This window comes from Ruegeria sp. YTSA108, from assembly GCF_059610185.1.
This window is the reverse complement of sequence record NZ_JBXWND010000005.1, coordinates 111496-167744: the sequence shown is the minus strand read 5'-3', so window position 1 is coordinate 167744 and position 56249 is coordinate 111496. Positions and strand designations below refer to the sequence as shown.

Here is a 56249-nt window from a genome sequence, read left to right as displayed (position 1 = left end):
TGGCTCAGCCAGGTTGAACGCGACAAGTCCGAACCGTCAATTTCAGACCTGCGTCAGATCGCGGAATGTCTGGGTGTGCCGATGTCCATGCTGTTCGCCCATTCTGCCGCCCCCGCCAATGAACAAGGCTATGTCGTGCGCGCCGGGTCGCGCCGCCCTATGGGGTCGGGCGAAGAAGGTTTGATCGAGGAACTGCTGTCACCCGATCTGACTGACGATTTTGAGATGGTGCATTCCACCTTTGAGCCGCATTCCAAGATGCAGAATCCGGCGGACCGCCCCACGCAAGAGGTTGGCTATGTGATTTCCGGTCAGTTGAATCTGACCATCGGCGCGCAAAGCTTTTCGGTTGGGCCCGGTGACAGTTTTCGGATCAAGAACGAACCCTATATTTGGGCGAACCCTCATGATGAGCCCGCTGTGGTCATCTGGGTCATCGCACCTCCGGTGTACTGATGAGTTTCGAGGCCTGGACCATATTCGCGCTGTTCTGGGTGGTGTTTGTAACCACACCGGGGCCTAACGCGGTGAACTGTATCTCGAACGGGATGAGCCTGCCCTTCGCAAAAGCGATGCTGGGTGTCTTGGCGATCCTGACCCAAGCCAGCGCCTTTTTGGTTTTGTCGGCGCTTGGGGTGACGGCCTTGATCGCGGCCTCACCCACCGGATTCTTCATCGCCAAGCTGGTGGGCGCAGGGTTTCTGATCTGGCTGGGTGTCCGAGGCTGGAAGGCTGCAGCAAATCCCGCCCCTATTTCCGAACGCCCTGCACGGCATGTCTATCTGCACGCGCTGGCCGTCGCGACAATCAACCCCAAAAGCGTCGCGGGTTATCTTGCTGCATTCTCGCAATTCGTGCAGCCGGATGTGCCGATCTGGGAGCAAATGTTGGTCATCATGCCAACGGCGCTGATCATCACAACGCTCAGCTACATCGGGTTCACTCTTCTAGGTGCGCTTATGGGGCGGGCCGCGCTGGGGGCCGTGTTCAACATCTGGGTGCGCCGGGTCATGGCCACCTGTTTCATCATTTATGGCGTGTTGCTGGGCACCACCAGCGCGCCAGCAGCAAGGGGATAAGCGAAATGCATACAGGTTCCTGTCTGTGCGGCTCGGTTGCGTTCAAGATCGAAGGCGATCTTCCTGCCGCCTCGGCCTGCCATTGCGGTCAATGCCGCAAACAGTCGGGTCATGTCTGGGCCTCGACCTCGGCCCATCAAGACGACATCACCTTCACCGCCAGCGATACGCTGAGCTGGTTTCGTGCTTCCGACATCGCCCGTCGGGGATTTTGCAACGCCTGCGGCTCTTACCTGTTCTGGCAGCATAAGGACGAAGATCGGATTGCCATTGCTATGGGGGCGCTGGATGCACCCACCGGACTGACCCTCGCCCGCCATATATTTGTGGCTGACAAAGGCGATTACTACGACATCACGGACGATCTGCCTCAAGAGGCACAGTAACAGGGACTGAAAGACATGAGTGATTTTCCGACAAAAGCCCGCGTGGTTATTATCGGTGGCGGAGTGGTGGGGACATCGTCCCTGTATCATCTGGCCAAAAAGGGCTGGACCGATTGTGTTCTGCTGGAGAAAAATGAGCTGACCGCCGGGTCGACCTGGCATGCAGCTGGCAACGTGCCGACCTTTTCGACCTCTTGGGCGATCATGAACATGCAGCGCTATTCGACCGAGCTTTATGCGCGGCTGGGTGAAGAGGTCGACTATCCGATGAACTATCACCAGTCCGGCTCAATCCGGTTGGCCCATTCGAAAGAGCGGGTGCAGGAGTTCGAGCGGGCAATGGCGATGGGCCGTTATCAGGGCATCGAGATGGAGATGTGGACACCCGAACAGGCCAAAGAGCATTACCCGTTCCTGGAAACTCATGACCTTGAGGGTGTTCTGTTCGACCCGACCGATGGCGACATCGACCCGGCGCAGTTGACCCAGGCACTGGCCAAGGGTGCGCGCGACATGGGGGCGAAGATCCTGCGTTTCTGCCCGGCCACGGGTGTGACCCAGAAGGAAGACAAGACCTGGATCGTGCATACCGACAAGGGCGATATCGAAGCGGACCACGTGGTCAATGCCGCCGGGTATTACGCCCAGCGTGTGGGTGAATGGTTCAAGCCCTTCGGCGGTCGCACCGTTCCGGCCATGGTGATGAGCCACCAGTACCTGCTGACCGACGAAGTGCCCGAGATCGAGGAATGGTCCAAGGCCAATGGTGGTAAAAAGCTGCCGCTTCTGCGCGACGTGGATATCTCGTATTACCTTCGGCAGGAGAAGAACGGATTCAACCTTGGCCCCTATGAGCCCAACTGCAAGGGCCACTGGATGACCGAGGATGATCCGATGCCCGAGGATTTCAGTTTCCAGCTATGGAATGATGATCTGGACCGGATCGAAGACATCGTCACCGACGCGATGGAGCGGGTGCCGCTGATGGGGACCTCGGGCGTGGGCCGGGTGATCAACGGACCCATCCCCTACGCGCCGGACGGGCTGCCGCTGGTTGGCCCGATGCCGGGCGTGACCAACGCGTTTGAGGCGCATACCTTTACCTTCGGCATCGCGCAGGGCGGTGGTGCCGGCAAGGTGCTGGCCGAATGGATCGTCGATGGTGCAACTGAGTGGGATATGTGGGCCGTCGATCCGCGCCGTTACACCGATTACACCGATCAGGATTACTGCAACCAGAAGGGGCTTGAGGTCTATGGCAACGAATACGCCATGCATTTCCCGCACCATGAATGGCCCGCCGCGCGCGACAAAAAGCTGTCGCCTGTCCACACCAAGGTCAAGGAATTGGGCGGCGTGATGGGGCCCTATAACGGCTGGGAACGCGCCAACTGGTTTGCGCAACCGGGCGACGATACCTCTGAAGAAGCGACCCATACCTGGGGCCGTTCGGGGCCATGGGAGAAGCGGATCAAGGAAGAGTGCGAGGCTGTCCGTGATCATTGCGGCGTATTGGACTTGCCCGGATTTTCGCGTTTCATCGTAAAAGGTGAGGGTGCCGCCGAGGCGCTGCGGTCGCTGGTTACCGGCGGTTTGCCCAAGGTGGGTCGCATCAACCTGGTCTATATCTCAGATGGTCGCGGCCGGATCCTGACCGAAATGTCCTGTATCCGCCTCGGCGATGACGAGTTCGTCATGATCACGGCCGCTACAGCGCAATGGCATGACCGCGATATCCTGACCGAGGCAATGCCCACTGGCGTCACCGTCGAGGATGTCACCACCACTCGTGACACGCTGATCGTGACAGGTCCAAAATCGCGCGACATTCTGGCGGGGCTGAGCGATGCGGACCTGTCCAGTGGCTGGCTGACCCATCAATCGGCCACGGTTGCAGGTCAGCCCGCATTCCTGATCCGCGTCTCGTTTGCAGGAGAACTTGGCTGGGAGGTTCACGCGCTGAACGACCATATGCCCGCGATCTATGGCGCGATCCTTGACGCTGGTGCCAAACCGTTCGGGATGTACGCCCTGAACTCTCTGCGCATCGAAAAGGGTTATCGGGCTTGGAAAGGCGATCTGTCCACTGATTACTCTCTGTTGGAAGGCGGGTTGGAACGGTTCGTCAAACTTGACAAACCGCAGGACTTCCCCGGCAAGGCCGCGATCCTGAACGAAAAGCAGCAGGGCGTGAAAAAGGCGTTTGCCACTATGTTGGTCGAGGCAGGTGACGCGGATGCACCCTACATGTCCTGTATCTGGCACAACGGCGAGATCGTTGGCGAAACCACCTCGGGCGCTTGGGGGTATCGCGTTGGCCAATCCATTGCGCTGGGCATGATCCGTCCCGAATTGGCGGTGGCAGGTACCGAGCTTGAAATCGAAATCTTCGGTGAAAAGCGGCGCGCCGTGGTACAGGACGATAAACCGCTCTGGGATCCAGAAAACGAGCGGCTGCGCGCCTGATCGCCCGAAGGAGACCTGCATGAGCACGCGTTATTCAAAACTGGGGCCCGGAGAGGGCCTCAATTATGACTGGGAAAATGACCACACATTTGTGAAGGTTTCGACCCGGGATACTGATGGCGCCTATACGCTCATGGAAGACAATCTGAAGGCCAGCTTTGCGCTTGGCCTTCATCGCCATGAAACCCATGCCGAAAGCTTCTATTTTCTGGAAGGCGAAGTGGACTTCTACGTTGATGGCGACTGGCATCGCTGTGGGCCGGGCAGCACGATGCATGTGCCGCCCGGTATGCCGCATGCCTGCCGCGTTGCTGGTAAAGCACCTGCCAAGATGCTGATGATTTTCCAGCCTGCCGGTTTTGACGGCTTCCTTGCTGAGCTGGCCAAGATGACCGAGGCGGACTTCGCCGATGAGGTGAAAATGGCCGAATTGAACGCGCGGTATGACATTGTCCCGATGGGCTCTGTGCCGCCTCATCCCGATGACGAGGTCTGATCATGACACTGCCTAAAACGATGTCCGGTGTATTCCTGACCTGTCACGGCGGGCCCGAGGCGCTGGAATGGCGTGACGATATACCCGTCCCAACCCCTGCGCCGGGGCAGGTTCTGGTCCGTGTGGCCGCAGCCGGGGTGAACAACACCGATATCAACACCCGTATCGGCTGGTATTCCTCGGACGTGACCGGCGCCACAGATGCCGTGGATCAAGAGGTCGAAGCCGGAGGCTGGGGCGGCGCGTTGAACTTCCTGCGCATTCAGGGCGGCGACCTTTGCGGCATCGTCGAAATCGCAGGGCCCGAGACTGGGTTCACTTCAGGCCAGCGCGTGACCTGTCCGATCAACCTGCCACGTCCGCGACCGGGCAACCCGACAGGCTTCATCGTGCTTGGGTCCGAGATTGACGGCGCCTTTGCGCAATATTGTCTGGTGCAGGCCGATGACCTTTACGATGTCAGCGCCTCACCCCTGTCCGATATTGAAATTGCCGCTATCCCCTGCGCCTTCGGAACTGCCGAGGCTTTGCTGACCCGATCCGCTGTGACTGCCGGGCAAAAGGTGCTGATCACCGGGGCGTCGGGCGGTGTGGGCCTTGCCGCCGTGCAACTGGCGGCGCTGCGCGGTGCCTCGGTTTGGGGCGTGACCGGTGCGGCCAAGGCCGAAGCGGTGAAAAGCCAGGGCGCGACCGCCACGTTCAACCGGGATGCGTCGCTGCCCACCGACATGTTCGACGTGGTCATTGACGTGGTGGGCGGACCTGCATGGGCTGACCTGATCCTGGCGCTGAAACCGGGCGGTCACTATGCCGTTGCGGGTGCGATTGCTGGCCCGATTGTTCAAGCCGATCTGCGGGATATCTATCTGCGCGACATTACCATTCACGGCAGCACCCATCAGCCGTTCGAAGTCTTCGGTCGCCTGGTCGAACTGATGAATGCGGGGCGGATCAAGCCCCTGATTTCAAAAACCTATCCGCTGAAAGACATTGCGACGGCGCAAGAGGACTTTCAGTCAAAAACGTTTCCGGGAAAACTGGTTCTGGTTCCCTGAGGAGGTTCATTGATGGCAGATATAACCCTTCTGGATGGGTCTATCGGACAGGAACTGGTCAAACGCAGCGGTGATGCGCCGACGCCTTTGTGGTCGACCCGGGTGATGATGGACCATCCCGAGTTGGTCGGGGATGTGCATGCGGATTATTTCTCACGCGGTGCGACTGTGGCCACGACAAATACCTATGCTGTTCACCGGTCGCGTCTGGACCGTGTCGGCTTGGGTGATCAGCTGCCAGGTCTGATCGAGGCGGCCCTGTCGCAGGCCGAGCGTGCGCGGCCCGCGGGTAGGCGCATCGCTGGGGCTTTGGGTCCGCTTCTCGCCTCTTACAGGCCGGACCTGAATCCAGAGGTCGAAGAGGCGGCAGAGAAATTCTCCGAACTGGTGGCGATGATGGCAGATCGCGTTGACCTGTTCCTGATCGAAACCGTGTCGTCGGTGCAAGAGGCCGAAGGCGCGTTGCGTGGAACGGAACAGGCAGACAAGCCGGTCTGGCTGGCGCTGTCCGTGATGGATGATGATGGGACGCGGCTTCGGTCGGGTGAGCCATTGTCGGGAATAGCATCTTTGGTTGATCGCTTTACGCCTGAGGCCGTGCTGATCAACTGCTCGCGCCCCGAGGCGGTGCCCGCTGCGCTGAATATTATCGCGACCTTCGGGCGTCCGTTTGGGGCATATGCCAATGGCTTCACCGGGATTACCCAGGAATTTCTACAAGACGCCCCAACCGTCGATGCGCTGCAACAGCGCCACGACCTTGGGCCGGATGAATATGCTGATCAGGCGATGGGGTGGGTGGCGCAGGGTGCAACTATCATCGGCGGATGCTGCGAAGTCGGTCCCGATCACATTCAGCGACTGGCAGATCGGCTGTGCGCTGCTGGCCACAGCATCGTCTGAAGGGGGTAAAGATGCGGCAACGACCAGATAGCTTGACCGACAAGGCGCAGATACATTTCGATGTTCTGGTCGCGCCGGGCTATGTGCTGTTGGAGCTTGCCGCATTGATTGAGGTTCTGAGGCTGGCCAACCGCGTCTGCCCCAACCCGCCCTTCAGCTTTACCTATCGGTCTCTGAAAGGTGGGCCCATTGCCAGCAGCAGCGATGCGACGGTCCAAACTGAACCCGTATCAACCCATCCCAAGGCGGATTATCTGTTTGTGATCGGAAATTCCGACCCTGACCACCCCGATCTGTCTATCGGACGGGTTGTATCGGACTATACGTTCCGAGGCGCTCAGGTCTTTTTGCTGGCCGAAGCTGCCAGCCGCTATATTGACGAATTTGGCACCGCAGACATGGCGACCCATTGGGAAAACGCCTCTTTCCTGAGTGAACGCGGGGCCCGGTTCGAGGCGAAGCTGTCGATAGCCACAGAACAGGGCCAGGTCGTGACCTGCGCAGGGATGGAGGCGACAACCGATGTTGCTTTGTCCGTGATCGGACGCCACATCTCGGGGCCTGCCAAGATGACGGTGGCCAATATCATGCTGCACGAAAATATCCGCGACTTTTCATCGATGCAGCCTTTCTCGGGGGCGCAACTGACAGCTACTGGGGACGCCAAGCTGGATCAATGTATCAAGCTGATGCAGGCCAATATCGAAGACCCCTTACCCATCCAGCAGATTGTCGAGGCATTAAATCTTTCGAACCGATCGCTTGAGCGAAAATTCAAAGCTTTCTTTGGCACCAGCCCAAACGGTTTCTATCGCGAGATGCGGCTGGCGAAGGCTAACAACCTGCTGCTGAACACCACGATGAGCGTTCGGGAAATCGGTCTGGCCTGCGGCTTTCCGAACGGTTTCTCATCGGTTTACAAAAGCTTTTTCGGGGTCACGCCCTTTGTTCTGAGGCGCGAAAGACGGGCTGCGTCACATAGGTGAAAATCGCCCATAACATGACGCTTTTGGTGCATTTATTGTCGATCTTCCATGGCAACGTGCCCAAAACCTGATTCAGCGGAGACCTCAGGATGGTTGATCTTCCAAACAAAGCCCGAGTTGTCATCATCGGCGGCGGCGTCATCGGATGCTCGGTTGCCTATCATCTGACCAAGAAAGGTTGGAGCGATGTTGTGCTGCTTGAACGCAAGCAGTTGACCAGCGGCACCACATGGCATGCGGCGGGTCTGATCGCTCAGCTGCGGGCCTCGTCCAACATGACCAAACTGGCGAAATACACGCAGGAGCTTTACGGCGCGCTGGAAGAGGAAACCGGTGTGTCCACCGGGCTTAGGCGCTGTGGATCGATCACCGTGGCGCTGACTGAGGAACGCCGTGAAGAGATCTATCGCCTGGCTGCCATGGCACGTGCCTTTGGCGTTGAGGTCGAAGAGATTTCCAATGAGCGCGTCAAGGAAATGTATCCGCATCTGAATGTCGAAGACGTCAAGGGCGCGGTCTATCTTCCGCTGGACGGGCAGGGTGACCCGGCCAATATCGCGCTGGCCCTGGCTAAGGGCGCGCGGCAACGCGGTGCCATTACCAAGGAACGGGTGAAGGTCACCGACATCACCAAACAAGGTCGCACTGTGACCGGTGTGGACTGGGTTGCCGATGACGGCAGCGCTTCGGGTCATATTGAATGCGACATGGTGGTGAACTGTGCCGGCATGTGGGGGCACGAGGTCGGCCGCATGGCCGGTGTGAACGTCCCGCTGCACGCCTGCGAACATTTCTACATCGTCACCGAAGGCATTGACGGACTGTCGCAACTGCCGGTTCTGCGGGTGCCGGATGAATGCGCCTATTACAAGGAAGATGCGGGCAAAATCCTGCTGGGTGCTTTTGAGCCCAATGCCAAGCCCTGGGGGATGAACGGCATCCCGGAAAGCTTTGAGTTTGACCAGTTGCCCGAGGATTTCGACCATTTCGAGCCCATCCTCGAAGCGGCTTGTAACCGGATGCCGATGCTGGCCGAAGCTGGGATTCATACATTCTTCAATGGACCAGAGAGCTTTACCCCCGACGATGCCTATCACCTCGGTCTCGCGCCCGAGATGGACAATGTCTGGGTCGCGGCGGGCTTCAACTCGATCGGCATTCAATCTGCGGGCGGTGCGGGCATGGCGCTGGCGGAATGGATGGATAGCGGCGAGAAACCGTTTGATCTGGGCGATGTGGATATCAGCCGGATGCAGCCGTTTCAGGGCAATAAACAATATCTGTTTGAGCGTTCGAAAGAGACGCTGGGCCTGCTTTATGCCGACCACTACCCCTATCGCCAGAAAGCCACTGCGCGCGGTGTTCGGCGCACCCCGTTCCATCACCATCTGAAAGAGCAGGGCGCGGTCTTTGGTGAACTGGCGGGCTGGGAGCGTGCAAACTGGTACGCAAATCCGGGGCAGGAGCGCGAATACCAGTACAGTTGGAAACGTCAGAACTGGTTCGAGAACTCAGCTGCTGAACACCGCGCGGTGCGCGAGAATGTGGGCATGTACGACATGTCTTCTTTTGGCAAGATTCGCGTTGAAGGACCGGATGCCGAGGCGTTCATGAACTATATCGGGGGCGGCGATTATTCAGTGCCGAACGGCAAGATCGTCTATACCCAGTTCCTGAACCGCACCGGCGGGATCGAGGCGGATGTGACGGTGACCCGTCTGACCGAGACCGCCTATCTGGTCGTGACCCCGGCGGCGACGCGGCTGGCGGATCAGACCTGGATGATGCGCCATGTGGGTAGCTTCAACGTGGTCATAACCGATGTCACCGCTGGCGAAGGCGTTTTGGCCGTGATGGGCCCCAATGCGCGCGCTTTGCTGGAAAAGGTCTCGCCGGCGGATTTCTCGAACGCGACCAACCCCTTTGGCACCGCACAAGAGATTGAGATTGGCATGGGCCTGGCCCGCGCTCATCGGGTGACCTATGTGGGCGAGCTGGGATGGGAGATCTACATGTCCGCCGATATGGCGGGCCATGTGTTCGAGACGCTGCATGAGGCCGGTCAGGACATGGACCTGAAACTCTGTGGCATGCACATGATGGACAGTTGCCGGATCGAAAAGGGCTTTCGCCATTTTGGTCATGACATCACGTGCGAGGACAACGTCGTGGATGCCGGGCTTGGTTTTGCGGTCAAGGTGGACAAAGGCTGTGACTTTATCGGGCGCGAGGCAGTGATTGCCCGCAAGGAAAGCGGGCCGAAAAGCCGCCTGGTTCAGTTCCGCCTGACCGACCCGGAACCGCTGTTGTTCCATAATGAACCGATCGTGCGGGACGGGGAATATGTCGGTTATCTCAGCTCGGGCAATTATGGTCATACTTTGGGTGGCGCTATCGGTATGGGCTATGTGCCCTGCGAGGGTGAGAAGGCGGCGGATGTTCTGGGGTCAACCTATGAGATCGACGTGTGCGGCGTGAAGGTAATGGCCGAGGCGTCGTTGAAACCGATGTACGATCCGAAATCCGAACGCGTCAAAGTGTAATCAAATTGTCGGAGCACTGCGGCGCTCCGGCTTTGTTCTGGTCTCACATATCAAATATCCTGATGGGCCGCTTCACAGTTTTCGCGGTTCCCAAGCATGTCTGGATTACCGTAAAGACGACCGGTACCCCCCGGAGACCCGCAATGGCCAACGCAACACCCACACAGAATGCCGATACGCCAAAAGGCCTTGTTCTGGCGGTTACGGCCTATGTTTTGTGGGGGTTTTTGCCTTTATACATGAAGGCGATGGCCCATATCGCGCCGGTTGAGGTTGTGGCGCATCGTATCATCTGGTCGGTGCCTTTGGCCGGGCTATTGCTGATCGCACTGGGCCGGACGCGGGATCTGAAGTCAGCTTTGCGCGATCCCAAGATGCTGGGCATGGCCTGTCTGACGGCTGCGTTGATATCGGTGAACTGGGCGATCTATGTCTGGGCCATAGCCAGTGGGCATGCGCTGGACGCAGCGCTGGGCTATTACATAAATCCGCTGTTCAGTATCGCGCTGGGCGCGGTGCTGCTGCGCGAACCTTTGAACCGGACGCAGCTGATTGCTGTTGGGTTGGCCGCAGCCGGGGTGTTGGTTCTTGTTGTAGAGGCCGGAAGCCTGCCTTGGGCGGCGCTGGGGCTTATGTTCAGCTGGGGGTTCTACGCCTTCTTCAAACGCTCACTCCCCATCGGGCCAAATCAGGGGTTCTTGCTGGAAGTGCTGATCCTTCTGATCCCCGCATTGGTTTATGTGACTTGGCTGGGGGTCAACGGGACGGGGCATTTCGGGCTGGTCGCAACCGACACCATGCTGCTGGCCGGGGCAGGGGTGGTGACCGCAGTGCCGCTGTTGATCTATGCCAATGGCGCCAAGCTGGTGCGCCTGTCGACGATGGGCATCCTGCAATATATCGCGCCGACCATGATTTTTGTGACTGCCATCGCGGTTTTTGGAGAGCAGATTGACCGTGGCCGCATGATTGCGTTTCCGCTGATCTGGGCCGCACTTGTGGTCTATTCGATCCCGATGATCCGGCAGATACGCGCTCAGGCCTGACGCAACAATTCGGCGGCCTCATGCGCCCAGATCGCATAGGCTTTGGGGCTGGGATGATACCCATCCGAGGCGGCCAGCGCCGGGTCGTCGGGCAGATCAATCGACAAATGGCGGATCTGAGGGAATTCAGTAGCGACCTGCTGCAATCCCTGGTCCAGCCGGGCTGCCTGACGCCCCAGCACCCAGGCAAGCGGTTGCGGCAAGGCGGGAAACCGACCCATCTGGGGAACGGCCGTTACAATGACACGCCGGGCTCCAAGCTGGTCGGTGATCAGGTGCATCAGACGGGATTGGTGTTCGACAAACCGCTTTTTAGTGACGCCACGGGTGACGTCATTGACGCCAAGCGCCGTAATGGCGGCATCAAATTGATCTGTCAGACCGTCAAGGCGTTTCAGTGTATCCAGCGTTGTATGCCCTGTCATAGCCTCGAGCCGCCATTCGACACTGTGGCTTTTTGCTAGCTGTGCGACCAACTGCCCGGACAAAGCCTGCGCCTGGGTGCCAGCGCCAACACCTGCTGCCGAGCTGTCGCCTGCGATTAGCAACCGCAAACGCGGGCCGCGCCCTTCACGGCCTTCGCGCGGCCCGGTCGGTTCGGGCAGGAACCGCGCCTTTCGTCGAACTGAAATCCCCTGTGCCGCCAATAGTGGCAACAGCGGTAATCTCAGAAACTGATCAGCTCCGATCCGGGCAGGCTTGGTCAACCCAAAGCGTCCTTAAAATTGATAAAGCGAGGGTCTTTTGCCACGCGTGCCATCATCTCGGTGCGCAGGGCTGCAATAGTTTTAAGTGGGCGCATGACCACTTCGAACTTTTCGATCAAGCCTTCATCATTCAGCCGGATCAAGTCCACACCAACCGCATCCAGATCACCAACCTTGCACTGAAATTCCAACGCCCAGTCTTTGCCTTCACCCATGATCCGACGATAGCTGAAGTCCGAGAATACCTGCCCCACATGCCCCAGCAGAGCCGCCACGGGTTCGCGCCCGGCCCAGGTGCTGTAGTAGGTCGGCGGCAGAAAACGCACGTCTTCGGCCAGAAACTCGTGAATCAGACTTTCATCGCCTTTTGTGATGACATCTTTGAGTTGTTCGATTGTCGGGTGCATGGTTTCTCCTCCGAGTTGTCGCATCATTTGCTGAACTATTCAGTTCAGGCAAGCGCGACGTTGCGGGAGGTTGTCGCTTGCGATAGGCAGACCCGCATGAGCGAGACCTACGATCCCCCGAAAACACCGCTGGATGTGCTGCACGAAGATGCGCATCTGATTGTGGTGAACAAGCCCTCGGGGCTTTTGTCCGTACCGGGTCGCGGAGAGCATCTGGCCGATTGTCTGCTGACCCGTGTGCAGGCGGCGTTTCCGCAGGCGCTGCTTGTGCATCGGTTGGACCGCGATACCTCGGGCGTGATGGTTTTTGCCCAGACGCCCCATGCGCAGCGCAATCTGAGCATGCAATTTGAACAGCGTCAGACTCGCAAGACCTATATTGCCCGCGTCTGGGGCATGGTAGAGTCAAAGACCGGAACTGTTGATCTGCCGTTGATTGTAGACTGGCCCAACCGGCCGCTCCAAATGGTCTGCCATGACACTGGTAAACCTGCGGTGACGGATTGGCGCGTGGTCAAACATGAAGGCAACACTACCCGCATACGCCTGTTCCCGAAAACCGGACGCTCGCACCAGCTGAGGGTTCACATGCTGGCGCTGGGCCATCCGATTTTGGGTGATCCGTTCTATGCAAAAGGTGAGGCACGGGCCTTTCCGCGCCTCATGCTGCATTCCGAGGAATTGCGCCTGAAAAGCCCCGATAGCGGGACGTCGATGAAGTTTCGCGCCAAGGCCGGGTTCTAGGCTCAGGCGGGATTGGTCCAAAGCAGCTTGAGATTGCCCAACGAAAACCGTCTGGTGCGTTTCTTTGGGGCGCAGGGCTGGCGGCTGGCCATGATCTCGCGTTCGATTTCAAAGGCGCGCAGGGTATGGTCCTGGGACCAGCGTCCCAGTTGCAGTGTCATCATTACGTGATTGTCGAGGCTGGGCATCAGTAATCTCCTGTGAATTGTTGAACCAGCATCCCGCATCACTCCTGACAGCGCGTTGTCAGGGGGGTGTGCTAAGGTGTCAGCAGAGAAACCGGAGTTTGCCATGCGCCGTTCGTCCCGCCTGTTTGAAATCATCCAGATTCTGCGTGCCGCCGACGCTCCGGTTACCGCTGAGATGCTGGCGCAAAAGCTCGAAGTCTCGGTGCGCACGGTGTATCGCGACATCGCGGCACTGCAGGCCCAACGCACACCGATCGAGGGCGAAGCCGGCGTCGGGTATCTGATGCGGCGGGGCTATGACTTGCCACCACTGAACTTCGACGCTGAAGAGGTCGAGGCGCTTTGGGTCGGTCTGTCAATGCTGGCACGGACCGGCGACAGTACCCTGCAGGAGGCCGCCAAACGCATTTGCCGGAAAATAGAAGGCCTGCGCGCAAGTCCCGACTGGTTGCAGGTCGCGCCTTGGGGGGCTCCGGTTGATGATCCGGCCAAGGGCTGTATCCCGGTCGTGAATTACCGCGAAGCCATCCGGGGCGAGCGCAAGCTTCGCCTCACATATGTCAGCTCGCAAGACGTTCGCTCCGAACGGGTCGTCCGTCCGGTTGCCCTGATCTATCATATCGAGTGCACGATGCTGGTTGCGTGGTGCGAATTGCGCAACGGTTTTCGCCATTTTCGGACCGATCGCGTCTGGGCCTGCGAAATGGTTGACGATCATTTCTGCGGCCAAGGGCAGCCGCTGCGGGAGATCTGGCAGGAGCAGAACCAATGGGGTTCCCCTGCCGAGGCCCATTGAACGGCGGGTATTCGCCGATATCACCTGATTGTTGCTTGAGCCTGCGGGGGGGCAGCGCGATATACTGTGCCAAATAATGGGACCCGGCAAACGGGCCTCTGAGCAGAAGGTGATATCATGACGATTTCCAAGCTTGTTGTTTCTGCTGGGCTTTGCTCGGCCTTGTTCTTGGCGGGCTGCACCGACCCCGGAACGCTGAACTTGCCCTCGGACCCCAACCAAAATACCAAACAGGGTGCGCTTTTGGGTGGGTTGGTTGGTGCCGGTGTCGGGGCCATTGCGAACGACTCGGATCCGCTTTTGGGTGCGCTGGCTGGTGGAGCAATCGGTGCAGCAGGTGGCGGCCTTATCGGCAATCAACTGGACCGTCAGGCGGCTGAGTTGCGCCAGCAGCTGGCAAATGACGGCATTACAATCGTCAACGCAGGCGACCGCCTGATTGTTACCGTCCCCAACGACATCACCTTTGACACCGACAGCTCGACCGTGCGGCCTGCATTGCGTTCTGATTTGGTCCGGGTGGGTCAGAATTTGGTGAGATATCCCAACTCGGCCGTTCAGGTCATTGGCCATACGGATAGTGATGGCGAAGCCTCTTATAATCAGGCCCTATCTGAGCGTCGGGCGAGGTCCGTGGCGGATGTTCTGCAAGCCAATGGTGTGAACGGGGCCCGTATCAGCACCATCGGTTTGGGCGAGAACCGACCTGCGGCCTCGAATCTCACACCCGAAGGGAAGGCGCGGAATCGTCGGGTTGATATCGAAATCATCCCCAACGGCAACACATGATGTGACCGGGCACCGTCAAGGTGCCCGTTTTTGCACATTGACTGCGCGTCAAGTGGGCTTTGGCTGGCGGTGATCAGGAGCTACCTTCTGGAAAACGCCTGAACGGAGACCTTTATGTCCGAACCGATCCTTCTGAGCCTGTCAGGTTCGCTGCGCCAAAATGCCACCAACCGAAAACTGCTTCGCGAGGCGGCGCGGCTGTTTGAGCCGGGCACCCATATCGAGGCTGACCTGAACTTGCCGCTCTATGACGGCGATCTTGAAGAAGGCGAGGGCATCCCCAAGGGCGTTCAGGTTTTGGCCGGTCAGATCGCCCGTGCGGATGCGGTGATCATTTCGACGCCGGAATATAACAAAGCGCCGTCCGGCGTGTTGAAGAATGCGCTGGATTGGGTAAGTCGCACCAAGGATAAGCCCTGGGCGAACAAGCCGGTTGCGGTGATGTCTGCCGCTGCGGGTCGTGCGGGCGGGGAACGTGCACAGATGATACTGCGCAGCTATATGGTTCCGTTCCAGACGCGCATCTTGCAAGGGCCGGAAATTCATCTGGCCGACAGTTCGAACGAATTCGACGCGCAGGGCAAGCTGGTTAACGAACGCTATGAAAACGCCCTTCGGACCTTGATGCAGAACTTGCGGTCAGAGGCCGGTTTCTGAAACTGCCGGTTTGCTTGCCCGTATGGGGCAGGCCGCCTAATCTTGCGCTATGTCGATGGAAATTCAGACAGATGTGATGGACGCAGCCCGTGCTGGCGCGTTGCAGGTGGCGCTTGGGAAACAGGCAACTGTGAGGGGCGGCACTGCGTTGCCGCCGTTTTTTCATCACCTGTATTTCTGGACTCCGCAGCCACCCGGCCAACTTGGGCGCGACGGACATCCCAAAGTCGGGGGCCTGATCCCCGATATGGGCCTACCCCGCAGAATGTGGGCAGGCGGACGCTTGGAGTTTTTCGCGCCTCTGATAGCAGGTCAGTTAGCCGAACGGCGATCGCTATGTGAAAGTTCGAGTTCGAAATCGGGACGCACCGGCCCCTTGGGCTTTGTCACGTTGCGCCACGAGGTTTGGCAGAGCGGTGCGCTGCGCCTGACCGAATGGCAGGATCTGGTTTACCGCCAAGACCCCTCGGCAGATACGGCCACCCCTCCGGCACCACTGGCCAGGCAGGATGAAACCGAACATCGCGAGCTGTCCTTCGACAGCACAATGCTGTTTCGCTACTCGGCCCTGACATTTAACGGACACCGCATTCACTATGACATCGACTATGCCCGTGATGTCGAAGGATATGCCGGGCTGGTCGTGCATGGCCCGCTTTTGGCGCAGCACCTGATGTTGTTTGCGGAAGATGTGATGGGCCCATTGGCGCAGTTTTCTTTCCGCGCAACCTCGGCATTGATGCATTTCGAAACTGCGAGCCTGTGCCGGAGGGGCAATACCCTGTGGGTGCGTGCGGCAGACGGGCGCCAATGTATGATTGCCGAAGCCTCAGCCTAAATGTTTCTGCATGGTAATCGAGGTCGCCCGGGTGAACCCGGGGTGCGCCGTTTCCGCCGTTTTGACAAAGCCCATCCGGGCAAAGGAGGCATGGTTTTCGACCAATTCGACCCGTGCCTTCAGTTCCAGCGTCGCAAAACCTATTTCAACCGCCCGCGCGGATGCCAGATCGACCAGACGCTGTGCCAGCCCCTGACCACGTCGGGTTTCGTCCACAGCCAGTTTGCTCAGATACAGACAGTCCTGTTTGGGTGTCAAAAAGACGACCGCATCCGGGCGATTGCCTATGATCCAAACCTCGTGGTCGCGGGCCTGTTGCCTAAGCGTTTCCTCGGTCAGGCGATGCATTGACGAGGGCGGGTCTATACGCCCCTCCATGAATGCAAAGCTGTGGCGGATCAGGCGTAACACCTGTGGCAATATCGGATCGTCCGGTTGCAGGCGAACTGGGGTGTCGTCGAGGGAGGTCACAAAGAAGCCTCGGGTTGAAAATCTGCGGGGATTTCATCGCGCCCTTCAAGCACCAGTTCGGCCATGACTTCTGCCACTTTGGGCGCCATACCAAATCCGATCTTGAACCCTCCATTGGCGATGAATTCTCCGGCGTACAGCGGATGTGCACCCAACATCGGCGCACGGCTTTTGCTGCGGGGTCGGATCCCGGCCCAGCGTTCGATCACTTCGGCACCGTGCAGGACCGGAACCGCCCGTGTGGCCCGGTCCAGGACATCATCCAGCGCCGCATCGGTGCTGGTCGGATTGTCATAATCCCGTTCCGAGGTTGATCCGATGGCCAATGTACCATCTGCATGCGGGACAATGTGAACGGCATCTGCAAACAGCTGGGAGACGTCCCCGGCATCGAACCGCAGCAAAGCCGCCTGTCCCTTGACGCCATTGCCGACCGTTTTGCCAAAGGCGTCGTTCAGTTCTAGCAGGCCGGAAAGCCCGGTGGCGTGAATGATATGCCCTTGATTGGCCGCATCGGTTTTGACCTCAACCCCCATCACCGCCAGCGCCGAAACCAGTGCAGAACATGCCCGCCTTGGGTGCATCCGGGCGCTAAGCGTGTCGTGGATCACAAAGCCGGTAGGGCTGGGAGGACACCACGACCCGACCTCATCCATTGCAACAACGCGCCATTCGGCCCGCCCCTGCCATAGCTCTGCGGCGGTGACCGTACGTGCATGGGCCAGATCCAGCGTGCGGCTATCTGCGATGGGCTGCAGCCTACCCAACCGGGCATATCCGGCTGAGACGCCTCCGGTCGCCTCAACCTGTTTCCAGAAGGGTTCGGCCATGATCAGGCTTTCGAATTGAAAAGCTTTCTTGGCATTCCAGTTCTCGGGCACATGCGGGGCCAAAGCCCCGACCAGACCGCCGCTGGACCCGGCACCGGGGCCAAAAGGATCTATGACCTGAACTTTTGCGCCGCGTCTAGCGCAGGCCCAGGCGATCGAAAGGCCAAAAATGCCTGCGCCTCGCACCGTCACATCGACCATTGCCATTCCCCTTTTCCTTGTTCAGTGTCGCGCCGCTTAGCTACAGGATTCCCCGATGGCAGACCAGCGCGCCGAACTGACCTGGAAAGACGGGCAGATACCTGTCTCAGACCGTTTCGACGACCCCTATTTCTCGTTGCAGAACGGGCTGGAGGAGACGCGGCATGTGTTTTTGGCGGGCAATGACCTGCCCGGGCGGTTTGCGCCGGGGTTTCATATTGCCGAGCTTGGTTTTGGCACCGGCCTGAACTTGCTGACTGTCTGGTCCGAATGGGAAAAGGCTGGCCAAACGACCCCGCTGACATTCACCAGTTTCGAAGCCTATCCAATGGCGCCAGACGACATGACGCGTGCTCTGGCCGCCTTTCCTGAGTTGTCCCCTTGGGCCGACCGGTTCCTGTCCCAATGGCAGGGCGGTACCTGCGATCTGGGCACCCTGCAGCTTGAGGTTATCGAGGGCGACGCGCGGTCCACCTTGTCCGCATGGTCGGGGCAGGCCGATGCCTGGTTTCTGGACGGGTTCTCTCCGGCCAAGAACCCCGAACTTTGGGGCGCAGAGCTGATGCAGCAGGTATCCGATCACACGGCGCCCAATGGCTCTGCGGCCACCTATACCGCCGCCGGGTTCGTCCGGCGCGGGCTCGAGGACGCAGGGTTCACCGTCACCCGCGCACCGGGCTATGGGCGCAAGCGCCACATGACTCGGGCGGTCAAGCCATGACCCAACAGAACAACACCCGCGCCGGTATCGCGCTGATGATCGCGGCTACCGTGGTGTTTGCGCTGCAGGACGGTATCTCGCGCCATCTGGCCGGGACTTATAACACCTATATGGTCGTGATGATCCGCTATTGGTTCTTCGCTGCGTTTGTCGTCGCTCAGGCGCTGCGCGCACCCGGCAGTATCGCGGCCACGGCCCGCACCAACCAGCTTGGGCTGCAGATCCTGCGCGGGGTGCTTCTGGCCGGAGAGATCTGCGTCGCGGTTTATGCCTTTACCATCCTGGGCCTGATTGAAAGCCAGGCCGTTTTCATCTGCTATCCGCTGCTGGTGGCGGCGCTCAGCGGACCCGTTCTGGGCGAGAAGGTCGGCTGGCGTCGGTGGTCAGCCATCGGCGTGGGATGTATTGGTGTTCTGATCATTTTGCAGCCCGGGGTGGGAGTGTTCAATCCGTGGGCGGTGATCCCGTTGATCTCGGCCCTGATGTTTGCCGTCTATGGCCTGCTGACCCGCTATGCGGCGCGGCGCGACACTACCGCCACCAGTTTTTTCTGGACCGGCATCGCCGGGGCGGTTGCCATGACGGCCGTGGGCGTGTGGTTTTGGGAGCCTATGCAGGGCGGTGACTGGCTTTGGATGGGCCTGCTCTGCCTGACCGGAGTTCTGGGACATTGGTTGTTGATTAAGTGCTACGAAATGGCCGAGGCCAGCGCCGTGCAGCCCTTTGCCTATTTTCACCTGATGTGGAGCGCCATTCTGGGAATCTCGGTCTTTGGTGAAAGCTTGCGACCCGCGGTTGTTGCAGGGGCCACATTGGTTATTGCCGCCGGACTGTTCACCTTATGGCGCGAACGACGCCAGAGTTGACCCGATCAGTTCTTCGGAAAATGGCACCGGCAACGCCTGCTGCCCCAACCGTGCGCGATACACAGGCAGGCTTTCGGCGACGCGCATGACATAGTTGCGGGTCTCGCTAAAGGGTATGAATTCGATCCAGTCGACGATATCGGCCTCACCCCGGCGCGGGTCGCCATTGCGTTTCATCCACGAGATCGGCCTGCCCGGCCCGGCATTATACCCCGCAGCCATCATCACCACATTGCCGTTGAATTCTGCTGCCAGCTCGGACAGGTAATTCGCCCCCAATTTGGCGTTATATCGCCAGTCCGAAGTCAGTTTTCCGGTTTGGTGGCTGCTTAGAATGCCCATGTTCCGGGCCACAACTTTTGCCGTCGCGGGCATCACCTGCATAAGCCCGCGCGCGCCCGCGCCGCTGATGACAACCGGGTCAAACTCGCTTTCGCGCCGGGCGATTGCTAGCGTCATTTCTTTGGCCATGGGCAGGCCCAGATCTGCCACGGGATGAACCGGGTAATACGCGGCGGGCAGGACAACGCCGGTGGTCGCGGCGCGCTTGGCGATCATCACCGCCAGATGTGGTTCGTTCAGTTCGATGACCAGATCGCCCAGTTGGCTTGCCTGAACGGGGTCGAGCCCCTCAACCAGATGGGTCAGGAACCGCTCGGATAGGTTTGCCTCACCTGCGCGCAACAGCAATAGCCCCGCTTCCAGAACGCTGGAATCGGCAAATTCCGCTTGTTTCCAGTGCGGTGCCCTTCGCGGGTTTGCCAGATCGCTGTCGAAAGGGCGCCCTATCCGTTCGGCGGCAAGAAGCCCGTAGAACGAGGTCTGGTGATCAGCACCCATGGCATAGGCCTCATAAGCCTTTTCCGCATCCCCCTGCGCGGCATAGGCCCGACCCAGCCAATACCCGCCGCGTCCCTTGGAAATCGGTGACTGCACCGCGCCCGAGAAGTTCTGGAAATGCCGCACAGCCGTTGCCGGATCATTCAACCGACGCAGGGCAAGGAATCCGGAAAGCCATTCAAGATCGGCATAGGCATAGCCCATGTCCGGCGTCATATGGTGACTAGAGGCAATCTTGTATGCGCGGCTCATATCACCGTTGCGCATCTCAAGCCGTGCCAGTCGGCGACGGCCCTCGGCCCATTTGCCTGGCTCGCCCAGAGCATCCGGGCTGGATGACCGCGCTAGCATCAGGTCAATCGCACTGTCATCCAGTTCCTTTTTGTCTCGCCAGACAAAGCGGTCAAAGGCAAGCCCCGCCGATCCGGCCACGGATTCGGGAACCGCCCCTACTTTGGCATCAACACCCGGCGCACGCTTTTGCAATGCAATCCGCGCCTCGGCCAGCTTGCGCTGATCCTCATTCACCAATGGCAGCATTTGTCCTGCGCTGATCAGATGACCATCCCACAGCATCCGGTCTAGTCGCGCCGCGTGGTGGGGATTCAGCAATGTCGCGAAGTTCTCGATATAGTCTTTCTGCAGGCCCGATCCCATCGGCATCGTACGCCAGGCGGTGACGATATCCGCCTGCGCATCACCCTGCCGTCCCTTAGCCTTCAGCGCCACGGCCAAATTCAGCGCCCCTTCCGCCGTTTGTGGGGCAGTGCCGGCGTAGAATTTCAACACCCGGTCCGGGTCAGCCCCAGTAAAGGCGGGTTCGCTTTCGCGCCGTAACCATGCCAGCCCCGGCCAATCCGGCCTGCGGTTCAGAAATACCAGCACATCGCCCGAGCTTCCGAACCCCTCGCGCAGCCAATGCCATACGATGATGTCACGTGACACAGATCCGCGCGGGCCTGCCTCTTGCAGCGCTGCGTTCCAATCGCCCTTTCGCATTTCATACATGCCAGCGCGCAGATCGCCCACCGAGTCGGCTTGGGCCGGCCCGAAGGATGCCAGAATCACCGCTGTCAAAAGCGCCAGAACGCGTGTCATGCCTTGCATTTCCCAACCAACCAAGGATAGAGCCATTTAGGATAAACCTTGCGCCGGCGGGATCAACACACATTGCTAGGAATGTGATTGCCCAAGGCGCAAAAATTGCTAACCGCACAGCAAGGAGCGTGTCATGTTCAAAGGCTCGATGCCAGCCCTCGTTACCCCGTTTTCGAATGGCGAGTTGGATCTGGGCACGCTCAAACGTTTGGTGGAATGGCAAATTCAGGAAGGCTCGACCGGTTTGGTGCCGGTGGGGACCACCGGTGAAAGCCCAACCCTAAGCCATGAAGAACACGAAACGGTGGTGGCAGAAGTTGTCAATGCCGCAGCCGGTCGTGTCCCGGTGATCGCTGGTGCGGGCTCGAACAACACGGTCGAGGCGATCCGATTCGTTCAATTTGCGCAGCAAGTCGGCGCGAATGCCGCTCTGGTGGTGACCCCGTATTACAACAAGCCGACCCAGAAGGGCCTAATTCAGCATTTCCGCACCCTACATGATTGTGCCGATATTCCGATCATCATCTACAACATTCCAGGCCGTTCCGTCATCGACATGACTCCCCAGACGATGGGTGAGCTGGCCGAGTTGCCAAGGATCGTTGGGGTTAAAGACGCAACCGGAGATTTGGGGCGTGTCAGCCAACAGCGCGCCTCTTGCGGGCCTGAGTTTTGCCAACTGTCGGGCGAAGACGCCACGGCGCTGGGTTTCAATGCGCATGGTGGTGTGGGCTGTATCTCGGTCACGGCGAATGTTGCGCCCAAGCTATGTGCCGAATTCCAGCAGGCCACCCTGCAGGGGGATTATGCCAAAGCGCTGACTTATCAGGACCGCCTGATGCCTCTGCATGAGGCGATCTTTATCGAACCCGGTCTGGTCGGGGCCAAATACGCCCTCAGCAAGCTGGGCCTATGCAGCGAAGAAGTTCGCTCGCCCCTGACCACGTTGGACGACAGCACCAAAACAGCCATCGACGCAGCCATGAACCACGCAGGTCTGCTGTAACCAGGGGTGTTCTTGGCCTGATCCGATCTTCATCTGGCCAAAAATACCTCGGGGGATGAATTGGCCTGTTAGGGCCAAGAAGGGGGCTGGCCCCCTTCTTTACCGTTTGCCGTAATACAAACCCACGACATGCTCGGCCTGCGCAAAAAACAGCCAGCGCGAAACTGCAACGCCTGCCACATGCGACAGCGCAGCCAGAAGAGCGAAGAAGTGGTTGAACGGCAGGATCAGCAGGATGACCGGCAATAGGAAGGCCAGCACAAACGAGATGACCCGCAATTTGTCCGCATGTTTCCTGCCAACCACGTGGACAAATTCGCGCAGAAGATAGTTTGTACCTGTATGTGGAGGCTCAAACGCACGCACTGCCCCGCGCTGCCCCAAACCCGTAGCGGTGCCAAGGTTTGTTCCTGAGTTCGCAAATGCCTTATCCCCTTGCCACCAGTAAAATGTCTGCGCAACGGCAGCGACCACCAACAGAGGGACGGCAAGGCTGACCTGACCGGCCAGAAGCGAGCCACCGGCAAGGCTGAAGCTCAGAAACATGATTGGTGTCAGTTTCATGTTCCAACGTGGGATTGTCTTGAGCTGGGTGTAGATCATTGAGGTGGTGAAAACTGTTGCCAGCGAAAACAACGCGCCAAGGACGCCCAGAACACCCCAACGCTGACCAAAGATGACAGCGCCCAGCGCGTAGAGGCCCATAAGAATCAAGGCGATCACTGCGCACCAACCCTCACGGCTGAGCCAGCTTGACCGCCATTGGGTGAATGCTTTCCACGCACGTTCAGGATGGCCCAGGTGAAAGGTCGAGGCCATCAGCCCACCCACCGACAGGCCAAAGGCCATGGCATAGAATACGAAGGCCACCCACCCGGTGACATCCGGCATCCCAAGGCCCAGAAAAAACAGCAGCCCAAAGCCCAGACCGGACAAGGTGGTGAAGATAATGACGGATGGGGCCGGATGCATCAGAGCTTCTCCAGTGTCTTGTCGAGCCAGCCGAGAAAACCCTTGGTTTCTTCGGCAACCGGGGCCAGAAGGGGCGCGAGAATGTCGATCTGGTCCTCGATCTGATCTTTAGGGCGAGGTGGCAGGTATTTGTTGACGGGCTTGGTGCCCATTTCAGGCATCAGATCCATGCCACCACGTTCGGCGACCAATTTGCTGACATCGCTATCTGCGTCGCCCAGATCACCGAAATGGCGGGCTCCGGCGGGGCAGGTCCGCACACAGGATGGCACGCGGTCCACTTCGGGTATGTTCTCGTTATAGATGCGATCCACGCAGAGGGTGCATTTCTTCATCACGCCCTCGGCCATATCCATCTCACGCGCGCCGTAAGGGCAGGACCAGGCGCAAAGCCCGCAGCCGATACAGTCGCTTTCATTGACCAATACGATACCGTCCTCGACCCGCTTATAGCTGGCCCCGGTGGGGCAGACGGTGACGCAGGGCGCGTCCTCGCAATGGAGGCAGGATTTGGGGAAGTGGATCAGCTGGGCGTGACCCTGTTCGGGTTGGACCTCGTAGGAATGTACGCGGTTCAGGAAGGTGCCGGACGGGTTGCCGCCATAAGCGTCCTGATCCGACAGGGGCGCCCCGTAGTTTTCGGTGTTCCAGCCTTTGCAGGATATCACACAGGCATGGCAGCCGACACAGGTGTCCAGGTCGATGACCAGACCCATTTTCTTGTCTGTGGATTGGGGGAGCTGGGTCATTTTCCTACCTTCCACGCCAGATCTTTTGGTCCGGTGCCGACCGGTGATTTGATCGGTTTGAATTCGGGCTGGCTTTCTGCATCCGAAGGTGGCGCTGCCTTTTCGATCCTGACCTTCAGGTCGAACCAAGCCGCTTGACCTGTAATCGGATCAGAATTGGCCCAACGCATTCCATCGCCTTTTGACGGCAGCAGTTCGTGGATCAGGTGGTTCAGCAAAAAGCCTTTGGTGGCCTCTGGTGCGTCTTCCTGCAGGGCCCAAGCACCTTTGCGTTTGCCGATGGCATTCCAAGTCCAGACAGTATTTTCATTCAGCGCGGCCATCTCCATGACCGGAACAGTAATTTCCCCGTGCGGAGACGTGACTTTGGCCCAGTCGCCGTCCTGCATCCCGTGTTCGCGCATCAGTTTGGTTGGCACATAAAGCGGGTTGCGCCCGTGTAACTGGCGCAGCCAGGCGTTTTGGGTGCCCCATGAGTGATACATCGCCATCGGGCGCTGAGTCAGGGCATTGATTGTGAAACCTTCATTGCCCTGCTGATCGGTTTCGTACCAGATCGGCAGCGGGTCCATGGTGTCCTTGAGGCGCTGGCGCAGATTTTCCGGCGGTTGCCGGTCCCCGTGGCCTTCGGCGGCCAGCTGGAACTTGCGCATCGGTTCTGAATAGAGCTGGAACAGATAGGGTTGCGGGCTGTCGTAGATTCCCATGCCCACGGCCCAATCCTGATAGGCAGCGTTCCAGGGTTTGTAGTAATCCGCCCCTTCGGGGATATGCGCGACGTAGAAGCCGCCATTTTCGATGTAGCGATTTAGCTGGTCGGGGTTGACCTCGCCACGACCTTCCTTGTCGCCATTTTCGCCTCGAAACCCGGCCAGCGGGCCGATACCGGGCTTTCGCTGATGGTTAACGATATAATCAGCGTAGTCTTTCCACTTCGGCGTACCGTCTTCGTTGGTAAAGCCTGGCAAGCTCATGCGGTTGGCCAGTTCCACCAGCACCGACTGAAAGCCCCGCACGTCGCGGTCGGGCTCGATCACCGGCCAGCGGATTGCGTCGGCGGCGGCGTCTGCCTCGCAGATCGGGCGGTCGAGCAGCGAGATACAGTCGTGCCGTTCAAGATAGGTGGTGTCGGGCAGGATCAAGTCGGCATAGGCCACCATTTCCGAGGAATAGGCATCGGAATAGATGATGTTTGGGATGACATATTTGCCGTCTTCGGTCTTGGCGGTCAGCATCTCCATCACACCTTTGGTGTTCATGGAGGAGTTCCACGACATATTCGCCATATACATGAACAGCGTGTCGATCTTGTAGGGATCACCGGCGGCGGCGTTTGAGATTACCATATGCATCAGCCCATGGGCTGACATCGGGTTTTCCCATGTGAATGCTTTGTCGATCCGTTGGGGAGTGCCGCAGTCGTCCAGCAACAGGTCTTCGGGCCCGCGGGGGAAGCCTAGATGCGGGCCTTCCAGGGGTCTGCCGGGGCGGCGGTCGCCATGCGGGGTTGGGTGCGCCTCGACTGGCTTGGGATAGGGCGGTTTGAAGCGGAAACCGCCCGGAACTTCGACCGTGCCGAGGATGATTTGCAGCACGTGCAGCGCGCGGCAGGTCTGGAACCCGTTGGCATGGGCCGAGATGCCACGCATGGCGTGGAAGCTGACCGGGCGACCGATCATCTTAGCATGGGTTTCGCCGCGGAAATCGGTCCATTCCTGATCCAGCTCGATCGCCTCGTCAAAGGCGACGCGGGCGATTTCCGCCGCGATGGCGCGAATGCGACTGGCCGGGATGCCACAGCGGTCAGTCACGGCCTCAGGGGCGTGCTCGTCGCTTAGGTATTTCTCGGCCATCAGGTGGAAAACCGGGCGATGGGTGACGCCGTCCTTTTCGTAAGTAGCCGACAAGTCCGGGCGTACGCCCGGCTTGTCGAACGCAGTGAGTTCGCCTGTGGCCCGGTCGATCACCAGCGGTTTGCCGTCACTATCGCGCAAGAACAGACCCTTCTCGGGGCCTTCGGATGCGTTCACCAGAACAGGCGCGTTGGTATAACGGCTGAGGTAATCCAGGTCGATCTTGCCCGCCTTCATCAACACATGGATCAGCGATAGGATGAATAACCCATCGGTGCCGGGGGTGATCCCGACCCAGTCATCGGCCACAGCGTTATAGCCTGATCGGATCGGGTTCACACCGATCACCCGTGCGCCGCGTGCCTTGATCTTGCCGATCCCCATCTTGATCGGGTTGCTGTCGTGGTCTTCGGCCACGCCGAACAGCATGAACAGTTTGGTGTGGTCCCAGTCGGGCTGGCCAAACTCCCAAAACGCACCGCCCATCGTATAGATGCCGCCTGCTGCCATGTTGACGGAACAGAACCCGCCATGGGCGGCATAGTTTGGGGTTCCAAAATTCTGTGCCCAGAAGCTGGTGAAGCTTTGGCTTTGGTCGCGTCCGGTAAAGAAGGCCAGCTTGTGCGGTGCGGTTTCGTGCAACTCGTTCATCCAGCCGACGGCGGTGCTGATTGCCTCGTCCCATTCGATCTCGCGGAACTCGCCCGATCCGCGCGGGCCGACACGGCGCAGCGGTTTGCGTAAGCGCGACGGCGCGTTGACCTGCATAATGCCCGCGGACCCTTTGGCGCACAGAACGCCTTTGTTCACCGGGTGGTCTCGGTTGCCCTCGATATAGGCGACCTTGCCGTCTTTCATGTGAACGTTGATGCCACAGCGGCAGGCGCACATGTAACAGGTGGTCTGCCGGATCTCGTCCGAGACTTTGGGCGAGGTGTCAATCACTGGCTGGTTCATAGGCGCCCCTGTAGTTTGCAGACCGGTATTCCCCCGAGTATTGCCGGGAACCGGAATAAAATTTGTTTTTCACGGACTTGTCGAGACCTATATTCCGTTTTCGCCATGTTGCGCTTGAACAGCAGTCACGGCGATCATGTGAAGGATGTCCTCTGCCGTACAGCCGCGCGATAGATCATTTGCCGGCTTGGCCAGGCCTTGTAGGACTGGCCCGATTGCCTCAACCCCTCCGATGCGCTGTGCGATCTTATAGCCTAGATTGCCCGCATTCAGGCTGGGGAAGACAAAGACATTCGCTTCGCCCTTCAGTGGCGAATCCGTCGCCTTTTGCGCCGCAACCTCGGGGACAAAGGCGGCATCGAACTGCAGCTCTCCGTCGATCAGAAGGTTCGGATCTTTTTCACGTGCGATCCGGGTTGCCTCGACGACCTTGGATACTTTTGGGTGTTCGGCGCTTCCCGAGGTGGAAAAAGACAGCATCGCCACACGCGCCGTGTTTCCAGTCAAAGCTGAATAGGATGCGGCTGATGCGCGGGCAATTTCCGCCATTTCTTCGGCGTTTGGATCCACCACCAGGCCACAATCGGCAAAGATGCGCGCGCCTTTGACCTCGTGATGATCCTGACAGAACAGCATGAGAAAAAAGCTGGATACCATTGTTGTACCCGGCGCTGTTCCGATGATCTGCAACGCCGCGCGAACTGTGTCAGAGGTGGTTTCAACCGCTCCGCCCACGGTGCCGTCAGCGATACCCTGATGCACCAGCATGGCGGCAAAGGTCAGCCTGTTGGTGATCTGTTGCCCTGCCTCTTCAAGGGTCATGCCCTTGTGCTTGCGGCGATTAAACAGCGCTTCAGCCAGTTCCGGGGTGATTGAGGAATGCGCCGGGTCAAGAATGTCTATCCGAGTGGGATCAAATCCTTCATGCGCATCCAGAAGGGCCGAAATTTTGGCCCCGTCGCCGATCAGGATGATCCGTGCAACGTCCTCTTTTACGGCCCTGACCGCACCTTCCACGACGCGGGGATCATCGCCCTCTGACAGGGCGATGATCTTGTCCGACGCGCTGGCCGTCCCGAGAATGGCGCGCAGCGGTTTCACGCGGATTATACCCCGGCCTGCGGTTCCATGTCGTCATTGCTGATGCCTGCCACCGCGACCGGTTTCTTCATTGCGTCCCGACGGAACGGCTCGCCCAGTTCCTGGTTGATCATGGCTTCGATCAGCGTGGTGATCCCATTCTTCTGATCCTCAATGGCCTGATTCAGGGCTGCAGTCAGCTCGTCCTGTGTGCGGGCCACGACACCTTTCAGGCCACAGGCCTGAGCGATACCGGCATAGGACACTTTGGTGTCCAGTTCGGTTCCGACAAAGTTGTCGTCGAACCACAGGGTCGAGTTGCGCTTTTCCGCACCCCACTGATAGTTGCGGAAAACGATCTGGGTGACTGCGGGCCATTCATCGCGGCCGATTGCGGTCAGTTCGGTTACAGCAATACCAAAGGCGCCGTCACCCGAGAACCCAACGACAGGCACATCCGGGCAACCGATCTTGGCACCCATGACAGATGGCAATCCGTATCCACAGGGGCCGAACAGCCCGGGGGCCAGATATTTGCGGCCCGCTTCAAAGGATGGGTAGGCGTTGCCGATGGCACAGTTATTGCCGATGTCGGACGAGATGATCGCCTCTTTCGGCAGGGCTGCCTGAATGGCGCGCCACGCCATGCGCGGGCTCATCCAGTCGGGCTTGGCTGCTCGGGCGCGTTCGTTCCAGGTTGTGCCCGGATCGTCCTGCTCGTGGTCCATCGAAGTCAATTCCTGCGCCCAGCGTGACTTGGTTTCCGCAATCTTCGCTTTGCGTGCATCGCGTCCTTCGTCACCTGCGGTGTCCGACAGCTGTGCCAGGATATTGGTTGCAACGGTGGCTGCGTCGCCAACAATACCGACAGATACCTTCTTGGTCAGGCCAATGCGGTCGGGATTAATGTCAACCTGAATGATCTTTGCATTAGCCGGCCAGTATTCCATACCATAGCCAGGAAGAGTCGAGAACGGGTTCAGGCGAGTGCCGAGACACAGAACCACGTCTGCTTCTTTTATCAGCTCCATACCGGCTTTCGAGCCATTGTAACCCAGCGGGCCAGCAAACAGCGGGTGCGAGCCCGGGAAGGCGTCATTGTGCTGGTAGCCAACACAAACCGGGGCGTCCAGACGCTCGGCCAGTGCTTTCGAGGCTTCGATGCCGCCCGCAGACAGAACCGTGCCCGCTCCGTTCAGGATGACAGGGTTCTTGGCATCCGACAGCAGCGCGGCGGCTTCGGTAACGGCTGATGCGCCGCCAGAAGGCAGTTCAAATTCAACTACGGCAGGCAGTTCGATATCGACAACCTGAGTGAAGAAATCACGTGGAACATTGATCTGTGCCGGTGCCGAGGCGCGCTTGGCCTTGGTGATAACGCGGCTCAGAACTTCGGCCATCCGCGAAGGGTCGCGTACTTCTTCCTGGTAGCAGACGCAGTCCGCGAACATGCGCATTTGTTCCATCTCTTGGAAACCGCCCTGACCCATGGTCTTGTTTGCGGCCTGAGGGGTCACAAGCAGCAGCGGGGTGTGGTTCCAGTAGGCGGTTTTGACGGCAGTAACAAAGTTGGTGATCCCCGGTCCGTTCTGCGCGATCATCATCGACATTTTGCCGGTGGCGCGTGTGTACCCGTCAGCCATCATCCCGCCCGAGCCTTCGTGTGCGCAATCCCAGAATGTAATGCCAGCTTTTCCAAAAATATCCGAGATCGGCATCATCGCTGAACCGATGATCCCAAACGCATGCTCGATCCCGTGCATCTGCAGAACTTTTACAAAGGCCTCTTCGGTGGTCATTTTCATCTGATTTGTCTCCGCGGATTTGTGGATGAAGCCGGACGATCAGCCCAGCCTTTGGGTACGGTTGTGGCCCAAGGGACCGAATGGCGTTAGGTCCAAAACGAAATGCGGATTAGGTCCAGACGCGGGCTACTGCGTTTGGATGGCATCCGCGATCAGCTTCACGCCCGGAGCGATGCGGTCGGGCGCGATGGATGAGTATCCGAGCCGATAGAAGTTCTGTGGCCTATCCGGCCCTGCGAAAAACGGTGTACCAGGCTCGATGTGAACGCTTTGGTTTTGCAGGCTGCGTGCCAGCTGGGACATGTCGACATGTTCGGGGGCGGACATCCACATCGAAGATCCGCCCATCACACCGCGCCCCGCCACCGACAGCCCGTATTCGTCGATAGCCTTGTCCATTGCCTCCCGCCGCTTGGACAGCTCTTTGGACATGCGCCTGATCTGTGCATCGTAATGTCCCAGAGACAGAAAATACGCTGCCGTGCGCTGAATGTGGCCCGGCGGGTGGCGCAGCACCAAGGAGCGCAGCGCGCGCGCCTCGCGGATAAACGGCTCGGATCCAACCATGTAACCAAGGCGCAATCCAGGGAACAGCGATTTTGAGAAGCTGCCCACATAGATGACACGTCCATCCCGGTCCATGGACTTCAGCGCGGGTGAGGGCGCCCCCAGAAACGCCATTTCGAATTCATAGTCATCCTCGACCACCATTGCGTCCAGATCCCGGGCACGATCCAAAAGTTGGCGGCGACGGGTGATCGGCATGGTTGCGGTTGTCGGGCTCTGATGGCTGGGCGTGGTGAAGATGACATCCGTTTCATCGGGCAGCGCCTCGGGTGGCAGGCCATCCTTGTCCACGCCAATGGGCACGACCGCGCAGTCCCAATGGTTCAACAGGCTGCGCAGCGCATAGTAACAGGGGTCTTCGATGACGGCGGTGTGATTGTGAGTCAGCAGAATGCGCGACGCCAGCCAAAGTGCGTTCTGCGCCCCCAGTGTGATCAATATTTCTTCGGGGCGGGCCGAGATTCCACGGCGGGGCAGAGTGTGGCGGGCGATGAACTCGATCAGCAACGGATCGTCCTGATCGACATAGTCGCGGGTCAGCGATTCGAAATCCTTGTGCCCCAATGCCCGCACTGCGCATAGCCGCCAGTTGGCATGATCGAACAGGGTTCGGTCCGCCTGACCATAGATAAAAGGATAGGTATAGTCCCGCCAATTCCAGGGCTTGGGCAACACATCCGAATCTACAAACCGGCGGGCCAGCGCTTTGTCCCAATCCACGGTCTCAGTGCCCCGTTGGATGGGCGTGTATTTAGGCGGTACTGGCGCATTTTCCGACACATAGTACCCAGATCGGCCCCGGGCCGTCAGGTAGTCATTGGCCAACAGCTCGGTATAAGCCAATGTCACGGTGATCCGGCTGACACCCAGATGGGAGGCCAGTTTACGCGACGAGGGCAGTTTTTCTCCGACATGGAACCGGCCTGACAGGATGCCTTCTGCAATCATCTGCTGAATCTGGGCCTGCAAGGTGCCTTGCCCATTCAGCTCTAGAAAGAACGTATCAACTGATATCCCCATAAGACCTTATAGAGTGGCCTTATTGATTGAGCAATCTGGACTCACGCTCTTTTCACGAATTCTGATCAGAATTTGTTGACGGTAGCTTTCAATACCTCTATATAACTAGAAAACTAGTTTATTGGAGTTGTGGATATGTGGGAAACCGCTGCAGCAGGATTTTCGGCGATGGGGTCAGAGGCGCGACTGAAAGTCCTCAAGACACTCGTTCGCGCCGGAGAGGCCGGGCTCACCGTAGGTGAAATCCAGGAGAGAACCGGCATTGCCCCGTCGACGCTGGCCCATCACCTCCGGTTTCTTGCGGCCGGTGATGTTGTCGAACAGGAAAAGATCGGGCGCACCACGATCAACCGTGCCCGGTATGACCATCTCAGAAACCTCGCGCAGTTCATTCTGTCGGAATGTTGTGCGGACGAAACTGGAAAGGCGGCAAACGATGGCTGACCTTACTCAGAGCCCTCGGGCCCCGTTCAAAGCTGTCTTCGACCTGATCAAAACCCCATGGGCGGTGATTGTCGCCATTCTGATCGCGGTGGCGATACTCGACCCAGGGAATCTAACGGAAGTGATAACATTTGCCGGCAAGGCACTGGCCCATACCGGCCAATATATTCTGTTTGCTGTGCTGCTGTTGTCATACCTCAAGGCCACCGGTGCCGAAGTCATGGTGGCCCGAGCCTTTGAAGGCCGCGAAACGCGGATGATCCTTTTGGCTGCCCTATTTGGCGGGTTGGCCCCATTCTGTTCCTGCGAGGTCATCCCGTTCATTGCTGGTTTACTGGCGCTTGGGGCGCCACTGTCTGCGGTTATGGCGTTCTGGCTCAGCTCTCCGCTGATCGACCCGCCGACGCTATTGATTACGGCTGGCGCATTGGGATGGCCCTTTGCTATCGGAAAAGCCGTAGCCGCAGTGGCACTTGGCCTGTTTGGCGGATTCGTCGTGCGCACCATGACGCGCAGCGGTGTGTTGACCCAACCTTTGCGGAACTACCAACCAACTGGATGCGGCAGTTGTGGACCTAAGCAAGAGGACAAACCGGTCTGGAAATTCTGGCATGACCCTGCGCGCCGGAATAGATTTCGTAGCGAGTTTTTTCGGAACGGCCTGTTCTTGTTGAAATGGCTGGCGCTTGCCTATGTTCTCGAGGCGTTGCTGATCAATTATGTACCCGCTGATCTGATCGCACGCGCGGTCGGAGGAGACGGCGTGTTGCCCATAATCATCGCGGCACTTGTTGGGATGCCGGCCTATCTGAACTCATACGTCGCGCCGCCGCTATTGGCAGGTCTGATGGAGCAGGGGATGAGCGCCGGGGCAGCAATGTCCTTTATGATCGCGGGTGCGGTCAGCTCGATCCCGGCCATGGCTGCGGTATGGTCGCTGGTCAGGCCGAAAGTGTTTGTGACCTATCTGGGCCTGGGGATAGTCGGCGCAGTGATCGCAGGGATCATCTTTCAGATGATCTGAAGGAAAAACCGCCCGGTGTGGACACCGGGCGGTTTTGCTTTGTCAGCTTGCTTCGCAATAGCGCGGAAGTTTGAAGCGATACCTTGGTTCACCGCTTTCCACATAGACCCGCTTTTCGACACAGGCGCTTTGGCCGACGGTCTGGGAAATCGGGGCCTCGGTCGAAGTGATCGACGTCGCGGACCCGTCGGGTAAACGTACCGAGGCAATCACCCCGTTCTTGAGGTCGCCGTTGATAGCGGTGGCGGACAGAACCGGGACGGTCATGAAGGCTTCGTGTTCATGCGTGCCGTCGTCGTTCAGCAACAGCAGGGCTGCGGCAACCGCGATAACGCCTACGACACCGAACGCGAGCAGGCCCCAGGTTCTTAGGAAGGCATAGATTGTCACGGCGCGGTGTGGGCCAAAAATGGCAGACAGTATGTTCAGCATCAGAGTCTCGTCAAAAAAGCCCCGGCCAGTTTGACCGGGGCTGTCTGCGTATCAGAAACGCGGATCGCTTTCGTCTTCATCCTCGGCCTCGCCTTTGGGCAAGTTGAAGAAACTGTCGGCGTCGATGATCGGCTCTTCTTTCTCCTCGGGGGAGTCATCAGACAACGAGAAGGTCTCGAGACCCTCGATCGCCGTTGGAATTTTGGGCGCTGCGTCCATTTCCAGTGACTGCTCGGTCGAAACCAGCTTGCGGCGCTCATCATCGCTCATGACGCCACCTTCAGCGGCTTTCTTGGCGGCGGCTTTCTGCACGATTGCGTCCAGCTCGGACTGTTTACACAAGCCCAGAGCGACGGGGTCAATCGGTTGCATGTTCGAGATGTTCCAGTGCGTCCGCTCGCGGATCGACTGGATGGTCGGCTTGGTGGTGCCGACCAGCTTGGCAATCTGACCGTCGCTGAGTTCGGGGTGGAACTTGACCAGCCACAGGATCGAGTTCGGACGGTCCTGACGCTTGGACAGCGGGGTATAGCGCGGGCCACGACGTTTTTCCTCGCCACTGGCAGCGGGGTTGAACTTGAGCTTCAGCTTGTGCAGCGGGTTGCCCTGCGCCACATCAATCTCTTCCTGCGTAAGCTGGTTGTTGGCGATCGGGTCGAACCCTTTCACGCCAGCGGCCACGTCGCCATCGGCGATGCCCTGCACTTCCAACTCGTGCATTCCTACGAAATCCGCGATCTGCTTGAAGCTGATCGTTGTGTTGTCTACTAGCCATACGGCTGTTGCCTTGGCCATAAGCGGTTTTGCCATCAGCCCGTCTCCTATGCATACATCTTTCCCGTCGCCGGAATTCGGCGGCCCCGTGATCTTGGGGCAGGTTTCCGTTGTCGGGGAACTTGGGCTGTATATAGTCGCGGCAGGGCAAGAAGGGAAGAGGCGAATGCGCTGGCTGGTTCTATGGGTTTTCAGTGCAATGACGGCGCTGGCCGAGGGTGAAAAACCGGGTGAGTTCGACTACTATGTCCTGGCACTTAGCTGGTCGCCGAACTGGTGTGCGCGCGAAGGCGACGCGCGTGGGTCCGATCAATGCGTTGTACGGCATGATCACGGCTGGATTCTACACGGGCTTTGGCCGCAATTCCATCAGGGCTGGCCATCTTATTGTCGAACGGCTGAGGCCCCGCCGACGCGGACCATGACCCGTGAAATGGAAGATATTCAGGGCAGTTCCGGCCTTGCCTGGCATCAGTGGAAGAAGCACGGCACCTGCTCGGGCCTCAGCGCTTCGGACTATTACATCTTGTCGCGGCAGGCCTATAGGTCGGTGGAGCGCCCAAAGGTGTTCCGCCAGTTGGACACATCTGTGAAGCTGCCCGCATCGGTCGTGGAAGAGGCGTTTCTGAAGGCCAATCCGGGCCTGGAGCGCAACATGATCACCGTCACCTGCAAACAAGGCTATATCGAAGAGGTGCGCCTGTGCCTGTCGCGCGAACTTGATCCGGTGCCGTGTGGCCGGGATGTGATCAAGGACTGCGCGGCCAAAGACGCGCTTTTTGATCCGATTCGTTAGGGTTTGCGGTAAAGGCGAGATGGTGGGTAATCGCAACTTCTACGTTGTTGCCACCGCATCCTGTTCAATAGCCAGATCGTGCCGAGGCTAAGGCCTACCTTGCTATTCCAAAGTCCTCAGGGCCACTGCGATACCATAAAGCTAGTCGGAATTGCGTTTCGGTTTTACTTCGGAATGGAACGCGCGCATGTTTCCCTATTGGCGTGCGGCTGCCCGCCAGAGTTTCTTTCGCGCATCGCCCGGCTCTAGATGCGCGTATTCACCGCCGGAAAACTTGGGCCAGTCCAGAGCCAGTCCAAGTTTAACCAATTCTGCGGCGACATCAGTACCATCTGGAAGCGTGCACTTGGCGACGATCCGATCGTAGGAAACCTCTTCTTTGATTTCGGCTGTGATCACCATGCCTTTGCACATCTTGATCAGCGCAAACTTGGATTTCTTGCCCCAGGGATGCTCAAGCTCGGGCGCATCGATTCCGGCAACCCTGATCTTGGTGCCGCTTATCACGATCGTGTCGCCGTCGATTACGTGGCACTTGCCTTTGAGAGTCCGTGTGGTTGGATAAGCCGAGGGCGGCTGCTTTGACGGAACCGGTCGTGCTCCGGTGATCGCAGGTCGTTTAGTTGGTTGGAAGGGCACCACCCTGGATCGTTTGCGCGATGATCCGAACAGGGCCTTCAATATATATCTCAACATATGAAAAACGCATTCTAAATCTGCTTAATCGATGCGTAGAATGTTAGGCTGGATACAGTATTTGTGTAAACTTGATATTTGAATTCGACCAAGTGTCGAAGCTCAACTACAACTCCTTCCGCGCCCTCAGCGCCGCCGTAATCGTCCCGTCATCCAGGTAGTCCAACTCGCCGCCAATCGGCACGCCCTGCGCCAGCGAGGTCAGGCGCACCTGCCCGTCCAGTTGATCGGCTATATAGTGCGCGGTGGTCTGGCCATCGACAGTGGCGTTCAGCGCCAGAATGACTTCGGTGATCCCCTCGGCTGTGACCCGATCCTTGAGGCGAGGAATGCGCAGCTCATCCGGGCCGACTCCATCTAATGCCGACAAGGTGCCGCCCAGCACGTGATAGCGGCCTTTGAAAACCGCTGCGCGTTCCATCGCCCAAAGGTCGGCGACGTCTTCGACGACGCACAGCTCTCCGGTCGCGCGGACTTCGCTATCGCAGATGTCGCAGATATCCGAAGTGCCTACATTGCCGCAATTCAGGCACTCACGGGCAGTGATGGCAACCTGTTGCATCGCGTCCGCAAGCGGTGTCAGCAGAAGGGCGCGTTTGCGGATCAGATGCAGCACTGCGCGACGGGCCGAACGTGGGCCGAGGCCTGGCAGTTTGGCCATCAGGTCGATCAGATTGTCGATATCGCTGTTCGAACTCACTGCGCTTGCTCCTGCATAAGGGCCGGGCAGTTGGGCCCGGCCGGTATTTCGTCTGGAGTGCCTATCAGAACGGCAGCTTGATGTCTGCGGGCAGGCCCATACCTTCGGTCAGCTTAGCCATCTCAGCCTGCGACCGTTCTGCGGCCTTGGCCTGAGCATCTTTGACGGCGGCCAGGATCAGATCTTCGACCACTTCCTTGTCGTCGCCGTTAAAGATTGACGGGTCGATATCGAGACCTTTCAGCTCTCCCTTGGCCGTGGCTGTTGCCTTGACCAGCCCTGCACCGGATTCGCCGACAACCATGATGGTATTCAGCTCTTCCTGCATATCCGTCATCTTGGTCTGTAGATCCTGCGCGGATTTCATCATCTTGGCCATGTCACCCAGGCCGCCGAGTCCTTTGAGCATCGGTATTCTCCTAATATCCGGTTTGACGCCTAAATACGGGCGCGGTCGGCGCGGCACAAGGGCCGAGCTGGCTCCCGCCCGTCGTCAAGGCCTTTGGCAAGACCTTTCCTCTCGTTGGGCCCGGGAGGTTTCCTGTTGGGTAAGGCGGGACGGTTTCAGTCTTCCTCGAACGGGTCCCATTCGTCTTCGACCTCGGGCAGCGCCTCGGTTTCCACCTTGGCGGCACGTTCTTCCGGTGTTTCAATCCGCTTGATGCGTGCCTTCGGAAATTGCATGAGCACCGCCTGAACCAATGGGTGTTTCTCAGCCTCTGCTTTCAACGCCAGCTCGGCGGCGTCTCGAATCTCGGCGATGGTCGCAACCTCACCATCGGCTACAATCGACACAGCCCAGCGGTTGCCAGTCCATCGTTGCAGCGACGAACCCAGTCTCGCTGCCAGATCTGTGGGTGCGTTCTGTGTCGGGGTGAATTCGATCCGCCCCGGTTGGTAAGAAACCAGCCGCACCCCGTTTTCGACCTCGACCAGAAGTTTCACATCCCGATTGGTGCGGATCAATTCAACCACGTGGTCAAAACTCGGATACCGTGCCAGCGCCGATTGGATATCATGGGCCAGAGCGGCCGACGGCGCGCCGGCGGGGCTGCTAGTTGCGGATACGTAAGAAGATGATGCCGCTGGTACCGGAGCCTGAGAGGGCACGGCCATACCACCGCCAGGACCGCCATTCGGAGGCGGAGGCGGGTTGTCCTGCAGGCGCTTGATCAGCTCTTCGGGGCTGGGCAAGTCGGCAACATGGGTCAGGCGGATAACGGCCATTTCAGCAGCCATCATGGCATTTGGCGCGGCCGATACCTCTTCCAGCGCTTTCAGCAACATCTGCCACATCCGGGTCAAAACGCGCATTGGCAGGGCCTCGGCCATTTGCTGACCACGGGCACGTTCATCAGGGGAAACCGTCGGGTCCTCGGCTGCGTCTGGCGTGATCTTTACAACCGAAACCCAGTGCGTGATTTCGGCCAGGTCACGCAGCACGGATAGCGGATCGGCCCCTTCGGCATATTGCCCGCCCAATTCAGTCAGCGCGCTTGCTGCATCCCCTCGCAGGATCATTTCCATCAAGTCCAATACCCGGCCCCGGTCGGCCAGACCCAGCATCGCGCGCACTTGATCTGCGCTGGTTTCACCGGCCCCATGGCTGATTGCCTGATCCAGCAGCGATGTTGCGTCGCGCGCCGACCCTTCGGCCGCGCGGGTGATCAGCGCCAGGGCATCCTCCGCGATCTGCGCCTTCTCAGCCGCTGCAATCTTATTGAGCAGGCCAATCATGTCCTCGGGTTCGATCCGGCGCAGGTCAAATCGTTGGCACCGCGACAGAACAGTCACCGGGACTTTGCGGATTTCGGTCGTGGCAAAGATGAACTTCACATGCGCAGGAGGTTCTTCCAACGTCTTGAGCAGCGCGTTGAACGCGCTGGTCGAAAGCATGTGAACTTCGTCGATGATGTAGATCTTATAGCGCGCACTGGCGGCACGATAGCGCACCGAGTCGATGATTTCGCGAATGTCATTTACGCCGGTGCGGCTGGCGGCGTCCATCTCCATCACATCGACATGGCGGCCTTCCATGATGGCGACGCAATGTTCGCACTGGCCGCAAGGTTCGGTCGTGGGCTTGCCTTGCCCATCAGGACCGATGCAGTTCATGCCCTTGGCGATGATCCGGGCCGTGGTCGTCTTACCGGTGCCGCGGATGCCAGTCATGATGAAGGCTTGCGCAATCCGGTCGGCCTCGAACGCGTTTTTCAGCGTGCGCACCATTGCGTTCTGACCGACGAGGTCAGCAAAAGTTTCCGGGCGGTATTTCCGCGCGAGAACCTGATAGGCGGGGCTGGGCGTGTCGGTCATGTCTGCTCTGTTGGATTCGTGTCAGGTTTGCAGCGTAGAGACCCCCGCCGTCCGCGTCCACCGCGCGCGAAAAGGAATTTCGTTTTGGCAAGTTGTATCAGAGCCGGTAAATCATGAGGGGCTTTAGCCCCATGTGGTGATGCAGGAAAAGGAGCTGTGTTGGAGAGTTTTGCAATTCACCCTCTTGGATTGGGTAAAGGGCAGATCGCTCTGTGCCCACTGCCGGGTGTCACGGGCGATTATGCTGGGGATTTCGCAGTAATCCGGGATTGGGCGCCGGACCTGGTCATCTCGATGACTACTCTGGATGAGTTCCAGCATTCCGGCGCGCGTTCATTCGAGGCGGACCTGCAGTGCGAACGGATTGCCTGGGTCCACCTTCCGGTCTCCGATTTCGGCGCCCCCACGCCTGAGGTTGAGGCGCTTTGGCCGCAAGCCAGCGCCGCCGCCCAACATGTCCTTGCCAGTGGCGGCAAGGTGCTGGTGCATTGCCGCGGTGGGTGCGGACGCTCGGGGATGGTTGTGATGCGGCTAATGGTGGAATGCGGCGAAGCGCCTGACCAAGCGCTTCGGCGGTTGCGTGCAGTGCGGCCCTGCGCGGTGGAAACCGACGCGCAAAAGGACTGGGCCGGGTTGCCGGCCCGAACCCTTCCCTGAATCAGGCAGACACTTGATACGGAATACTGTCGCTGCGCGGCGGCAGGATCGATACGTCGAGCATCGCACAGGGTGGTTCTGACAGAAAACCAGCGGATTTCTGGATGAACTCCGGCCCGAACATCATGTCGCCATAGGCGTCCAGCTTTTCTGTCGGCGTGTCTGTGCTGGTGCCGCAATAGACCCTGATCTGTTCTGATTGGGCCCGAAAACGGGCCGTGCAGCCTTCGGTGCAATGGGTCAGATCGCTGGTACCTTCGACCTCGAATGTTTTGGATGTCGCAGGCCTTGCCGTCGCCATCGCCTCGGCCATGGCGCGTGCCATTCGGGCAAGGGCGGGGCAGGGTTTCCCGGTCCTCTGACAGACGGTTGCGGTGAATTCGTGTGTTTTTGTCTTCCAGATCATAATGCGCCCTCCGCGCGCAGGACGAAGGGTGAGGATCAGGTTTGACAGCGCGCTGACGACCTGCCCGGACACCCCGCCCGAGTTTCGGTTTCGATACGATGGCAGGTCTCCTGACTTGCGGGTCGTCGCTTTGCCGACCTTCCCAGCCCTGGGGCCAGTGGTATTTCGGCATTGCTCACCGCTTACAGTTGCGGGGGCAGTCGCGGAGTTGGCCCTTTCCGGCATCGCCGGGGCAGACCGCACCGTGTTCCCTTTTCATCCCGCCCCATTTCCGGGGCAAGAACCATCACCACATCGCTAGCGGCTATGCAGACCCCGAGTCAAGCCACCTGTTGGGGTTCAAACCGGACGTTTGGTCATCTTGATGAAATCTTGACTCTGGTGGCCGAAATCGGGCCGATTGTTGAGTGAACCGAGTAGTTCAGAATTTGTCGGAAGCGCCATGCTTGATACCACGCCCTGCGTCCAGACTAAGGACTTTGATTTTGCCTCAGGCTCTGCCAGCCTGTCGGCGCGGCTGTATCTGCCTGAAACCGAGCCGAAGGTCGCCGTGGTGATTCACAGCGCAACTGCAGTGCCGCGCGAATATTACCAGCATTTTGCCCGTTGGCTGGCCGCCGAACAGGGTATGGCCTGTCTGACCTATGACTACAGCGATTTCGGGCATTCGCTGCGCGACAAACTCAAAACCTCTGAGGTGACCATGGCGGATTGGGCCTTGGTCGACATGCCCGCCGCACGGGCTGAGATGCGCAGGCGGTTCCCGGACGCTTTGCAGTGGAGCATCGGTCATTCCCTTGGCGGCTTGCTGGGGCCGGTGCAGCCAGACATTGATCAGATCGACCGGATGATCTGTGTATGTTCGGGGCTGGTTACTCTGTCCGACCATCCCTGGCCCTATCGCGGGCTGGCGTGGATGTTCTGGCATGTGCATGGGCGTCTGGCAGTGAATGCGCTGGGCTATCTGCCGGGCAAAGCGGTGGGGATCGGTGCCGATTTGCCTGGTCCGGTCTATTGGCAATGGCGTAGCTGGTGCACGGCGCCGCAGAATTATGTGCCGCAGATCGGTGACGCTCTGCCCGAAGCGAGATGGGCGCAATCGAATACGCCGGTGGACCTGTTCACCTTCGAGGACGACCAGATGGTGCCGCCAGACGCTGTCTGGCGGCTTGCCGATCTGTATGGACCAAAGGCGCGGCGACATCTGTTGTCTCCGAATGAATTCGGAGCGCCTGAGATCGGTCATATTGGCGCTTTTGCCCGCAGAAACCGGGCGGTTTGGCCCCGGTTGATTGCCTGAAAACGAGGCGCCTTTCTGTCACGCTCAGTGTCTGCTGCGGGACTTTTTGTCATTCATGACGGATCGCACCATTTTGCCAAAGGCTTTGTCACGTGCCCGTGACTGCGCGAGGGTTTCGGAATTCCTCTGATCTTCGCGCCGAAGCTTGTGCCAGCGCGCCAGCCGGTCGGGCTCAAGCACGCCATTGGCAATCGCCTCCTGCACAGCACAACCGGGTTCGGCCTGGTGCTGGCAATCTGAGAACCGGCACCTTGCAGCCAATTCAAGAAGGTCTGAGAAAACCTCATCCACGCCGTCTTGGGCTTCCATCAAACGCAGGGCGCGCATTCCTGGCGTATCAATCAGCCACCCCCCGTTTCGCATCGGGTGAAGCGCACGATGGGTCGTGGTGTGGCGACCCCGTGCGTCATCCTCGCGGATCCCCGCCGTTGTCCCGGCCTGACCAGTCATGGCGTTCGCCAATGTGGTTTTGCCGACACCGGATGAGCCGACCAAAGCAGCAGTTTGCCCGGCAGGGCACCAGGACAGGATCGGATCAATCTCTGACGCCTCCAGCGCGTTGACGGTTAGAACGGTCAGAAACCGAACCAGCGAACTGGCCTGACTGGCATAGCTCTCTGGGTCAGGGCAGCTGTCGGCCTTGGTCAGGACAACAACCGGATAGCACCCGGCCTGATGCGCCAGTGCCAGATAACGTTCAAGCCGGGCCAGATTGAAATCGGCATTGCAGGAACTGACGATATACAGCACGTCCACATTCGCCGCGATCAGCTGAACCTGCGCACCGGTGCCTGCGGCCCGGCGTTGCAAGAGGCTTTTGCGCTCCAAAAGATGCCGAATGCGGTTTTGATCATCCGCAAGGACCCAATCGCCAACCGCAAATTCGCCGGTTGATCGGTCAGGGGTCAGATCAGATGTGCCGCCAAGCGCATTCAGGCCGATCAGGCGATCACGATGGACGGCGTTGATGCGATGCGGTGTGCAGGTAGGGTTCACAGCATGTTGGGCTGCAAAATGAGAGGACCATCCCAGGTCCGAAAGTGTTTTGGACATTGTTCTGCCTGTGTTCAGATACAGGAAACCATCAGGGTGGCAGACGCGCACCCATCGGTAACATGTTCAGGCAAGAGCGGGTGTTAGTCCCGGAAACGCTCTGCCCGAAGGGTCATTGCTACAATCATAAAGTCCCTCCTGCGGCAGTCGTTGCGCGTAAGTGAGAGGTTGGACATCGACCCAAGCGGGGCTCGTTGTGGCTGCTTCCTTCCGGATCTGACCAGGTTGGCGAGGCGCTCGCCCGCGCCAACCTCTCGAGGGTGGATATAGGCAGTTGGCCGGAAAAACACAACCCGTCAGAAGGTCAGAAGAATCCGTAAAAAGCCATTTTCGTCGGTTCCAAGGACTTGTGGATCAAATTCCTGAATGTCCTGCAGATGTCGGTGGGCATTTGGACCGGTGCGTAAGATCGCCTGCGTACCAGTGTTACTGGTGATTCTGAAGGGTTCCTGGGCCTCTTCCAGCGGATCGCTGACCAAGGTGCCTGACAGATAATCCAGCAGGGCTTGCTGGACCGGCAGGATGGGCATGTCGATACGTTGCGCATTACCCGCAAATGGGAAATGCCCGCCCCCGCTGGCGCGATAATTGTTAAGCGCGACGGCAAATTGCTGATCCGGTGCAATGAGGGTGGCACCGACCAGAACCTCTGAAACGCGCCGGTATTCGGCGTTGATCAAGGTGCCCATATCGTCGAAACGCGGAGGTTGTGTCAGATCAATTCTGCAGGACAGCCCGTATAGCACATCAAAGTTGTGACCCACCCGATTTTCGCAAATAAGTTCGGATGCAGATCCGGTCGAAATCTGGTTGAAAACAGCTGCGGACATCTCAAGCCAGTCCACGATTTGATCACCGGATACAATGACACCCAGCAATTCGTTTGGAAAAACATGCAGGTCAACCACGTTACGCAGGAATATCTCGCCAGGCTTAACATCCGTATAGAATCGCGGCCCGGCCCGACCGCCGAATTTCGAAGGTGAAACCGCCGATAAAATCGGAATGTCTGCCAGGTCGGTTTCGGACATACACAGACGTAACGCGGCAGCCTGGGCGGCGGCGACCAGCCTCAGCCCACGGTCCTCGGTGCAAAAGCTGAAATAGCTGTGCAGATGGTGCGGGGTGCGCCCGACCGGCTGGCCCGCTCGCCTGCGGGTTTCGGCATGACCCGAGGAAAACAGATGCAACAATTCCGGATCTTCAGGCGCCAGTGATACGATTTCGTCGGGATGCCCCGCAGATATCGGTCGCAGCGTCGCCTGGGCTTCGCCAGCGGTCCAGCCGCCGCGCTCTGCCGAGTGAAGCTTCAGGTCGATCACCCCCAGATGTGATCCGGCCGTTCCGGGTAAGACAACTGGTTTGCCATGCACCAGAGTGTTTTCAGAGCCGGCCTTGGCGGGATAGGTCAAATGGGAATGACCAGCAATTATTGCGTCGATACCTTCGATTTCGGCTAGCGGAATAATCGCGTTTTCCATATTCCGTTGTGACCTGTCCGGTCCGAAACCGGTATGGGCCAACGCGATGATCAGGTCGCAATTTTCGTCTTGGAGCTTTCTGACTTTGTTTGCCGCACAAGTCAGGATGTCCTGAGTGGTAAGGGTGTCGTGCAGCTTGTGCGCCTCCCATTGCGCTGTCTGAGGCGGGAGGACCGAAAAAACCCCAATTTTCAAGGCCATAGGTGTCGGCGAGCCAGGGATCTGTTTGTGCAAAATGACATGATCTTGCCAGATCTGAGGCCCATTCGTGCGCAAGGCATTGCTGCTGAGCACAGGGCAGGGGGCGTCAGAGATAACGTGCTGTAAGAATTGAAGCCCGAATCCGAAGTCGTGGTTTCCCAGGCCAATCGCGTCATATCCCAGGCTGCCGAAGGCCTGCATCAGGATGTGCGGCGCATTGGCGGGATCGGCAGCCCAATCCCCCAACGGTGTACCCTGCAGAGCGTCTCCGTTGTCGAAGAGCAAGACGATATCTCCGTCTGCCTCAGCCTCGTTCCGCGCCTGCCGGATCAGGCTGGCCGTTCGGGTCAATCCGATCGTAGGTTCGTCTTGATCCGCGTAATAATCAAAACTGCACAGGTTCATGTGCAGATCGGTGGTCGCCAAAATCCGGATACCTACAGACTGATCAGACAAATGCGAAATTGTTTTTAATACTCTACTTTTGGCAGTTTTATGAATAACAACTTCAACAAAAAGCATAGTAAGTGCAAATTTTTTTATGCACTTGCGGTAATTTGACGGGATCGCCTCGGTTTTCGGTCGTGGAATTGTCGTTGCAACACCGAAGCTGTCATGGCAGCCCTGTGCAGGCGAACCAGAGGAATTTAAATGAAGAACGCGGAACAGATAACGTTTGGTGGATCAGGGCTGGATCGTGCCGCACATCTTCGCGGAGACGTCGACACGATGGCAGCAGCGCGAGCACATCCGAAAGCGAAATGCCTGTTGCTGTGGCGCGGAAAGCTGCTGGTTCAAGGAGAGGCCCTTGATCAACTCTGCTTGTTACCTGTCTTGCATGAGCTGATCGCAAATGGTCCCGGTGGGATCGTCCCAGCGCCAGTATTGCTTGGTCTCTCGGATGAAGTTCCGGTTTTTGCCTTTGATATATCCGATTGGATGCCCGAGGGCGTTGACCTGTCCGAGCTTGGGGCATTCTTCGACCGATCAGAGCAACAGCACCCGGATTTGCCTGAAGGTCAGGTTTTTGTCGAATTGCGCCGCATCATGGCGCGCCTTTCCCCACGTGATGCCGAACTTTCGGCTTCCGCCAAGGCGGTCATCGCCTGGCATGAAACCCATAGGTTTTGCGCCCGTTGCGGCGCCGCCAGCGAGATGTCGCAAGCAGGATGGCAACGTAGTTGCCCGTCGTGTGGGGGGCAGCATTTCCCACGCACCGACCCGGTCGTCATCATGTTGATCACATATGGGAATTCGGTGCTGATGGGGCGATCCCCGGGATGGCCTGAAGGGATGTATTCGCTACTGGCCGGATTTGTCGAACCCGGAGAAACGCTGGAAGCGGCGGTGCGCAGAGAGGTGATGGAAGAGGCCGGTGTCCCCGTCGGGCAAGTAACCTATCTTTCCAGCCAGCCCTGGCCCTTTCCGGCGTCACTGATGTTTGGCTGTGCAGGCGAGGCATTGTCGCAAGAAATCACTATAGATCCGGTTGAAATCGAAGACGCGATATGGGTGGATAAGGCTGAAATGATGCAGGTCTTTGCTGGGGAACATCCCAGCCTTCTGCCAGCGCGCAAAGGCGCGATTGCGCATTTTCTGCTGCAAAACTGGCTTGCAGATACGCTCGACTGACAAAATACTGGGCGAATAGGCAAGAGAACGATAACCCACCATGCAATTCTCCGCACGTGAAGATATTCAGGCCCCTGTCAACGCAGTGTTCGAAATGTTTGCGGATTTCGAACGGTTCGAGCGGATGGCAATGCGCCGCGGGATCGAGGTCCGGCGTTTGTCAGGGCATATGGGCGTTGTGCCCGGTACATCCTGGGAGACCGAGTTCCGTATGCGCGGAAAGCCCCGGCGCGTGGAAATCAATATGGCCGAATGTGATCCACCGACCCATATGCGGTTCGAGGCGGCAAGCAAGGGAATGAATGGCTCAACCAGGGTCGAGTTTCTGGCCCTGTCGCAACGTAGAACCCGGCTGACCGTGGATATGTCGCTATCGGCCAAATCCCTGCCTGCACGGCTGTTGCTGCAATCGCTCAGATTGGGTCAGTCGCGGTTCCGGCGACAGTTTCAGGCCCGCCTCAGCGAATTCGCGCGGGAAATGGAAGAACGTCATCTGCACGGTTCTTGAGAATTCCGAGACAAGAGGCCCTGAATGTCTGATGTGATATTGCGCAGCGCTGTTGTGGATGACGCCAAAGGTATTTCCGAGGTCCTGCAAGAGATCGTGACCGCCGGTAAGCGCACCAAACCCAGCGATGAGAGTTTTGCCAAAGAGCATTACATCAGCCACTGCGGCAGCATCCAATGCACCGTGGCGGTGCAGGGTTCACAGGTATTGGGCTTTCAGGCGCTGATACTGGCCGTCGACGGAAACACTTATGGCGTAACAGCCGGTTGGGGCATCATCGGAACACATATACGCCCGTCAGCCGCGCGCATGGGGGTCGGGCGGGCCCTGTTTCAGAAAACGCTGCTGGCGGCCCGAGCCGCAGGTCTGCCTGCAATAGACGCGACCATTGGAGCGCAAAATGCCGAAGGCCTGGCCTATTACGCGGCCATGGGATTTGTCGGTTACCGGTCACATGAAGGTGCGGTGTGCAAGAAATACCAGTTAGCCTGAGCTAGCCGCGCGGCTGGACGGCTGGATACACGCCCAGAATCTCAACATTGGTGGTGAAATGTTCCAGCTCTTCCAGGGCCAGTTGTACATTGCGGTCATCCGGGTGCCCGACAATATCCGCATAGAACTGCGTGGCCGTGAACGACCCGTCGACCATATAGCTTTCCAGCTTGGTCATGTTGACACCATTGGTGGCGAAGCCGCCCATCGCCTTATACAGCGCGGCCGGGATGTTGCGGACCTGAAACACAAAACTGGTGATCATCCCATGCGCCCCGCGCCGCGACAGATCCGCGTCGCGTGACATGATCAAAAAGCGCGTGGTGTTGTCGTCGCTGTCCTCGATATGGCGGGCCAGGACGTTCAGGTTATAGATCTCTCCGGCCAACTCGCTGGCCAGCGCAGCAGAATGCAGTTCGGCGGCCTCGGAAACCTCGCGCGCGGCGCGGGCATTGTCCGGGCTGACGCGTCCCTGAATGCCGTGCTGCTTCAGGAACCCAGCGCATTGTGGCAGCAGCACCAGATGCGAATGCGCTTCGGTGATGTCGCTCAGCTTGGCACCGGGGACGGCCAACAAATTGATGTGTACGCGAACAAAAGCTTCATCGATGATATGCAACCCGCTATGGGGCAGCAGGCGGTGAATATCGGCCACCCGCCCATAGGTCGTATTTTCGACCGGAAGCATCGCCAGGTCTGCTTTGCCGGACCGAACTGATTCGATCACATCCTCAAATGTTCGGCAGGGCAGGGCCTCCATATCGGGACGAGCGTTTCGGCATGCCTCGTGGCTATAGGCACCGGGTTCTCCCTGAAATGCGATACGTTTTGTCATTTGGTCGATTCCGTGCAACAAGTTCCAGAATTGGGCGTTTAGTCGCGGTGTCTATACCTTGCCTCTTGTAAGGGGAAGCCTTAGACACCCCGCAGACAGCTGAAATGGACTCGCGATCAATGTTCGACACGATGACAGTTACCAAGGCCGCAGCAGGCCTGTTTGGCACCTTCCTGGTGCTGCTTCTGGCCAAATGGGCCGCAGAAGAGCTTTACCACGCCGATGCCCATGGCGAGACGGCTTCGTACATCATCGAAACCGAAAGCGCAGGCGAAAGCGCCAACGGTGAAGAGGTAGTATTTGAAGAGCTGCTGGCCGCCGCCGACGTTGAAAAAGGCGCCAAAGTTTTCCGCAAGTGTACCGCGTGTCACAAGCTGGAAGACGGTGCAAACGGCACAGGCCCCTATCTGTATGGTGTCGTTGACCGCCCTGTCGCAACGGCCAGCGGTTTTACCGGCTATTCGGCACCGATGCAGGCCCATGGCGGCAACTGGACACCCGAAGCACTGGATGCCTTCCTGACCAAGCCAAGCAGCTATATCTCGGGCACATCCATGAGTTTTGCTGGCCTGAAAAAACCGCAGGACCGTGCCGATCTGATTGCCTATCTGCAGACAATCGGCAACTGATGCCACACCGGCACATCTGAAATTCAAAGCCGCTGCCCCGTGCAGCGGCTTTTTTTGTATGAAGAAACCTTCACAATGCGCTCACGCATTCTAAACTTGAATCAGTCAACGCTGGACCTTTAGCTTCGTTCAGGCGCAAGACTATAAGAAGTGACGCAACAGGGGATGAGCCAAATGGAATCCAACCGACAGATTGTTCAGGCACGTGCATTGGATTTCAGAGGTTGGTTGACCATACCGATTACCGGCTTTTTGCTGCTTGCGCTCATGACCTCTCAACTGTTTGCCGAAGAGACCATCATCAAAAGCCACGGATTCTCGGAATTTGGCGATTTGAAATACCCTGAAGCGTTTGCCCATTTCGATTATGTAAATCCTGATGCGCCGCGCGGCGGAGAGTTGTCTTATGCAGCGCAAGGGACATTTGACAGTTTCAACCCCTACACGCGGCAGGGCCGCGCGGGTGCGCGTTCTGCGGATCAGTATGAATCCCTGATGGTCGCGTCCTATGATGAAACGGCCACTTACTACGGTCTGCTGGCAGAAAGCCTTGAATACCCGGAAAGCCAGGATTGGGTCATCTTCAACATGCGACCTGAGGCGCGGTTTTCCGATGGAGCCCCGGTGACTGCCGAAGATGTTGTGTTTTCGCATAATCTGCTGCTGGAACAGGGGTTAAAATCCTATGCCGACGCCGTCCGCGAGATGATTCCGCGTGCCGAGGCGCTGGATGATCATCGGGTTAAATTCTACTTCGCACCGGATATCCCGCGCCGTGGCCTAATAAGTCAGGTTGCCGGGACATCTGTGTTTTCCAAGGTCTGGTTTGAGGCAGACCCCGAAAACCGGCGGCTCGACAAATCCCGGCTTGAGCCCGGTATCGGATCCGGACCTTATGTTTTGGACAGCTATGACATCAACCGGCGCATCGTCTACAAGCGCAACCCGGACTATTGGGGCGACCACGTTAATGTGAATGTTGGCCGCAACAACTATGACTCCATCCGGATCGAATATTTCGCGGACTCGATTGCTGCGATGGAAGGGTTCAAGGCGGGCACGTTCACACTGCGCCAGGAAAACAACTCGAAAAGCTGGGCAACGGCCTATGATTTTCCTGCCATAGCAAACGGAACAGTGGTTCGGGTAGAGCTGGAAGACGGGGATGTCCCCAACGCTTCGGGCTTTGTCATGAACCTGGACCGGCCGCAATTTCAGGATCCCAAGGTGCGCGAAGCCGTCCAGTTAGGGTTCAACTTCGAATGGACGAATGAAAGCTTGCAATATGGCCTGTTTCAGCAGCGCGACTCATTCTGGCAGGGAACTCACCTAGAAGCGACGGGGCTGCCCGAGGGGCGTGAACTGGAGGTTCTGCAAAGCCTCGGCGATGCGCTGGACCCTGCGGTACTGACCGACCTACCGGTCGTTGCCCATGAATCCCGCGCCGAGCGTCAGAATGATCGTCGCAATCTGCGCGCCGCGATGAAGCTGCTGGATGAGGCCGGTTGGCAGGTGGGCGAAGACGGTATCCGCCGCAATCAAAACGGTGAAGTTCTGGCCATAGAATTTCTGTCAGACCAGCCGACTCTTGATCGTATAATCCAGCCATTTGTCGCTAACCTGAGGACGATGGGTATCGATGCAACCTACAATCGTGTGGACAATGCGCAATTCACCCTGCGCCGCCGTGACCGGGATTTCGACATGATTTTCGGCGGGTACCCAAGTTCGCTGCAACCTTCGACGGGACTGTACCAGCAATTCGGAACCGAGGCGGCCTCGTATTCCGTATTCAACCCGTCCGGCGCGCACGGCCCGGATATTGAACCACTGATCGACAACATCGTGGCAGCGACCAACAGCGAAGAGTTGTTTGCCAATGTTCGCGCCCTGGACCGTGTTCTGCGGGCCAAGCGGATCATGGTGCCCACTTGGTATTTGGGCAAATACTGGGTTGCCTATTGGGACATGTATGAATACCCGGAAAACCTGCCGCCTTATTCATTGGGAGTCGAAGACCTGTGGTGGATCAACGCCGAGCAGGAAGCCCAGTTGAAATCCTCCGGCGCCTTGAGGTAATCCACCCAAATGGGAGCATATATTCTAAGACGCCTGCTGCTGGTCATTCCCACACTGCTGGGAATCATGATCGTCAACTTCACCCTTGTGCAGTTTGTGCCAGGCGGCCCGATTGAACAGATCATCGCCCAGATGGAGGGTGGTGGAGATGTATTTGAAGGTATCGCTGGCGGTGGTGGCGATATTGAGCAGCAGACCGGCGGAACAAATGACCGCTATATCGGCGGGCGTGGCCTGCCTCCTGAATTCATCGAAGAACTGGAAAAAGAATTCGGGTTCGACAAACCGCCCTTGGAACGGTTTCTGAATATGATGGGTAATTACCTGACTCTGGATTTTGGCGAGAGCTATTTCCGGTCGATCAGTGTGACCGATCTGGTGCTGGAAAAGATGCCGGTGTCTATTTCGCTGGGGCTTTGGTCGACGCTGATTGCCTATCTGGTGTCGATCCCTCTGGGTATTCGCAAGGCGATCAGGGACGGATCAAGCTTTGACACCTGGACCAGTGGCGCCATCATCGTGGCCTATGCCATCCCGGGATTTCTGTTCGCCATTTTGCTGCTGGTGCTATTTGCCGGTGGGTCCTATTGGCAAATCTTTCCGCTGCGGGGGCTTACCTCGGACAACTGGGACAGCCTGAGTGTATTTGGCAAGATTGCCGATTACTTCTGGCATATCGCGTTGCCGATCCTGGCGCTGACCATATCGGCCTTCGCAACGCTCACCTTGCTGACCAAAAACTCGTTTCTGGACGAGATCAAAAAGCAATATGTCATGACCGCCCGCGCCAAGGGCCTGAGCGAAAGCCGGGTGCTGTATGGCCACGTATTCCGCAATGCGATGCTGATCGTAATTGCGGGTTTTCCGGCCGTCTTCATCGGTGTTTTTTTCGGAGGGTCAATCATCATCGAAACCATCTTTTCGCTGGATGGATTGGGTCGCCTTGGGTTCGAGGCGGCGGTCGCGCGCGATTACCCGGTTATCTTTGGAACGCTGTTCATCTTTGGCCTGATGGGTTTGGTGGTCGGCATCATCAGTGATCTGATGTATGTGTTGGTTGATCCGCGCATCGACTTTGAAAAGCGGGAGGGGTAAATGGCGCTTTCCCCCCTGAATCAGCGCCGGTGGCGCAACTTCCGTCGCAATGGCCGGGCGTTCTGGTCGCTGATCATCTTCTCGATCCTGTTCGGCCTGTCGCTATTTGCTGAATTTATCGCAAATGACAAACCGATCCTGGTGAAATACCGCGGTGAGCTTTATACGCCGATCTTCAATTTCTACCCAGAGACCGAGTTTGGCGGTGATTTCCAAACCGAAGCAATCTATCGCGACCCCGAAGTGCGTTGTCTGATAGACAGTGGCGGTTTGGATCAGTGCTTTGACGATCCTGACGGCATTATCGAACAGATCGAGGCCGGATCCTTTGCCGCCGACGGGTTCGAGCGCGGCCGGGCCATCTGGCCGCTGATCCCATACTCTTTCAAAACCAGCGTTGATCGGCCGGGCGCCGCCCCGCTGCCGCCCAATGGTCAGAACCTGTTGGGCACCGATGACACCAAGCGCGATGTGCTTGCACGGGTGATCTATGGGTTCCGTCTGTCCATTCTGTTCACGCTGATGGTCACAGGTGTCGCCAGCCTGATCGGTATCTTCGCAGGCGCAATTCAGGGCTTTTTCGGCGGCTGGCTGGATTTGATCTTTCAAAGGATCATCGAGATTTGGTCGGCCACCCCATCGCTTTATGTGATCATCATCATGTTCGCTATTCTAGGGCGCAGTTTCTGGTTGCTGGTGTTGCTTATGATCCTGTTCAGCTGGACCGGATTGGTTGGCGTTGTTCGAGCTGAGTTCCTGCGGGCGCGAAACCTTGAATATGTCCGGGCGGCACGGGCGTTGGGCGTCAGCAACAGGACGATCATGTTTCGCCACATGCTGCCCAATGCAATGGTCGCCACGCTGACCTTCATGCCCTTCATCGTCACCGGAACGATTGGCGGGCTGGCCTCGCTGGATTTTCTGGGCTTCGGCCTGCCGTCCTCGGCTCCGTCACTTGGCGAGCTGACCTTGCAGGCAAAACAGAACTTGCAGGCCCCTTGGCTGGCCTTTACCGCCTTTTTCACCTTTGCCATCATGCTGTCGCTTCTGGTCTTCATTTTCGAAGGCGTCCGCGATGCGTTTGATCCCAGAAAGACCTTCTCATGAGCCTGCTGGATGTAAACAACCTCAAGGTTTCGTTCCAGCAGGACGGGCAGGTCAGTGCGGCGGTCAAGGGCGTGTCCTTCACGGTGGATCGTGGGGAAACCGTGGCTTTGGTAGGGGAATCCGGGTCCGGAAAATCTGTGACCGCCTTGTCGACCGTCTCGCTGTTGGGAGACAGCGCGATTGTCGAAGGTTCGGTGAAATATGACGGGCAAGAGATGATCGGGACGTCCGAGCAACATCTGATGGATGTGCGCGGCAACGACATCAGCTTCATCTTTCAAGAACCGATGACATCGTTGAACCCGTTGCACACGATCCAGAAGCAGATGGCAGAATCGCTGGCGCTGCATCAGGGGGTGGTGGGCGACGCGGCCCGTGATCGGATTGTCGAGTTGCTGACGAAGGTTGGTATCCGGGACCCGAAGGATCGGTTGGACAGCTATCCGCACCAACTTTCGGGCGGACAGCGGCAGCGCGTCATGATCGCCATGGCGCTGGCCAATAAGCCGGACATTCTGATCGCAGATGAACCGACCACGGCGCTGGACGTGACCATTCAGGCACAGATACTCGAGTTGCTGGCAGACCTGCAGAAAGCCGAAAACATGGGAATGCTGTTCATCACCCATGACCTTGGCATCGTGCGCCGGATCGCCGACCGAGTTTGCGTCATGAAGGACGGAGAGATTGTCGAAGCCGGTGCAACCGCGGACATCTTCGAGAACCCTCAGCATCCCTATACCCGGAAATTGCTGGCGGCCGAACCGTCGGGCCAACCCGATCCGGTCGCCGCGGATGCAGAAGAGGTCGCCCGCACCGATCACCTGAAAGTCTGGTTCCCGATCCAGCGCGGCTTTCTCAAGCGAACTGTCGGCCATGTTAAGGCGGTGAATGACGCCAGCCTCAGCGTGCGCGCCGGCGAAACCGTGGGGATCGTGGGCGAAAGCGGGTCGGGCAAGACCACGTTGGCGCTGGCCATCATGCGGCTGATCGCATCCGAGGGTGGTATCACATTTCGCGACCAGGATGTGCGCCGTTGGTCCACACGCGAATTGCGCCGGTTGCGCAAGGATATGCAGATTGTGTTTCAGGACCCGTTTGGAAGCCTGAGCCCGCGCATGACCTGTATGCAAATCATCGCCGAGGGTCTGGCAATCCACAAGGTTGATCCACACCGCGCCCCGCGCGATCTGGTGGCGGATGTGATGACCGAAGTGGGGTTGGACCCGGCGTCGATGGACCGGTATCCGCACGAGTTCTCGGGCGGGCAGCGGCAGCGTATCGCCATCGCACGGGCTATGGTGCTCCGTCCCAAACTTCTGGTGCTGGATGAGCCGACAAGCGCGCTGGACATGACGGTTCAGGTGCAGATCGTAGACTTGCTGCGGGAACTGCAGCGGAAATACGGGTTGGCATATCTGTTCATCAGCCATGACCTAAAAGTGGTCCGGGCGATGTCACATAATGTCATCGTAATGCGGAACGGTGACGTGATTGAAATGGGCGCTGCCGAAGATCTGTTCGAAAACGCGCAGACAGATTACACCCGCGAATTGATTGCGGCAGCGGGCTGAAGCCCGCTCGCCGTGTTTTTCATGCGTTTGCGGTTTCCCGTGTTGCCGCTTTCGGTATCGGGCCGCGCAGTTCTTCATAGTGATCAAAGCTTAACTTTACCCAACCGGTGCCGCGCGTGGCGCTGGCCAGGGTGCGATGCAACTCATCCTCGGCCACGGCAGGAAGTTGGGCATTGAAAATCTCCCAGCCCGAAGCGTTGGGGTTGCCTTCGAATCCCAGCACTTGACCCTGTAAGGAACTGATCGTGGGGACAAGATCACCGACGAAATCGGATGGCAGGTGAATCTCTGCGTTCAGAATGGGTTGCAGGACCACCGGTTTGGCCTGAGGCAGCGCCTCGCGTACGGCGTTCTTGCCTGCGGTGCGGAAAGCATAATCGGAACTGTCCACATTGTGGTGTTTGCCGTCACTCAGCGTGATTTTGACATCAACAACAGGGAAGCCCTCAGGCCCCTGCTCCAGCGCGTCCTTGGCCCCGTGTTCAACTGAGGGAATATAGTTGCGCGGCACCGAACCGCCTTTCACGATCTCTTCGAACTGAAACCCTGATCCGCGCGGCATGGGCGTGACCGAGATCACGACATCTGCAAACTGACCCGCACCACCGGATTGCTTGCGGTGACGGTGGCGGTGTTCGATGGGCGCACGGATGGTTTCGCGATAGGCGGTCTCGATCGGGTCGGCCACGATTTCGATCCCGAAATCTTCGGCCAGTTTGGCGGTGATCCGGCGCATGTGCTGCGGGCCTTGAGAGCCCAGCACCGCATGGCCGCTCAGCTCATCCTGCTCCAGATGGAGACCGGGGTCGATCTCGACCAGACGGGTCAGAGCGTTCGACAGGCGCACGTCATCTCGCTCATGCGCGGGTGATACGATCTGACGTTGGGCGACTGGATGTGATGATGCCCATTCCGGCAACGGAGATTCGGATTTGCTGTCGTAAACATTGCCGGGGATCAGGTGATCGGATTTCACGGCCAGCCCGATCTGACCTGCCTCCAGCCCGGAAATCTGGGTCTTGGCGTCAAGTGTCGTCAGATTGCCGACTGTCTCACCTCCCAAAGCTTCATGCGCACGCACGCCATCTCCCAGGCCACGAAGGACGATGATCTTGCCGATATGTTTCTTCACGTCCGCGAATCCCGCAATGGCGCGGGCAGTCTCGGTGGCCTCATCGCGGTTGGCGGCAATGTTGAACTCAGGGGCTTCGTGCCGCAGGGCTTTCATCAGGCGGGTCAGGCCATTGCCATGGCTGGCCGCGCCCAGACAGGCGGGGATCAACTGGTGGTTCTGCAAAACCTGCGCGGCCAGATCGTAGATCTCGGCACTTGCGGGCTGTTTGTCTTCGATCAGCTGCTCCAACAGGTGATCGTCAAAATCCGACAGCGTCTCTAGCAGCTCGGTGCGGGCTTCTTGTTCGCGGTCCTCGACCGAGAGCGGCAGTTCGATCAGGGCCGAGGGCTGGCCTTCCTGATATTTCCAAGCCCGCTCCGAGATCAGATCGACCGCGCCGACTATTGTCTCGCCGTCGCGAATAGGGACCTGACGTAGGGCGATGTGGTGGGTGCAGTAGGTCTGTAGCGCGGCGATGATATCCCGGATACGGCCATTTGGGGCATCCATCCGATTGATGAACAGGAAACAGGGAATGCCCGCCTCTTCAACCAGCCGCAGATAGGGCGCGCACAAGACAGCCGCGTCTGGGTCCGGCGGGACAACCACAACCGCCGCATCCGAAATCGCCATGGCTGGTCCGACATAACCCAGATTGTCGCTGCCCCCGTCCACATCGATCGCGCACCAGGGCTCGTCCAAGTAAGAAAAACCGTGCAAGTGCACGGTTCCGGAGACATCGAATGTGGTGGGTCGGTTGTCGAGGCGGCTTATGGCCTCGACCAGGGTTGTCTTGCCAGATTGGCTGGGGCCGAGGACGGTGAATACGCGCATGAGTGATGTCCCTCTTTTCAGGTTGCAGTAATACCTGCACGAAAAGGGCCGACCCACACGGCTGCGTGGGCGAGGACTGACTGCGAATTCACCTGCCTCAGGGTTCGGATCGTTCCGCCCAAGTGTGAAGACAACCAGAGGCTCGCGTCAAGCCCCTGTACTGGTATCTAAGCGGCGGGCCGCACAACCGGGCCCACCTGTAAGCGATCAGATCGCCGAGCTGTGGCCTGCCTTGCTCAGGTCATAGGCGTCAAAGCTGCGGGCAATCATTCGGGTCAGCGGCCGGGCCTCGGGTGGAATGAACAGGCCATCCTTGGTGACGTGTAGCAGATTGTTGAAGTCGGCATTGGCCTTCTGGTACATCTCGTTCAGCTCTTGGGCGGATATGTTGTGGTCACGCAGAATCTCAGCCGAATTGATCTGAAAATCACACATCAGCGCTTCGATCAGACGTGCGCGCAAAATGTCCTGCCCTTTGAACAAATGCCCGCGCGAGGTCGAAAAGCGCCCCTCGCGGATGGCTTTCGTATAGGCCGATGTTGCCGGTGCGTTCTGGGCGTAGCCCTGAGGAAACCGCGAGATCGAGCTTGCGCCCACACCGATCAGCACCTCGGCCTGATCATCCGTATAACCCTGAAAGTTCCGTTTCAGTCGCCCGGCCCTGAGCGCATGTGTCAGACCATCATCCTGCGTGGCAAAGTGGTCAATTCCGATCTCGGCGTAATCATCCCAGAGGAACAGTCGACGCGCCGTCTCGAACAGCTCCAGACGTTGCTCGGGCGTGGGCAATGCGTCCGAAGGAATCAACTGTTGCCGCTTGGCCATCCACGGCACGTGGGCGTATCCGTACAGCGCAACGCGGTCGGGGTTCAGTGACAGCAGTTTCTGTACGCTTTCAGTCATCCTTGATTTGGTCTGATGCGGCAGACCGTACAGGATATCTGCGTT

General features: G+C 58.5%; 55 protein-coding genes, 1 other RNA gene and 1 riboswitch (2 of these 57 only partly in view). Of the genes, 31 read left to right on the top strand and 25 right to left on the bottom strand.

The features are described 5' to 3' along the window. The 10 genes from AC2FHW_RS09565 to rarD form a co-directional block, all read left to right on the top strand. Positions 1-456, top strand: the 3' portion of a protein-coding gene (locus AC2FHW_RS09565; RefSeq protein ID WP_142637059.1) for a helix-turn-helix domain-containing protein. The gene continues 114 nt to the left of window position 1, outside the view; 456 of the gene's 570 nt are visible here — the last part of the coding sequence; its start codon lies beyond the left edge, outside the window; the stop codon is at positions 454-456. Then, on the top strand, positions 456-1079 hold the full coding sequence (locus tag AC2FHW_RS09560; RefSeq protein WP_281973074.1) for a LysE family translocator: 624 nt from the start codon (positions 456-458) through the stop codon (positions 1077-1079). The genes AC2FHW_RS09565 and AC2FHW_RS09560 overlap by 1 nt, the downstream gene beginning before the upstream one ends. Before the next feature lie 5 nt (positions 1080-1084). After that, positions 1085-1465: a GFA family protein gene (locus AC2FHW_RS09555; RefSeq protein WP_142637055.1), complete on the top strand. Its 381-nt coding sequence runs from the start codon at positions 1085-1087 to the stop codon at positions 1463-1465. A 15-nt stretch (positions 1466-1480) separates the two neighbouring features. Next, a complete protein-coding gene (locus AC2FHW_RS09550) occupies positions 1481-3931 on the top strand; it encodes a GcvT family protein (protein WP_142637053.1) in 2451 nt (816 codons plus the stop codon). 19 nt (positions 3932-3950) lie between these two features. Further along, complete coding sequence (locus AC2FHW_RS09545) at positions 3951-4427, top strand: cupin domain-containing protein (protein ID WP_281973075.1); 477 nt, start codon at positions 3951-3953, stop codon at positions 4425-4427. 2 nt (positions 4428-4429) lie between these two features. Next, positions 4430-5482 carry a zinc-binding dehydrogenase gene (locus AC2FHW_RS09540; protein WP_496821833.1) on the top strand — a complete coding sequence of 351 codons (1053 nt, stop codon included), beginning with the start codon at positions 4430-4432 and terminating at the stop codon, positions 5480-5482. A 12-nt stretch (positions 5483-5494) separates the two neighbouring features. Beyond that, positions 5495-6385: a homocysteine S-methyltransferase family protein gene (locus AC2FHW_RS09535; protein WP_281973076.1), complete on the top strand. Its 891-nt coding sequence runs from the start codon at positions 5495-5497 to the stop codon at positions 6383-6385. Between the two features lie 11 nt (positions 6386-6396). After that, on the top strand, positions 6397-7371 hold the full coding sequence (locus AC2FHW_RS09530) for a GlxA family transcriptional regulator (RefSeq protein ID WP_142637047.1): 975 nt from the start codon (positions 6397-6399) through the stop codon (positions 7369-7371). Between the two features lie 89 nt (positions 7372-7460). Further along, positions 7461-9914 (top strand): GcvT family protein, encoded by a 2454-nt coding sequence (locus AC2FHW_RS09525; protein WP_496821832.1) that lies wholly within the window; start codon positions 7461-7463, stop codon positions 9912-9914. A 143-nt stretch (positions 9915-10057) separates the two neighbouring features. After that, complete coding sequence (rarD, locus tag AC2FHW_RS09520; RefSeq protein ID WP_496821830.1) at positions 10058-10960, top strand: EamA family transporter RarD; 903 nt, start codon at positions 10058-10060, stop codon at positions 10958-10960. On the opposite strand, the gene AC2FHW_RS09515 is transcribed toward rarD, so the two are convergent. Both AC2FHW_RS09515 and AC2FHW_RS09510 read right to left on the bottom strand, forming a co-directional pair. Further along, a complete protein-coding gene (locus AC2FHW_RS09515) occupies positions 10951-11667 on the bottom strand; it encodes an SGNH/GDSL hydrolase family protein (RefSeq protein WP_271949709.1) in 717 nt (238 codons plus the stop codon). The genes rarD and AC2FHW_RS09515 overlap by 10 nt on opposite strands. Further along, positions 11664-12074, bottom strand: a complete 411-nt coding sequence (locus AC2FHW_RS09510) for a nuclear transport factor 2 family protein (protein ID WP_142637264.1) — start codon at positions 12072-12074, stop codon at positions 11664-11666. Before AC2FHW_RS09510 ends, AC2FHW_RS09515 begins: the two co-directional genes overlap by 4 nt. Between AC2FHW_RS09510 and AC2FHW_RS09505 the strand changes: the two genes are divergently transcribed. Then, a complete protein-coding gene (locus AC2FHW_RS09505; protein ID WP_281286270.1) occupies positions 12012-12818 on the top strand; it encodes an RluA family pseudouridine synthase in 807 nt (268 codons plus the stop codon). The two genes, AC2FHW_RS09510 and AC2FHW_RS09505, sit on opposite strands and share 63 nt — an antisense overlap. 2 nt (positions 12819-12820) lie before the next feature. On the opposite strand, the gene AC2FHW_RS09500 is transcribed toward AC2FHW_RS09505, so the two are convergent. Continuing rightward, positions 12821-13006 (bottom strand): hypothetical protein, encoded by a 186-nt coding sequence (locus tag AC2FHW_RS09500; protein WP_142637040.1) that lies wholly within the window; start codon positions 13004-13006, stop codon positions 12821-12823. A gap of 103 nt (positions 13007-13109) precedes the next feature. On the opposite strand from AC2FHW_RS09500, the gene AC2FHW_RS09495 reads away from it, so the two are divergent. The 4 genes from AC2FHW_RS09495 to AC2FHW_RS09480 all read left to right on the top strand — a co-directional run bounded on the left by AC2FHW_RS09495 (position 13110) and on the right by AC2FHW_RS09480 (position 16086). Continuing rightward, the gene (locus tag AC2FHW_RS09495; RefSeq protein ID WP_142637038.1) at positions 13110-13802 is read left to right on the top strand and encodes a helix-turn-helix transcriptional regulator; all 693 of its coding nucleotides are present in this window, start codon (positions 13110-13112) and stop codon (positions 13800-13802) included. 117 nt (positions 13803-13919) lie between these two features. Next, positions 13920-14591, top strand: a complete 672-nt coding sequence (locus AC2FHW_RS09490) for a YiaD family glycine zipper/OmpA-like lipoprotein (protein WP_142637036.1) — start codon at positions 13920-13922, stop codon at positions 14589-14591. Between the two features lie 114 nt (positions 14592-14705). Beyond that, positions 14706-15248, top strand: a complete 543-nt coding sequence (locus AC2FHW_RS09485; RefSeq protein WP_271949716.1) for an NADPH-dependent FMN reductase — start codon at positions 14706-14708, stop codon at positions 15246-15248. Between the two features lie 49 nt (positions 15249-15297). Beyond that, complete coding sequence (locus tag AC2FHW_RS09480) at positions 15298-16086, top strand: HTD2 family dehydratase (RefSeq protein ID WP_271949717.1); 789 nt, start codon at positions 15298-15300, stop codon at positions 16084-16086. Here the strand turns inward: AC2FHW_RS09480 and AC2FHW_RS09475 are convergent. Next, positions 16078-16557 carry a GNAT family N-acetyltransferase gene (locus AC2FHW_RS09475; RefSeq protein WP_271949719.1) on the bottom strand — a complete coding sequence of 160 codons (480 nt, stop codon included), beginning with the start codon at positions 16555-16557 and terminating at the stop codon, positions 16078-16080. The two genes, AC2FHW_RS09480 and AC2FHW_RS09475, sit on opposite strands and share 9 nt — an antisense overlap. Next, positions 16554-17594, bottom strand: a complete 1041-nt coding sequence (locus tag AC2FHW_RS09470) for an NAD(P)/FAD-dependent oxidoreductase (RefSeq protein WP_142637020.1) — start codon at positions 17592-17594, stop codon at positions 16554-16556. Before AC2FHW_RS09470 ends, AC2FHW_RS09475 begins: the two co-directional genes overlap by 4 nt. 49 nt (positions 17595-17643) lie before the next feature. On the opposite strand from AC2FHW_RS09470, the gene mnmC2 reads away from it, so the two are divergent. Both mnmC2 and AC2FHW_RS09460 read left to right on the top strand, forming a co-directional pair. Beyond that, positions 17644-18309 (top strand): tRNA (5-methylaminomethyl-2-thiouridine)(34)-methyltransferase MnmC2, encoded by a 666-nt coding sequence (mnmC2, locus tag AC2FHW_RS09465; RefSeq protein ID WP_142637018.1) that lies wholly within the window; start codon positions 17644-17646, stop codon positions 18307-18309. Further along, positions 18306-19175 (top strand): DMT family transporter, encoded by an 870-nt coding sequence (locus tag AC2FHW_RS09460; protein ID WP_496677821.1) that lies wholly within the window; start codon positions 18306-18308, stop codon positions 19173-19175. The genes mnmC2 and AC2FHW_RS09460 overlap by 4 nt, the downstream gene beginning before the upstream one ends. On the opposite strand, the gene AC2FHW_RS09455 is transcribed toward AC2FHW_RS09460, so the two are convergent. Further along, entirely contained in the window at positions 19149-21113 is a 1965-nt protein-coding gene (locus AC2FHW_RS09455) for a lytic transglycosylase domain-containing protein (RefSeq protein WP_496677871.1), read from the bottom strand. The two genes, AC2FHW_RS09460 and AC2FHW_RS09455, sit on opposite strands and share 27 nt — an antisense overlap. A gap of 133 nt (positions 21114-21246) precedes the next feature. On the opposite strand from AC2FHW_RS09455, the gene dapA reads away from it, so the two are divergent. Then, a complete protein-coding gene (dapA, locus tag AC2FHW_RS09450; RefSeq protein WP_271949723.1) occupies positions 21247-22119 on the top strand; it encodes a 4-hydroxy-tetrahydrodipicolinate synthase in 873 nt (290 codons plus the stop codon). Between the two features lie 99 nt (positions 22120-22218). Here dapA and AC2FHW_RS09445 read toward each other — a convergent pair whose 3' ends face one another. The 6 genes from AC2FHW_RS09445 to pdxR form a co-directional block, all read right to left on the bottom strand. Next, positions 22219-23091 (bottom strand): dimethyl sulfoxide reductase anchor subunit family protein, encoded by an 873-nt coding sequence (locus AC2FHW_RS09445; RefSeq protein ID WP_496821828.1) that lies wholly within the window; start codon positions 23089-23091, stop codon positions 22219-22221. After that, positions 23091-23840, bottom strand: coding sequence for a 4Fe-4S dicluster domain-containing protein (locus AC2FHW_RS09440; RefSeq protein ID WP_496821826.1), 750 nt, complete (start codon positions 23838-23840; stop codon positions 23091-23093). The genes AC2FHW_RS09445 and AC2FHW_RS09440 overlap by 1 nt, the downstream gene beginning before the upstream one ends. Beyond that, positions 23837-26650 (bottom strand): molybdopterin oxidoreductase family protein, encoded by a 2814-nt coding sequence (locus tag AC2FHW_RS09435; RefSeq protein ID WP_496752028.1) that lies wholly within the window; start codon positions 26648-26650, stop codon positions 23837-23839. Before AC2FHW_RS09435 ends, AC2FHW_RS09440 begins: the two co-directional genes overlap by 4 nt. 87 nt (positions 26651-26737) lie before the next feature. Continuing rightward, the gene (gene pta / locus AC2FHW_RS09430) at positions 26738-27751 is read right to left on the bottom strand and encodes a phosphate acetyltransferase (RefSeq protein ID WP_496710171.1); all 1014 of its coding nucleotides are present in this window, start codon (positions 27749-27751) and stop codon (positions 26738-26740) included. Between the two features lie 5 nt (positions 27752-27756). After that, complete coding sequence (gene xsc / locus AC2FHW_RS09425) at positions 27757-29535, bottom strand: sulfoacetaldehyde acetyltransferase (RefSeq protein WP_142637005.1); 1779 nt, start codon at positions 29533-29535, stop codon at positions 27757-27759. 126 nt (positions 29536-29661) lie between these two features. Next, on the bottom strand, positions 29662-31122 hold the full coding sequence (gene pdxR / locus AC2FHW_RS09420; RefSeq protein WP_271949733.1) for a MocR-like pyridoxine biosynthesis transcription factor PdxR: 1461 nt from the start codon (positions 31120-31122) through the stop codon (positions 29662-29664). Positions 31123-31257: 135 nt separating this feature from the next. Between pdxR and AC2FHW_RS09415 the strand changes: the two genes are divergently transcribed. Both AC2FHW_RS09415 and AC2FHW_RS09410 read left to right on the top strand, forming a co-directional pair. Then, positions 31258-31566, top strand: a complete 309-nt coding sequence (locus AC2FHW_RS09415; protein WP_142637001.1) for an ArsR/SmtB family transcription factor — start codon at positions 31258-31260, stop codon at positions 31564-31566. Next, on the top strand, positions 31559-32590 hold the full coding sequence (locus tag AC2FHW_RS09410; protein WP_271949736.1) for a permease: 1032 nt from the start codon (positions 31559-31561) through the stop codon (positions 32588-32590). The genes AC2FHW_RS09415 and AC2FHW_RS09410 overlap by 8 nt, the downstream gene beginning before the upstream one ends. A gap of 42 nt (positions 32591-32632) precedes the next feature. On the opposite strand, the gene AC2FHW_RS09405 is transcribed toward AC2FHW_RS09410, so the two are convergent. Together AC2FHW_RS09405 and AC2FHW_RS09400 are read right to left on the bottom strand one after the other, a co-directional pair. After that, a complete protein-coding gene (locus AC2FHW_RS09405; RefSeq protein ID WP_281973090.1) occupies positions 32633-33022 on the bottom strand; it encodes a hypothetical protein in 390 nt (129 codons plus the stop codon). A 51-nt stretch (positions 33023-33073) separates the two neighbouring features. Then, positions 33074-33832 carry a DUF1013 domain-containing protein gene (locus AC2FHW_RS09400; RefSeq protein ID WP_142636995.1) on the bottom strand — a complete coding sequence of 253 codons (759 nt, stop codon included), beginning with the start codon at positions 33830-33832 and terminating at the stop codon, positions 33074-33076. 130 nt (positions 33833-33962) lie between these two features. On the opposite strand from AC2FHW_RS09400, the gene AC2FHW_RS09395 reads away from it, so the two are divergent. After that, on the top strand, positions 33963-34592 hold the full coding sequence (locus tag AC2FHW_RS09395) for a ribonuclease T2 family protein (protein WP_496677869.1): 630 nt from the start codon (positions 33963-33965) through the stop codon (positions 34590-34592). Positions 34593-34787: 195 nt separating this feature from the next. Here AC2FHW_RS09395 and AC2FHW_RS09390 read toward each other — a convergent pair whose 3' ends face one another. The 4 genes from AC2FHW_RS09390 to AC2FHW_RS09375 all read right to left on the bottom strand — a co-directional run bounded on the left by AC2FHW_RS09390 (position 34788) and on the right by AC2FHW_RS09375 (position 38304). After that, on the bottom strand, positions 34788-35231 hold the full coding sequence (locus AC2FHW_RS09390; RefSeq protein ID WP_496708146.1) for a thermonuclease family protein: 444 nt from the start codon (positions 35229-35231) through the stop codon (positions 34788-34790). 163 nt (positions 35232-35394) lie between these two features. Next, positions 35395-35988 (bottom strand): recombination mediator RecR, encoded by a 594-nt coding sequence (gene recR, locus AC2FHW_RS09385; RefSeq protein WP_142636989.1) that lies wholly within the window; start codon positions 35986-35988, stop codon positions 35395-35397. Between the two features lie 64 nt (positions 35989-36052). Then, positions 36053-36397 (bottom strand): YbaB/EbfC family nucleoid-associated protein, encoded by a 345-nt coding sequence (locus AC2FHW_RS09380; RefSeq protein ID WP_142636987.1) that lies wholly within the window; start codon positions 36395-36397, stop codon positions 36053-36055. A 155-nt stretch (positions 36398-36552) separates the two neighbouring features. Next, positions 36553-38304 (bottom strand): DNA polymerase III subunit gamma/tau, encoded by a 1752-nt coding sequence (locus AC2FHW_RS09375; protein WP_271949774.1) that lies wholly within the window; start codon positions 38302-38304, stop codon positions 36553-36555. A gap of 156 nt (positions 38305-38460) precedes the next feature. Between AC2FHW_RS09375 and AC2FHW_RS09370 the strand changes: the two genes are divergently transcribed. Beyond that, positions 38461-38961, top strand: a complete 501-nt coding sequence (locus tag AC2FHW_RS09370) for a protein-tyrosine phosphatase family protein (RefSeq protein WP_425595855.1) — start codon at positions 38461-38463, stop codon at positions 38959-38961. 1 nt (position 38962) lies between these two features. Here AC2FHW_RS09370 and AC2FHW_RS09365 read toward each other — a convergent pair whose 3' ends face one another. After that, complete coding sequence (locus tag AC2FHW_RS09365) at positions 38963-39367, bottom strand: hypothetical protein (RefSeq protein WP_282021950.1); 405 nt, start codon at positions 39365-39367, stop codon at positions 38963-38965. Positions 39368-39450: 83 nt separating this feature from the next. Beyond that, positions 39451-39670, bottom strand: a riboswitch (cobalamin riboswitch). Positions 39671-39809: 139 nt separating this feature from the next. Between AC2FHW_RS09365 and AC2FHW_RS09360 the strand changes: the two genes are divergently transcribed. Then, positions 39810-40667: an alpha/beta hydrolase family protein gene (locus AC2FHW_RS09360; protein ID WP_496821824.1), complete on the top strand. Its 858-nt coding sequence runs from the start codon at positions 39810-39812 to the stop codon at positions 40665-40667. Positions 40668-40691: 24 nt separating this feature from the next. Here AC2FHW_RS09360 and rsgA read toward each other — a convergent pair whose 3' ends face one another. From rsgA to AC2FHW_RS09345, 3 genes are all read right to left on the bottom strand, one after another. Further along, a complete protein-coding gene (gene rsgA, locus AC2FHW_RS09355; protein WP_271949782.1) occupies positions 40692-41720 on the bottom strand; it encodes a ribosome small subunit-dependent GTPase A in 1029 nt (342 codons plus the stop codon). Between the two features lie 158 nt (positions 41721-41878). Next, an RNA gene (ffs, locus tag AC2FHW_RS09350) (signal recognition particle sRNA small type) lies at positions 41879-41977 on the bottom strand. Positions 41978-42016: 39 nt separating this feature from the next. Beyond that, positions 42017-43858 (bottom strand): 5'-nucleotidase C-terminal domain-containing protein, encoded by a 1842-nt coding sequence (locus AC2FHW_RS09345; protein WP_496821823.1) that lies wholly within the window; start codon positions 43856-43858, stop codon positions 42017-42019. 195 nt (positions 43859-44053) lie between these two features. On the opposite strand from AC2FHW_RS09345, the gene nudC reads away from it, so the two are divergent. From nudC to AC2FHW_RS09330, 3 genes are read left to right on the top strand one after another with little or no spacing between them, the layout of a single operon-like run. After that, the gene (gene nudC, locus AC2FHW_RS09340; protein ID WP_496708143.1) at positions 44054-45034 is read left to right on the top strand and encodes an NAD(+) diphosphatase; all 981 of its coding nucleotides are present in this window, start codon (positions 44054-44056) and stop codon (positions 45032-45034) included. A 40-nt stretch (positions 45035-45074) separates the two neighbouring features. After that, positions 45075-45542, top strand: a complete 468-nt coding sequence (locus tag AC2FHW_RS09335) for an SRPBCC family protein (RefSeq protein ID WP_142636970.1) — start codon at positions 45075-45077, stop codon at positions 45540-45542. Between the two features lie 24 nt (positions 45543-45566). Next, complete coding sequence (locus AC2FHW_RS09330; RefSeq protein WP_496677811.1) at positions 45567-46034, top strand: GNAT family N-acetyltransferase; 468 nt, start codon at positions 45567-45569, stop codon at positions 46032-46034. A 1-nt stretch (position 46035) separates the two neighbouring features. Here AC2FHW_RS09330 and AC2FHW_RS09325 read toward each other — a convergent pair whose 3' ends face one another. Next, on the bottom strand, positions 46036-46869 hold the full coding sequence (locus AC2FHW_RS09325; protein WP_142636966.1) for a prephenate dehydratase: 834 nt from the start codon (positions 46867-46869) through the stop codon (positions 46036-46038). Positions 46870-46988: 119 nt separating this feature from the next. Between AC2FHW_RS09325 and AC2FHW_RS09320 the strand changes: the two genes are divergently transcribed. From AC2FHW_RS09320 to AC2FHW_RS09300, 5 genes are all read left to right on the top strand, one after another. Then, complete coding sequence (locus tag AC2FHW_RS09320) at positions 46989-47498, top strand: c-type cytochrome (RefSeq protein ID WP_142637256.1); 510 nt, start codon at positions 46989-46991, stop codon at positions 47496-47498. Between the two features lie 174 nt (positions 47499-47672). Beyond that, complete coding sequence (locus tag AC2FHW_RS09315; RefSeq protein WP_496821821.1) at positions 47673-49577, top strand: extracellular solute-binding protein; 1905 nt, start codon at positions 47673-47675, stop codon at positions 49575-49577. 9 nt (positions 49578-49586) lie between these two features. Then, positions 49587-50672: a microcin C ABC transporter permease YejB gene (locus AC2FHW_RS09310; RefSeq protein WP_142636962.1), complete on the top strand. Its 1086-nt coding sequence runs from the start codon at positions 49587-49589 to the stop codon at positions 50670-50672. Next, entirely contained in the window at positions 50673-51779 is a 1107-nt protein-coding gene (locus AC2FHW_RS09305; protein ID WP_496677809.1) for an ABC transporter permease, read from the top strand. After that, entirely contained in the window at positions 51776-53353 is a 1578-nt protein-coding gene (locus AC2FHW_RS09300) for an ABC transporter ATP-binding protein (protein ID WP_496708142.1), read from the top strand. The genes AC2FHW_RS09305 and AC2FHW_RS09300 overlap by 4 nt, the downstream gene beginning before the upstream one ends. Positions 53354-53372: 19 nt before the next feature. Here AC2FHW_RS09300 and AC2FHW_RS09295 read toward each other — a convergent pair whose 3' ends face one another. Both AC2FHW_RS09295 and hemN read right to left on the bottom strand, forming a co-directional pair. Next, a complete protein-coding gene (locus AC2FHW_RS09295; protein ID WP_271949797.1) occupies positions 53373-55301 on the bottom strand; it encodes an elongation factor G in 1929 nt (642 codons plus the stop codon). Positions 55302-55508: 207 nt separating this feature from the next. Further along, a protein-coding gene (gene hemN / locus AC2FHW_RS09290) for an oxygen-independent coproporphyrinogen III oxidase (protein ID WP_271949799.1) crosses the window boundary here: on the bottom strand, positions 55509-56249 show its 3' portion. The gene runs 615 nt beyond the window's last position; only the last 741 of its 1356 coding nucleotides appear in the window; the start codon falls outside the window, past its right edge — the gene reads right to left on this strand; its stop codon occupies positions 55509-55511.

Coding starts and splice junctions, on each gene's coding strand:
- AC2FHW_RS09560 (WP_281973074.1), top strand. CDS start 456: ATGAGTTTCGAGGCCTGGACCATATTCGCGCTGTTCTGGGTGGTGTTT.
- AC2FHW_RS09555 (WP_142637055.1), top strand. CDS start 1,085: ATGCATACAGGTTCCTGTCTGTGCGGCTCGGTTGCGTTCAAGATCGAA.
- AC2FHW_RS09550 (WP_142637053.1), top strand. CDS start 1,481: ATGAGTGATTTTCCGACAAAAGCCCGCGTGGTTATTATCGGTGGCGGA.
- AC2FHW_RS09545 (WP_281973075.1), top strand. CDS start 3,951: ATGAGCACGCGTTATTCAAAACTGGGGCCCGGAGAGGGCCTCAATTAT.
- AC2FHW_RS09540 (WP_496821833.1), top strand. CDS start 4,430: ATGACACTGCCTAAAACGATGTCCGGTGTATTCCTGACCTGTCACGGC.
- AC2FHW_RS09535 (WP_281973076.1), top strand. CDS start 5,495: ATGGCAGATATAACCCTTCTGGATGGGTCTATCGGACAGGAACTGGTC.
- AC2FHW_RS09530 (WP_142637047.1), top strand. CDS start 6,397: ATGCGGCAACGACCAGATAGCTTGACCGACAAGGCGCAGATACATTTC.
- AC2FHW_RS09525 (WP_496821832.1), top strand. CDS start 7,461: ATGGTTGATCTTCCAAACAAAGCCCGAGTTGTCATCATCGGCGGCGGC.
- rarD (WP_496821830.1), top strand. CDS start 10,058: ATGGCCAACGCAACACCCACACAGAATGCCGATACGCCAAAAGGCCTT.
- AC2FHW_RS09510 (WP_142637264.1), bottom strand. CDS start 12,074: ATGCACCCGACAATCGAACAACTCAAAGATGTCATCACAAAAGGCGAT.
- AC2FHW_RS09500 (WP_142637040.1), bottom strand. CDS start 13,006: ATGCCCAGCCTCGACAATCACGTAATGATGACACTGCAACTGGGACGC.
- AC2FHW_RS09495 (WP_142637038.1), top strand. CDS start 13,110: ATGCGCCGTTCGTCCCGCCTGTTTGAAATCATCCAGATTCTGCGTGCC.
- AC2FHW_RS09490 (WP_142637036.1), top strand. CDS start 13,920: ATGACGATTTCCAAGCTTGTTGTTTCTGCTGGGCTTTGCTCGGCCTTG.
- AC2FHW_RS09485 (WP_271949716.1), top strand. CDS start 14,706: ATGTCCGAACCGATCCTTCTGAGCCTGTCAGGTTCGCTGCGCCAAAAT.
- AC2FHW_RS09480 (WP_271949717.1), top strand. CDS start 15,298: ATGTCGATGGAAATTCAGACAGATGTGATGGACGCAGCCCGTGCTGGC.
- AC2FHW_RS09470 (WP_142637020.1), bottom strand. CDS start 17,594: ATGGCAATGGTCGATGTGACGGTGCGAGGCGCAGGCATTTTTGGCCTT.
- mnmC2 (WP_142637018.1), top strand. CDS start 17,644: ATGGCAGACCAGCGCGCCGAACTGACCTGGAAAGACGGGCAGATACCT.
- AC2FHW_RS09460 (WP_496677821.1), top strand. CDS start 18,306: ATGACCCAACAGAACAACACCCGCGCCGGTATCGCGCTGATGATCGCG.
- AC2FHW_RS09455 (WP_496677871.1), bottom strand. CDS start 21,113: ATGACACGCGTTCTGGCGCTTTTGACAGCGGTGATTCTGGCATCCTTC.
- dapA (WP_271949723.1), top strand. CDS start 21,247: ATGTTCAAAGGCTCGATGCCAGCCCTCGTTACCCCGTTTTCGAATGGC.
- AC2FHW_RS09445 (WP_496821828.1), bottom strand. CDS start 23,091: ATGCATCCGGCCCCATCCGTCATTATCTTCACCACCTTGTCCGGTCTG.
- AC2FHW_RS09440 (WP_496821826.1), bottom strand. CDS start 23,840: ATGACCCAGCTCCCCCAATCCACAGACAAGAAAATGGGTCTGGTCATC.
- AC2FHW_RS09435 (WP_496752028.1), bottom strand. CDS start 26,650: ATGAACCAGCCAGTGATTGACACCTCGCCCAAAGTCTCGGACGAGATC.
- xsc (WP_142637005.1), bottom strand. CDS start 29,535: ATGAAAATGACCACCGAAGAGGCCTTTGTAAAAGTTCTGCAGATGCAC.
- pdxR (WP_271949733.1), bottom strand. CDS start 31,122: ATGGGGATATCAGTTGATACGTTCTTTCTAGAGCTGAATGGGCAAGGC.
- AC2FHW_RS09415 (WP_142637001.1), top strand. CDS start 31,258: ATGTGGGAAACCGCTGCAGCAGGATTTTCGGCGATGGGGTCAGAGGCG.
- AC2FHW_RS09410 (WP_271949736.1), top strand. CDS start 31,559: ATGGCTGACCTTACTCAGAGCCCTCGGGCCCCGTTCAAAGCTGTCTTC.
- AC2FHW_RS09405 (WP_281973090.1), bottom strand. CDS start 33,022: ATGCTGAACATACTGTCTGCCATTTTTGGCCCACACCGCGCCGTGACA.
- AC2FHW_RS09400 (WP_142636995.1), bottom strand. CDS start 33,832: ATGGCAAAACCGCTTATGGCCAAGGCAACAGCCGTATGGCTAGTAGAC.
- AC2FHW_RS09395 (WP_496677869.1), top strand. CDS start 33,963: ATGCGCTGGCTGGTTCTATGGGTTTTCAGTGCAATGACGGCGCTGGCC.
- AC2FHW_RS09380 (WP_142636987.1), bottom strand. CDS start 36,397: ATGCTCAAAGGACTCGGCGGCCTGGGTGACATGGCCAAGATGATGAAA.
- AC2FHW_RS09375 (WP_271949774.1), bottom strand. CDS start 38,304: ATGACCGACACGCCCAGCCCCGCCTATCAGGTTCTCGCGCGGAAATAC.
- AC2FHW_RS09365 (WP_282021950.1), bottom strand. CDS start 39,367: ATGATCTGGAAGACAAAAACACACGAATTCACCGCAACCGTCTGTCAG.
- AC2FHW_RS09360 (WP_496821824.1), top strand. CDS start 39,810: ATGCTTGATACCACGCCCTGCGTCCAGACTAAGGACTTTGATTTTGCC.
- rsgA (WP_271949782.1), bottom strand. CDS start 41,720: ATGTCCAAAACACTTTCGGACCTGGGATGGTCCTCTCATTTTGCAGCC.
- nudC (WP_496708143.1), top strand. CDS start 44,054: ATGAAGAACGCGGAACAGATAACGTTTGGTGGATCAGGGCTGGATCGT.
- AC2FHW_RS09335 (WP_142636970.1), top strand. CDS start 45,075: ATGCAATTCTCCGCACGTGAAGATATTCAGGCCCCTGTCAACGCAGTG.
- AC2FHW_RS09330 (WP_496677811.1), top strand. CDS start 45,567: ATGTCTGATGTGATATTGCGCAGCGCTGTTGTGGATGACGCCAAAGGT.
- AC2FHW_RS09325 (WP_142636966.1), bottom strand. CDS start 46,869: ATGACAAAACGTATCGCATTTCAGGGAGAACCCGGTGCCTATAGCCAC.
- AC2FHW_RS09320 (WP_142637256.1), top strand. CDS start 46,989: ATGTTCGACACGATGACAGTTACCAAGGCCGCAGCAGGCCTGTTTGGC.
- AC2FHW_RS09315 (WP_496821821.1), top strand. CDS start 47,673: ATGGAATCCAACCGACAGATTGTTCAGGCACGTGCATTGGATTTCAGA.
- AC2FHW_RS09310 (WP_142636962.1), top strand. CDS start 49,587: ATGGGAGCATATATTCTAAGACGCCTGCTGCTGGTCATTCCCACACTG.
- AC2FHW_RS09305 (WP_496677809.1), top strand. CDS start 50,673: ATGGCGCTTTCCCCCCTGAATCAGCGCCGGTGGCGCAACTTCCGTCGC.
- AC2FHW_RS09300 (WP_496708142.1), top strand. CDS start 51,776: ATGAGCCTGCTGGATGTAAACAACCTCAAGGTTTCGTTCCAGCAGGAC.
- AC2FHW_RS09295 (WP_271949797.1), bottom strand. CDS start 55,301: ATGCGCGTATTCACCGTCCTCGGCCCCAGCCAATCTGGCAAGACAACC.